We start from the raw sequence: 57,671 nt of genomic DNA on the forward strand, positions 1-57,671 counted from the left end.
GATACGTAAAGTTTTTCAAAACAGTAAAAATGTAAGCGTACGATTAGCAGAAGTAACTGGAATTAACAAAGAGAAAAACGAAGTTGAAACCACAATTGGTGATTTTTCTTATGACTATTTGGTTGTTGCCATGGGATGTACCACAAATTTCTTCGGGAACAAACAAATTGAGGAATTATCATTCCCAATGAAATCGACAAATGAAGCACTAACGCTTAAAAATCGATTACTAACAAACTTCGAGAGTGCATATTCTGCAGAAACTCCTGAAGAATTGGAAGAAATAATGAATATTGTCATTGTAGGTGGAGGACCAACAGGAGTTGAACTTTCAGGTGCAATTGCGCAAATGAAAAAATTTATTCTTCCGAAAGATTACCCAGATTTAGATTTCTCTAAATTAAATATTTATTTAATTGAAGGAGGTCCAAATTTATTAGGTCCTATGTCTGATTTAGCACACAAAAAGTCTTACGAATATTTGACGAATATGGGTGTTAATGTTTGGACAGATGGTCGCGTAACAGACTATGATGGAAAAACAATTTCTTTAGCAGATGGTCGTACAATCAAAACTCGTAATTTGATTTGGGCTGCTGGAGTTATGGGAAATGTGCCTGAAGGTGCTGTTGCAAGAGAAGATTTACAACGAGGAAATCGTTTGAAAGTAGATCGTACGTCTAAAGTTTTAGGAACAAATAACATTTATGCAATTGGAGATATTGCTTCGATGGAAACACCGAAGTACCCTCATGGACATCCTCAATTAGCACGTGTTGCTGGAGACCAAGCTGTACAATTGGCTAAGAATTTTGACAAATTGGGGCAAGGTTTATCTGAAGATAAATTAACTTTTTTCGAATATCAAGATCCAGGTTCTATGGCAACAATTGGTAAGCGTAAAGCAGTTGTAGATTTACCTAAGTTTTCATTCTCTGGACGAATAGCTTGGTTTACTTGGATGTTCTTACACTTGATGTTAATCTTAACAGTTCGTAACAAACTGGCTATTTTCTTAAACTGGGCACAAACATATTTTACGAATGATTCCTCATTACGTATTATTGTTCGTCCTACGAAAAAAGATTTTAGATTTAATTTGAAAGGTTACAGACGTTTCCCTAAAAATCGTGAAAAAGAAATAGAAGCTTAAAAAACTTTATTCAATAAAAAAAATCCGCTATTTGTAGCGGATTTTTTTATGATTGATAATCAAATTTTATTTTCTTGCTGAAGGTCTTCTAACACCTGATTTTACTCTATTCGTAGAAGCTGACTTTGCACTTACTTCACCTTTTGCCGATTTGTTGTATAATTGAATAAATTCAAATAATCCATCAAAATCACCTGTTAACATTTTTCCGTTTACTACTCTTAGCGCAAAATTAGATGATAATAAACTTCTACCATAAGGATCAAAATAATTTGTAAGATTAATAGAGCCAGAAGAAAAATCTGAATCTAATAAGGCAAATGAACCTGAATTTAGTACGGGTACATAGTCTTGCATAATCGGATTTTCGTAATACTCAATATAATCTAATCCTCTTTCATTAGATTCTGTTACATATGTACCGTTAAATTTCAAATCGTCTCTTTGGTAAACTTCTAAATACAGATAAGATCCATTCAATTTACCATTTTTAGGAATAGGATTCGTCGATAACTCTACACTATAATAATATCCCCCATCTGCTTGTTCAATATCCGCAACAACTGCATTTCTAAGCGGAAACGAAACACCATCATAATTGATCTCACCAACGTTTACAATATCAGGTACATAATCATAATACCCGTCATCATCATTAATACATGATGTTAACGCAATTGATGAGACAGCTAACATCGCTAAAAATATAATTTTTTTCATAATTTCTAAATTTTCAAACTAATCTTGTTTGCTCAATACAAATAACGTGCTAAAATAATTAGAACATTAATTATTGATATAAAAAAAGTGTTGCTAAATGATGCAACACTTTGGTTTTAAATAAAATATTTTAAGAATGAAGATTATCCTTTGATGACAATTTCCATTTTTTCTTGCTCTTCTAAAGCCAATTCCAAGTCAACTAAAATACGACCTGAATGCTCATCAGCAATAATTTTTTTACGTTGAGCAATATCCATTTGTCTTTGAGGTGGAATTGTAAAGAAAGATCCAGCAGAAGCACCACGTTGAACTGGAACAACAGCTAAACCATTTTTAACAGAACCTCTAATGCGGTTGTAAGCGTCTAATAATCTTTGTTCGATTTTAGCAGAATACTCAATAGATAATTTCAGTAATGTATTTTCTTCTTTCTCTGTATCTTTTACAATTGTATCTAATTCCGCTTTTTTGTGCTCTAAATGCTCTTTCATCGAAGCTAATTTTGTGTTAAACTCTTCGATTTGAGTATTTTTTTGTTGAATTTTGATTGTAAACTCACGAATACGTTTTTCAGCTAATTCGATTTCCAAACCTTGGTATTCAACCTCTTTTGCTAAAGCATCAAACTCTCTGTTGTTACGAACGTTATCTTGTTGCTTTGTGTATTTCTTAATTAAAGCTTCTGCATTTTTAATTGCTTCTTTCTTCAATTTAATTTCTTCATCCAAACCTTTCGTTTCGTCAACTACTTTTTGGATTCTCGTTTCTAATTGTGCAACATCGTCGCTCAAATCTTCAACCTCTAAAGGTAATTCACCTCTTGTGTTTCTGATTTCATCTAAACGTGAATCAATTAATTGCAAGTCGTATAACGCGCGAAGCTTTTCTTCGACGCTTAGTTCTTTGATATTTTTTGTTTCAGACATAGTTAACAATAATTAACAGGATTGGTATTAATTCCAGAATTAAAGACCACAAAATTAGTAAATTTTTCTTTAAGATACGAAGTTATTAAGTTTTTTGTAAACTGTTCTGACTCGAAATGTCCAATATCTGCCAAAACAAGCTTATTTTCAGCAGTAAAAAAATCGTGATATTTCAAATCTGCAGTAATATAAATGTCCGCTCCGGCCGAAATTGCATTTTTTATTCCAAAAGCACCAGACCCACCAAGTACTGCTACTTTTTTAATTTTTTTATTCAATAATTTCGAATGACGAATAGCAGGCGTATTCATCTGTGATTTTAGATAATTGAAAAAATCCATTTCATCCATTTCATTTTCCAATTCACCAATCATTCCGATTCCTACATAATTATTTAAATTATTCAATGAAATAACAGAATATGCAACCTCTTCGTACGGATGATTTTTAAATAAAGCGTTCATAATATCACCTTCCAAATGTTGTGGCATCACAATTTCTATTCGCGTTTCATTTACCGTTTCTAACTTGCCTACTTCTCCAATAAACGGATTTGCGCCATCAATTGGTCTGAAATTTCCTTTTCCTTCTACGGTAAAACCACACGAATCATAATTACCAATTTTTCCTGCTCCAGCTTTATACAATGCATTTTTCAATGTTTCTGCATGTTCTGTAGGAACATAGGTAATCAACTGCTTAAGTGTTTGCGTTTTTGGAATTAAAATCTTTGTATTGAATAACGCTAATTTTTCGGAGATTTTAAAATTTACGCCAACTTTCGAGTTGTCTAAGGCTGTATGTGTTGCATAAATATTAATTCCATGCTTTATAGCTGTCATAACAGCTTTTTCAACATAAGTTTTTCCATTCAATTTCTTTAAACCAGAAAAAATAATTGGGTGGAAACTAACAATTAAATTACAATTTTTCTCAATCGCTTCTTCAACTACTTCTGGTGTTGTATCAAGTGTGACCAAAATACCTGTAATCTCATCGTTGTAATCACCAACCAATAATCCTACATTGTCAAAATCTTCGGCATAAGCCAAAGGAGCTATTTCTTCCATCGCAGAAGCGACATCTTTTACGTGTATCATTTTATTTTATTCAAAATCAATTTTTCAGTTGGAAGATCGTGTTCGATTCCTTTCCAATACGATTCAAAATTAAATTTTTCTAACAACTTTCGCGAAGCAATGTTATCAGGATCGATAACCGCCATCACTTTCAAATCGGGAAATTTATTTCGAGATTCAGAAAGTAAATGTTCGCAAACCATTGTACCAAAACCTTTTCTCCAAAATTCTTTCTTTAACATATAACCTATTTCGAGCGAATTTTCGATATGTTTATTATAAACTAATTTACAATCTCCCAAAAAATTATCTTCATCATCATAAACTTTAAAAAATCCTAAGTTTTCATCAACCGAACTTTTCTCTAAAATAGAAGTGAATTTATGATTTGCCTGTTCTTTATTCAGACCTTTTCCTGTAATATACTTCATTTGATCATCGTCCTGAACAAGCGTGTAATATTCGTTAAAATCTGAAGGTTTATACTTTTCGAATCGAAGTTTCTTCATGAAATTTTGTTAATGCTTTTAATAAATTGATTTGATTTATCGTACGATTAAGATTCTGTTTTGGATAAGTAATCGAATAATAAACATCATTATTCAAATAATCGCCTAAAAATCTAACCGCTTGGATATAAATTACAATATACGCAACAAAATCCATATTTTCTACTTCAACAGTTTGTAAATCATTTTTTAAATGTTCTAAAAACCCACGTTTAACTGCTTCATAATAGCTTGATTCAAAAATATTTTCTGCCGTTGGATCATCTTCTTGTTTTAGATTCGCATAGGTTCTTATCATATCACCAAAATCGCACAAAATGTTTCCTGGCATAATTGTATCCCAATCTATTAGAGCGATTGCTTGTGAATGATTTTCACTATTGAACAAAAAATTACTCAATTTTGCATCCGCATGAACGACACGTTTTGGAAAATCAATTGCTAAATATTCTTTTACTTTTGATGCATTGTCTAAAATATAATTGATTTCGTATTTTGTTTCTTGTAATCGTTCTTCTGAAGCATTTTGTAAGGCTTCATTAAAATCTTGCATTCGTTTTTGATAATCCAAAAAACCATCAATCGACGAATGAATTTGTTTAATATCTAAATCCAATATAAACGAATGAAATTGACTTATAGTCTTCGCCGCTTCATAGGCTTGTTCAGCAGATTCTACTTTATCAAAACAAACAGAATTAGAAATATAGGATGTTAAGCGCCAAGTTTCTTCATTTTCTACAGCTAAAAGATTTCCTTTCAAATCTGGAATAATTTCGATGAGTTGTTTGGGATAATTCTTTGCTTTAAGATGAGTAGAAACTTGTTGAATATTGTTTGAAATAATTTCGGGATGAGGAAAAACCTTTGTATTTATTTTCTGTAAAATGTATTTTTTTCCTTGCTGATTGATTTCATAAGTAGAGTTAATCCAACCAGAACTGATTGGATTAACAACTATTTGATCAATATTTTCGAAATAATGTTTTAATATTTCTTCCATTCTATTTTTAAGTCCAAAGTGAATTTGGATATTTTTGATCTTTTACTAATTGTTGAATCGAATTAACAACCACTACTCTATCTTCAGGATATGTCATTCCAAACCAATTTTCATCAGAATTTTGTACAATCACTTCCAATTGATCTTCTTTGATCATATCGTTGATAACTTTTGGCAAGAAAAATTCAGCTTTCAAATGTGATGCATTTTCTTTTAAAAAATCAGCAAATTTATCTTCTAAATTTCTAAAAATTGAAGGATGTAATACAAAGAAATTCATCGAAACTGCAACATCTTCATCCAACGATTCGACATGTTCATTTTCTTCGAAAACAATTTCTCCATTTTCGTTGGCATAGATATTTGTACGTTCTACCACATTCTCTAAAAGTCCGTTTTGCACTGTACAAATTCCACGAGATACTGATCCATTTTCACTAATTGTATTTGCCAATTTATATGCAACCATTCCGTACGTATTTGCCGTAATTTGTTCTGCTTGTACTAACTCGTTTGCTTTTTCGTAGGCTTTACGACCATAAAAATCATCCGCATTAATTACGATAAATGGATTGTTTAAATGATTTTTTGTAATCATTAATGCATGCCCAGTTCCCCAAGGTTTTTCGCGTTTTTCTATTTTATCATAAATACCTCTTGGCACTGAAGTATAGGTCGTTTGAAGGACAAATTCAACCGAACCACCTTTTTTCTCGATTATCGTTTGAAAATATTTTTTTGTATCAACATCAAATTGTTCATTTATAATGAAAACATAATGTTTTATTCCACATGAAAACGCATCATAAATAGAATATTCCATCAAGGTTTCTTTACTTGGGCCAATCGGGTCAATTTGTTTTTGACCTTTGTAGCGACTTCCCATTCCTCCTGCTAATATGACTAATGATAAGGTTTTAGATTCCATAATCTTCTGCTCCAAAAACTGGTTTTCTTGTTTTGTATTTTCCTCTTGTAAAATCTGGCATTTCTTGAGACGCTCCATTACCTTCGATAGATTTTTCACTTAATGGTGTCACAGCATACCAAGTTGCTAAATCATAAACATCAAATGGAAATTCTTTGTTTTGTTTGATACACTCGATAAAATCATTCATCAAGAAGAAATCCATTCCACCATGTCCAGCACCTTCAGCTTGAGCTTCATATTTTTTCCAGTACGGATGATCATACGTTTTTAAATGATCTTCTGAACTTGCCCACTTGTGTGAATGTTTCATTTCATCTTCAAAATAAATAAACCCTTGGCTAAATCCGCCCGAACCGATATCTTGCCAAATACCATCCGTACCTTGTAGACGGAAACCTAAGTTATATGGGCGTTGTAAAGAAGTGTCGTGTGTTAATAAGATGGTTTCTCCATTTTCACACTTTAACATAGTTTGAACGATATCTCCTAATTTAAATTCAACTTTCGCATTTGGATGATCGGCACCGCCATTTTTAACGATATAATCCGTCAATCCCGCTTGTTTAGAAGCCATTGAAGTAATATGTGTAATTCTATTTCCACGGTTAACATCCATCATTGTTCCGATTGGTCCTAATCCATGTGTCGGGTATAATTCTCCATTGCGTTTCACATAATGATTGGTACGCCAAGCAGCTTCAGAGAAACCTTTCTCTCCAAATTCAACGCCACCTCCATAGGCTTTGACACCGTCATTAAATAATACATTTCTCAAATCATGTTGATATCCACCTTGTCCATGCAAAATTTGACCAAACATTCCTTTACGTACCATGTTCATTACAGCCATAATATCACGACGGTAACATACATTTTCCATCATAAATACTGGGACTTTAGTTTTTTCGTATGTATCTACATAATTCCAGCATTCTTGTAAATTCATTGCTCCACAAACTTCTAAACCAACAATTTTACCAGCATTCATCGCTGCAATGGTTTGTTCTTCATGAAACTCCCAAGGCGTAGAAATAACTACTGCATGTATTTTTTTATCTGAATATAAATTTTTGTAACCATCTAACCCTTTAAAATACGTTACAGACTTTTTATTATGTTTTGCAAAAATCTTATTACAACGATCTATCATTCGTTGGTCTGGTTCAGCAATTGCAACAACTTCTACATCATTTCTTTTTAACAGCTCATCCAAATGCACCTGCCCTCTCATTCCACAACCAACTAAACCTACTCTCACTTTATCGATTTTTGATGAAAAATCAAACAAAGAGTCAGGTGATACTAATGCGACTGTTGAAGCAGCTGCAGTTGATTTAATAAAATTTCTTCTGTCCATTGTATTTTTATTTGTTTACTTCAAATTTAGAAGATGCAAAATATTAAAAAAAATCAATAAACTACGCTGTGATCAATTAAAATTAATAGCTTTTTGGTGAGTCTTTAGGAAAAACTATAATAAATTCTGTTGTAGTAATATTTTCGTTTTTGGATTTGATTACAGATAATTTTTCATTTAAATCAGCTGTTTCCAGAATTTCAATTACTGCAATTTTCAGATTTGGTCGAAAAAATTTCAAATACCAATAAATTCCACCATAATTTTTCGAATGATAATCTCCATTGTAATGAAGAAAGAGAGCGTTTTCGTTCCAATTATTTAAAATAGATTCTGCCATCGTTGCATCTTTTAATGCTTGTGCCGCTACAAATTGTTTCGCTTTTATACCAGCATGATCTCCCATCATTTTTATCATTTCCGGATAACCAGGTGCTTCATAATCTATCGTAATTGGAAGTCTCGCTAAAAGCAATTTTTCATTTGTTGATATGGTATCCAACGATTCTAAACCATTTTTTGACACATAGGATGCATATTGACGTGTTACATTTGTTGCAATAAAATCTAAATTCTTCTCTTTCGCAAAATCTACTAATGGCTTATAATCCGTTTTATAATTACTCCAAAGTTTTGTGTTTTTCTGAAATTCAATGTCCGAAATAGTACCTTTCAGATAATTTGTTAATTGATTTTGTTGATGTCGTTCAAACATTTCCGCACCAAGAATCAACTGATTTCCTTTTACTTCGTACAACGCTTTTGTTGTCTGCAATTGTAACCAATGATTAACCGCATTATTATGATGTTCACCAAAAAGAACAACATCATATTTCGATAATTCTTTGATCATTTTACCAAAATCAGTTTTTCTTTCGTTCTTATTATAAATTTGATAAACTTTTTTGTCTTGCGCATTTAACTGTATCGAAACAATTATAAATAAGGTGTATAAAATAGTTTTCATATTATTTAAATTAATTCTAAATTGTAACAAATTAACGAAAAACTATACCAATAAAGATAAACAAATTCAACTACGATGAATAAAGTTCTTGAAATAACTCAACTAACTAAAAAATTTGGCAGTTTTACAGCTGTCAACGACGTTACTTTTTCTGTCGAGAAAGGAAACGTGTATGGACTACTTGGACCAAATGGAAGTGGAAAATCGACAACATTAGGAATGATTCTTAACGTAATTAACCCTACAGCAGGCTCTTGGAAATGGTTCGGAAAAGAACCAGACAACGATTCGTTGAAGAAAATTGGTGCTATTATCGAAAGTCCTAAATTTTATCCTTATTTATCAGCTCAAAAAAATCTTGAAATTGTAGCCGATATCAAAGAAGCAAATTATACGAAGATTGATGAAAAACTTGAATTAGTTGGCTTACTTTCTCGTAAAAAAGATAAATTTCAACAATATTCTTTAGGAATGAAACAACGTTTAGCAATTGCTGCAGCCTTGTTAAATGATCCTGAAGTTTTGATTTTAGACGAACCTACCAATGGTTTAGATCCACAAGGAATTATTCAAATTCGTGAGTTGATTATTAAAATTGCACAGCAAGGAACAACTATTATTTTGGCAAGTCATTTATTAGACGAGGTTGAAAAAGTATGTTCGCATGTAGTGGTGCTTAATCAAGGAAAAATGTTGTATGCCGGTTCTGTAGACCAAATGAATTCGAGTTTTGGAAGTATTGAAGTTGCTGCACAAAATATGGAAAGTTTAGAATACGCCTTAAAAACTTTCTCTTTTGTTTCGAAAATAACCAAAGAAAATAACAAACTTTTAGCTGTGCTTGCAGAAGAAAAAGAACCTGCAGAAATTAACAAAATGCTTTATGAACAAGGAATTGTCGTGAATCATTTAGTCAAACGCAAAGAATCTTTAGAGCAACAATTTTTCCAACTTATCCAAAAACAAAATTAACATGATCAGATTATTCAACATAGAATGGAACAAATTATTCTACAACAAAGGAACGAGAATCTTCATCATTTTATATTTCTTGATGATTCTTTTAATGGGAATTACACTACCTAATTTCAAACCAATGATGAATGGAGTTGAAATAGATTTCATTAAACTTGGTGCATTAGAGTTCCCAGTAATTTGGCACAATATCACATGGTTAGTTGCATTCGGAAAATTCTTTTTAGCCATTATTGTTATTAATAATATTACCAATGAATATTCTTTCGGTACATTCAAACAAAACACAATAGACGGTTTATCTAAAACAGAATTTATCAATTCAAAAGTCTTAATGAATGTTGTTATTTCATTGATTTCAACTTTTTTAGTTGGTGTATTGGTTTTTGGATTAGGCTCTTATTTTAGCGAAAAATTTGATTTCGTGAACGGTATTGAGTTTTTAGGTGGATATTTTATTGAAATCTTCGCTTATATCGTATTTGCCATGTTTTTATCATTTTTATTAAAGAAAAGTGCTTTTGCAATTTTATCTTTAATTGTATTAAACATCGTAGAATCTGTTGTAAAAGCTATCGAATTTTTAGTTCGATTTGGAAAACAACCACCAAGTAATCCTGAAGAAATAAAGCTATTATCAAATTATTTACCTTTAAATTCAAACGGAAAAATCATCGATTATCCTTCAGTAGATATACAACAAGCCTTGATGAAAAGTAAATTATTTGTTCCAGATGCTATTCAATGGGAATATTTTGGAATCAATGTTTTTTACATCATTTTATTTTTAGGTTTATCCTTATTGATTATTAAAAAAAGAGATTTGTAAATCATTTCTCAACTCAAAAATTCAAAAATCCTATTCAACTCGAATAGGATTTTTTATTTCACTTCGCACTTCCACTTTTTAAGTTGTTTGTTTATCTTTGCAACTATGCAAATGACAAATTTCGAGGAGCTAAAAGCTCTTTTAAAATCAACACCAAAGAAAATTGCAATTTTACCGCACAAAAATCCTGATGGAGATGCGATAGGTTCTACTTTGGCTATGTATCATTATTTGAAACAATTGGGGCATACTTGTAACATTGTTTCGCCAAATGATTTTCCGAAGTTCCTAAAATGGATGCCTTCAGCGAAGGAGATTGTAATTGCAGATTATAAACCAAAAGTTGCTGAAGCAATTATACATCAAGCAGAATTAATTTTTATCTTAGACTTTAATACGGTTAAACGAATTGACGATTTAGGAAACTGGGTTGAACGTTCGAAAGCACCAAAAATATTAATCGATCATCACCGAGAACCCGATACGTTTGATTTTATGTATTCGGATATTGAAATGCCTGCGACTTGTCAAATGGTCTACAATTTTATCGAAGCAATGAATGATTTAGATAAAATCAATAAAGGTATAGCTGAATGTATTTATACTGGAATAATGACTGATACAGGTGGTTTCCGTTTTCGTAATACATCTGCAAATACGCACAGAATTGTCGCTGAATTAATCGATAAAGGTGTTGAAGTTGACAAAGTAACTTCGTATGTAAATGATTCGCAAACACAAGGTCGTTTAAAATTATTGTCTTTGACGTTAAATAATCTCACTTTTTTACCAGAACATCGTACAGCTTTTATGTTCTTAAAACGTGAAGATTTGTTGCAAAATGGTTTTCAGAAAGGAGATACAGAAGGTTTTGTTAATTATGGGTTAAGTGTAGAAAATTTTATTTTCTCAGTTATTTTTATCGAAGATACACATCATAATTTCATTAAGATTTCGTTACGTTCGAAAGGAGATTTTGATGTCAATGAATTTTCTCGCAAACATTTTAATGGTGGAGGACACATGAATGCAGCCGGAGGTAGATCTGATTTAAACATGGAAGAAACGATTGCATATTTCCAATCACTTTTACCAGAATACCAAGAAAAATTAGCCAATATCGTGATTTAATGAAAAAAGTTATTTTATTCACTTTCACCATCTTCGCATTGATGAGTTGTGATCAAAAAGTGATACAATATCCTGTTTCCTATTCCAACGACGATTTTATGAAGCGTTCGCAAGAACGTGGAAAATTATTGCATCAAGAAGAATTGCAATGGTTTGATGAGTATATGAAAACATCTGACTTAAAATTTGTAAAAACTAATTCTGGATTTTGGATTTCGAACAATGGACAACGAACTCCTTTAACAGCAAATAACGGAGATTATATCGAATTTGAATACCAAGTAACTGATCTTGATAATCACATTTTATATTCGTACAACGAAAATAAAATTCAGAAAATAATTTTAGGGAAAACTGATATTGCAAGAGGACTGCATGCTGGTTTGCAATTAATCCAAGAAGGTGAAAATGCAAAATTATTGTTACCTTCGTTTTTAGCTTATGGAGGTTATGGTGATACTCAAAAAATAGCGCCAGACACTCCTATAATTATGGATGTAAAAGTCTTAAAAATTAAAAAACACTAATAGACACAAAAAAGACGATAAAGTAAAATGAGAAAAATATTATTAATCTTAACGGTCATCACTACCCTTGTTAGTTGTGGCGTTAAAATTCCAAAATCGATGAGTAAAGAAGAATTTAAAAGTTTAGAAGACGGATTGTATGCAAAAATGACAACCAATCATGGTGCAATGACAATCAAATTATACGAAGAACAAGCGCCAATGACAGTTGCAAACTTTGTTGGGTTAGCTGAAGGAACAAAAGAAAATAAAGCAAAGGCAAAAGGAGTTCCTTTTTACGATGGAATTATTTTTCACCGTGTAATTAAGGATTTCATGATTCAAGGAGGTGATCCAGATGGAAGAGGAACAGGAGGACCTGGTTACGATTTCGAAGATGAGTTTGACGCAACTTTAAAACACGATAAAAAAGGAGTTTTATCTATGGCAAATTCAGGACCAGCAACAAACGGATCTCAATTTTTTATTACAGAAGTTCCTACTCCATGGTTAGACGGTCGTCACACTGTTTTTGGACAAGTTATTGAAGGTTTAGAAGTTGTTGATTCTATTGCAAATGTAGAAAAAACAAGAGACGATAAACCAGTTGTTCCAGTAACTATTGAGAAAGTAGAAATCGCTCGCAAAGGTGATAAATATGCAAAATATAATGGTGCTGAAGCATTTGATGCTGCAAAAGCAAATCATGCAAAAAAACAAGCAGAAGCAGAAGCTAAATTAAAAGCAGAAAAAGACGCAGAAATTGCTCGTCAAAAGGAATTAGAAGCGAAAGCATTGTCTACTCCATCTGGTTTAAAATACGTTATTTTAGAAGAAGGAAATGGAGCTAAACCTGTTCAAGGAGAACCAATTCAAGTTCACTACACTTTACGTTTAAACGATGGTGAAAAATTAGATTCGTCATTTGATCGCAATCAACCATTAGACGCAACAGTTGGAGTTACAGGATTAATCCAAGGTTGGATGGAAGCTTTAACAATGTTCAATAGAGGTGCAAAAGTATTCTTAATCATTCCTGCAGAATTAGGTTATGGTGCAAGAGGTGCTGGAGGAGTTGTTCCACCAAACGCAACTTTATACTTTGACATGGAAGTATTAGATAAATAAACATCCACTTATTATAAGTAGAAAAGCCACTCAACCGAGTGGCTTTCTTATTTAACAAAAATTATGATTACTTAAAATTAATTTTTCCTCCTGCTAATTTTTTCTGATTTTTTTGTTCAGGATCACCATAAACATCAATTACACCACCCGCTCTTGTTTTTGCATCAACAGATTTTGTAGAAGTTGTTTCGATAAAACCACCTGCATTAGTTGTAAGCGTTGAGTGTTCTGCTGATAAAGTTTTTGAGTAATATTTTCCTCCTGAATTAGCAACAACCGTCTGAAATTCTGCATTTCCAGTTAAAATAACTTCTGCACCGGAATTAATTTTAACTTCTAATTTATTGATATCAACTGGTAATTTAATCGAAGAACCTTCGTTAGAAGTTAGATTTAAGGATTGAGATTTCAATTTGTTGTCAGAATAAATGCGAGAACCTTGGCTGGCTTGAATTTCGTACAACGATTTATAGTAAACCTTTACCGTCGCTGCACCTCCCTGCATCAACTTAGTTCCTGTCATTTTAATTTTCAGTTCACCTTTGTTGTTTTCTACTTGCACATCACTCGCATTCACTCCGTCAACTTCGACTAAATTTTTATCAGAAGAAATTAATTCAACAGGTATTTTATCATAAACCTTTAAGATATTAAAATCCCCAATATTTATTTCTTCTTGTGCAAATACAAACGAAGAACCGAATAAAGCTATTGCTGATAATACTATATTTTTCATAAAAAAAGTTTTCTAATTTGGTCTTGATATTTACACAAATTTCAAACCAAACTAGAAAACTTATTAATTTTATGCTTTATTGTAACTTCTATTTTGCTTCTTCAGCAGTTAACTCTGCAATACGAACAATAATTTCAGTTGCTTTTTCCATAGATTCTACAGGAACATATTCATACGGTCCGTGGAAGTTATGACCACCAGCAAAAATATTAGGACAAGGTAAGCCCATAAAAGACAAACGTGCACCATCTGTACCACCACGAATAGGTTTGATATTTGGAGTAACACCACAATCTTTAAGCGCTTGTTCTGCAATTTCAACAGATTGGAATTTTTCTTTTACTTTCTCAATCATATTAAAATATTGATCAGAAACCTCTGCTGTAATCACTTCGTGATCAAAACGTTCTTGAATATCTGCTGCAATCTGCAAGAATAAAGCTTTTCGCGCTTCATATTGCTCCATATCGTGGTCACGGATGATATACACCATTTTTGCTTCAGAAACATTTCCAGTTATTTTAGCTAAATGGAAAAACCCTTCACGTCCGTCAGTTAATTCAGGCACTTCATCATTTGGTAATTGTGCAGCAAATTCCATTGCAATATTAGATGCATTGATCATTTTATCTTTTGCATAACCTGGGTGAACAGATTTCCCCTTTATTGTAACAATACCAGAAGCAGCATTAAAGTTTTCGTACTCTAATTCTCCTATTTCAGAACCATCCATTGTGTATCCCCACTCTGCTCCAAATTTTTCTACATTAAAGAAATCAGCACCACGACCAACTTCTTCATCTGGTGTAAATCCTATTGCGATACGTCCATGTTTAATTTCTGGATGAGCGATCAAATATTCTGCAGCTGTTACAATTTCTGCAACACCAGCCTTATCATCAGCACCTAACAAAGTTGTTCCGTCTGTAGTGATGATGGTTTGACCTTTATATTGAGTTAATTCAGGAAATTCGTTTGGAGATAAAATCATTGATTCGTTCAATTTGATATCTCCTCCATCATAGTTTTCCCAAATTTGAGGTTGTACATTTTCTCCTGAAAAATCTGGTGAAGTATCCATATGCGAAACAAATCCAATTGTAGGCACTTCGTAATCTACTGTAGAAGGCACATAACCGAAAACATAGCCATTTTCATCAATCGAAACATCTTCTAAACCGATTTGTTTTAATTCGTCTACTAAATAATTTGCTAAATCCCATTGACGATCTGTACTTGGAAATTTATCTAAGAAAGCCTCACTTTCAGTATAAGTTTTAACATATTTCAAAAAGCGTGTTACCAACTTTTCTCTCCATTCTGTTTGCATTGCGTTTTAATTTTTGTCAAAATTACTAAATTATCTACCTTTAAGGCGCAAATAAACCAAAAAAATGAGTGCAACTACTTTTAAGATTATTGAATGTCCACGTGATGCCATGCAAGGACGCAAAGATTTTATTCCAACCGATACTAAAATAGATTACTTAAATCGTTTATTGACTGTTGGTTTTGAAGCCATTGATTGTGGAAGTTTTGTTTCTCCTAAAGCAATCCCGCAAATGGCAGATACAAAAGAGGTTTTGGACCATATTGATAAAACAAATTCGAAGTCTAAATTGTCTGTTGTTGTCGCAAATAGAAGTGGCGCGATGAAAGCTGCGGAACACGAAAAAGTAGATATTATTGGATTTCCATTTTCTATTTCAGAAAATTTTCAACAATTTAACACCAACAAAAGTCGCGAAGAAGCTTTTGAAATGATACAAGAAATCAATCAAATTGCAAATGAAAATGGTAAACACATGTTAATTTATCTGTCTATGGCATTTGGTAATCCTTATGGCGAAGTATGGAATGGAGAAATTGTGAAAGATTGGTCAAAAAAAATGGCTGATATCGGAATTTCATCTATTAATCTTTCAGACACAATAGGCGTTGCAGATGAAAAAACAATTGTTGATTTGTTCCAAAATTTAATTCCACATTATCCAGAAATTGAATTCGGTGCTCATTTTCATACTGTATATACCGATTGGCATACAAAAGTGAAAGCAGCTTATAACAATGGTTGTCGTCGTTTTGATGGTGCTATAAAAGGTTTAGGCGGATGTCCAATGTCGAAAAGTGATATGGTTGGTAATATGCCAACCGAAAAGTTGATTAGCTTTGCGAATGAACACAAAGAAAAGCATGGATTAAATCTTTTTGATTTTGAATCGGCTTGGAATGTTTCATTAAAAACATTTGGATTAATTTAGTCTTAACAATAAACTAAAAAATCAATTCTTTTGTTAAAGGAAATTAAAATATGTTAGACTTTAACAAAAAAAGTTAAATTTGCTCATTGATAAGTTTTTTATCAAGCATATAATATTAAAATGAAATTAAAGTATATGAAATTTAAATCGAGTATGATGTTGTTAATTGCAACATTATTGACGGTAAATACTTTTGCACAAACAGCAAAATCAACACCACAACGTCTGGCTAAAGTAGATGGTATTGCTGCTGTTGTAGGAGATCAGATTGTTTTAGAGTCTGATGTAGATCGTGATTACTTAATGTCAAAACAACAAGGAATGCAAGTTGAAAACAAATGCGATTTCTTAAACGACATTATGTTAGACAAAATGTTGGTTGATCGTGCAAAACAAGATACTTTAATTAAAGTGACTCAAGACGAAGTAACACGTCAGTTAAATGGTCAAATCGAAGGTTGGATTGCACAAGCTGGAGGTGAAAAACAAATTTTAGACTATTTCGGATTCCGTACAATGGCGGAAATGAAAAACGAAACTAAATATATCGTTGAAGATAATATTTATGCGCGTCAGAAAAGAGAAATGGTTGTAAAAGGTGCAGATGCTACACCAGAAGAAGTACGTTTGTTTTTCGAAAAACACCAAGGGGAATTACCTGATGTTAAAGACGAACTTTCTATTAGCCATATTGTGATGTATCCTCAGATTTCAGAAGAAAATCAACAAAAAATCATTGATCAATTAAAAGAAATCAAAAAAGAAATTGAAGAAGGTGCTTCATTTGCAACAAAAGCAATTTTATATTCAGAAGATCCAGGTTCTTCGAGCAATGGTGGTGAATACAAAAAGGTTTCTCGTGGTAAAATGGTAAAAGAGTTTGATGCAGTAGCGTTTAACTTACAAGAAGGTGAAATTTCTGATCCATTCAAAACTGATTTTGGATACCATATTATCAAATTAGAAAAACGTCGTGGTCAAGAATTAGACTTACGTCACATTTTAATTACATTGAAACCTACTGAAGAAGAAATCAAAACAGCTAACAATAAATTAGACTCAATTCGAGTATTAATTAATGATGGTAAAATGACTTTCAAAGATGCAGCACTAAGATTTTCTGATGATAAATACACAAAATTTAACTCAGGAAATATCATGAACCAAAACTCTGGCGATGACCGTTTCGAGAAAATGGCTTTACCATTACCAATGTTTACAGCTGTTGCGACATTAAACGAAGGAGATATCTCACAAGTTTTCGAAGATGATTTCGACAATAGAAAAGCGTTAAGAATCTTAAAGGTTAACAAATTCTATCCAGAACATAAAATTAATTATGAAGATGATTATTATCGAATTCAAAAATTTGCTGTTCAAGACAAAGAACGTACATTATTGATGGATTGGGTAAAACGTCAAGTTGGTGATGCTTATGTAAAAATTGGAAAAGAATATCAAAGTTGTGAATTTCCGATTGATTGGGAAAAGAAAAACTTAAAATAAAACAAAAAACCTCTCAAAATTGAGAGGTTTTTTGTTAGGTTTAAATTCTAAATATTTTATTTTGTAATTCGCAGCTGAGATAGCCAAATTAATTTATTTGGATCAAACCCTACTTTCTTTGCTGAATCTAAAAATCGATCTTTTACTTTATCCGATATTTCTTTTTTACGCGATAAAATCCATAGCTTTTTATAATCTTCGCTTGCTACTAATGCATTATTATAATGGTTACAATATGTACAGCAGATTGTGGATTGGGTAGCAGAGTTGCGGGTGATTCATCAAAAAAAAGGAAAACAAAATGTTTCCCTTTATATTTCAATTTTCCCTCAAAAAAAAAATTATAAAAATACTTTTGATTAAATCATGAGCATTATTCGTATGTAAAATTATTTTTTATCTACTCCGATCGAAAAAGATTCTCTCATTTTTTGACGAGATTCATCTTGCAATTTTTTGAATTCTTCTTGACTTATTTCTTTCCCATTTATAGGCTTTACTTTTGAAAGTTTCTTTGGTTTCAAATTAATTTTATCAGCTTCATAGGTCATAATCGAGCTAAATTTATTTCCCATTTCGCTTACAGTTTTTAGAATCAGACCTGGCAAACCGTTTACTTGATTTGGTCCTGCATCAACCTTAATATCTGGCGCAAACCAAGCTGCAATCTGCTTATTTTCATCATTTCCAACAGCTTTCACTACTTTGTATCCCAAAATTGTATCTTCAATATCTGTAATTTTCCATTGATAATCTTTGTGTGGCGTCACAACGATATAATTTTGTTTATCTAAAACGACTTCTTGACGAAACTCTTTTTTATTTATTTCATTAGTCAAAGCTTTATACTCTCCTCCAATATTAAACGTAAAAGATCCCATTGTTGCATTTTGATCATTATTAATGGCTTCTATTTTTTTATAAATAGACTGATAATCATTATATTCTAATTGGTAATAAATATTTGGTCCTCCTCCTATTTTTATAGTACCTCCACCTTTTTGTGCTAACTCTCTTTCAAATTCCTTCATTTTTTCTTCGTCATGCTTTATATCGTATTTGTACTCGACAATAAGTTGTTCTTGCGCAAAACCTAAACTCGAAAAAAGTAAAAATCCTGAAAGTAATAAGTGTTTCATTTTAATGTAATTTTTTATTAATAATATTCTAAAATAAATCTATTTTTTTATTCTACAATAATAGAATAAATTGTTTAACACAACATTGTGAAAGAAAAAAACAGCTAAACAGCTGATTTTTTTTAAAAAATTTTAGTAAACTACCAAACTTACTAATCAACTCGAAACAATTAGGGTAGCTAATAATCTAAATATATTCCACACTCTAAGAAACCAATGATAATTAATATCACCGCAAATAGACTGGCTAAATTAAATTTGGTTATGTAGATTGGTTTCATTGTAGATTTTATAATTCTAAATTATCTCAAAATATTTCAGCGCATTCCAAATTCCATGGTCATCAGCAGAAGTGGTTACATAATCAGCAACTTCTCTTACATTATCTTTCGCATCTCCCATTGCTACACCAATTTTACAACCTTGCAACATACTAATATCGTTTCCTCCGTCGCCAAATGCCATTGTCTTGGATAAATCTAATTGATCTCGCTCCGCTACACGTTCTATTCCACGCATTTTACTAATATCTTTCGGATTTATATCAGCAAAATATTCGATCCAACGTGTACTAAGACTATTTTTCATAATATTATTCATCAAATAGGCTTCTTGTTCTTCATCTACAAAAAAGTTCATTTGCATGATATTATCTTTTGGTAAAGTTCGCGGATCAACAACTTCAGGAACTTCCATTCCAAAATAAGCAAACGATTTTTCTACATTTTCATTCACACGATTGATACTGAACGCATCTTTGGTCATGTACGAAAAGGAAAAAGGATTTTCTTCGTCATATTTCAACAAAGCCTCTATATCATTGGGATTGATATAATCTACAAAAAAAGTTTCACGTTTTTCATTCGAACACATTCCACCATTGTTATTGATATAACCGTCAAAACCATAGGTAAAAATATGATCCGGCATATCTGCCATATTTCGTCCTGTAGCAATGTATATTTTTTTGTTTTTCTGTTTCAATAATTTTAAGGCTTCGATTGTAGAATCACTTATTTCATGGTTTTCAAAACCTTGCAAAGTCCCATCAAAATCGAAGAAAAAAGAGTCTATCATAATTTAGTTTTATCTCATACAAATTTAAAAAAGCAACCTTTAATTGGTTGCTTTTGTAGTTTATTTTAATGCTAATTTAATAATTTCTATTGCTTTATTGGTGTCTTCTTCAGAAATATTGAGATGTGGACGCATTCGCACCGAGTTTTCTCCACAAGGGAGAATAATCAGATGATTTTCGAAACATGTTTTAATAAACGCTGAACGATCTAAGTCCGAATTAAAATCAAATGCGATAAATAATCCTAATCCTCGAACCGAATGGATTTTCTTCGTTTCTTTTGCAATCTCATTCAACTTCGATAAAATATATTTTCCTTTTTCTGCTGCATTTTCTACTAATTTTTCTTGTTCTATCACTTCTAAAATTAACTTAAAACGCAACATATCAATGTAATTCCCTCCAAAAGTTGAATTGATACGACTTGATTCTTTAAAAACATTATTTGGAATTTGATCCAACTTTTCTTTGTTGGCTAATATTCCACAAACTTGTGTTTTCTTACCAAACGAGATAACATCTGGAACTACATCATAATGCTGAAAAGCCCACATTTTACCTGTCATTCCCATCCCTGTTTGGACTTCGTCAAAAATCAATAAAATCTCTTCTCTATCACAGATTGCTCTTAATTTTTGAAAGAATTCTTTTCTGAAATAATTATCTCCTCCTTCACCTTGAATAGGTTCTATGATAATACACGCAATTTTATTTTTGCGTTGTTCCAAAGCTGTTTCTATCTGCGCTATCGCTCTATTTTCTGACTCAACAACTTTACCAAGATTATCTTCTGTAACTGGGTAAATACGTTTTGGATTCTCAATTCTTGGCCAATCAAACTTCGGAAAGTACTCATATTTACGAGGATCTTTGGTATTTGTTAAGGATAAAGTATAACCTGAACGCCCATGAAAAGCTTGCTTGAAATGAATTACTTCACCTGCCTCCTTCTCTATTCCTTTCGAAAAGTTAAGTCTTGTTTTCCAATCAAAAGCAGTTTTTAATGCATTTTCAACTGCCAAAGTTCCTCCCGAAATAAAGAATAGATACTGTAATTCTTTCGGCATTGCAACACGCTCAAACGTATCAATTAAATCGGCATAATCTTTTGTATAAATATCTGACATTGCAGGTTTGTTGATTGCATTTCGTCCTAAAAAATCAATTTTAGCCATTAAATGCGGGTGATTATATCCAATTGCAGTCGAAGCAAACATCGAAAATAAATCCAAATATTCTACTCCATTTTCATCCACCACATAAGAACCATGCGATTTGTCCATGTCCATTACAATTGGATATCCGTCTGCTAATATATGTTTTGCTAATCTTTCGTGTACTGTACTCATTTTTTTTTAAATTTAAAAGTCAAACTTAATTCCTTGCGCTAACGGCACTTCTGTGGAATAATTAATGGTATTCGTTTGTCGTCGCATATATGCTTTCCAAGCATCTGATCCAGACTCGCGGCCACCACCTGTTTCCTTCTCACCACCGAAAGCACCTCCAATTTCGGCACCAGACGTACCGATATTAACATTTGCAATTCCACAATCAGAACCTTTTTGACTTAAAAACAATTCAGCTTCACGAAGATTATTTGTCATAATCGAAGATGATAAACCTTGTGCCACATTATTCTGAATTTCGATTGCATTTAACACATCTCCCGAATATTTGATTAAGTATAAAATCGGTGCAAAAGTTTCATGTTGAACAATTTTAAAATGATTTTCTACCTCAGCAATAACGGGCTTCACATAACAACCGCTCTCAAAACCATTTCCTTCTAAAACTCCTCCTTCAACGATGATTTTCCCACCTTCTTGGTTGATTTTTTCTATTGCTTTCGAATACATCTCTACAGCTTGTTGATCAATTAATGGTCCAACATGATTCGATGTATCCAAAGGATTTCCAATTTTAATTTGTTTGTAAGCATTTACTAATGATTCTTTTACTTTATCATAAATCGACTCATGAACAATTAGACGCCTTGTCGTTGTACAACGTTGTCCTGCCGTACCAACAGCTCCAAATACAGCCGAAGTCAGCATAATCTTAAGGTCAGCATCTGGTGTAACAATAATCGCATTGTTTCCACCTAATTCTAAAATTGTTTTACCTAAACGAGCAGCAACCACTTTGTTCACTTCAATTCCCATTCGCGTAGAACCTGTTGCAGAAACCAATGCTACACGACGATCTGCTGCAATCAATTCACCGATTGATTTATCACCCATCACCAAAGAAGAAACGCCTTCTGAAATATCATTACTTTTTAAAACTTCTGCTAAAATATGTTGACATGCAACTGCACACAAAGGTGTTTTCTCGCTCGGTTTCCAAACGACAACGTCTCCACAAACCAATGCCAAACATGTATTCCAAGCCCAAACAGCTACTGGGAAATTAAAAGCTGAAATCACACCAACAATTCCAAGTGGATGATATTGATCGTACATACGATGCAATGGTCGTTCTGAATGAATAGTCGAACCATACAATTGACGTGATAACCCAACAGCAAAATCACAGATATCAATCATTTCCTGCACTTCTCCTAAACCTTCTTGATATGATTTCCCCATTTCATACGAAACCAATTTTCCCAAAGAAGCCTTTTTCTCACGAAGTTTATCCCCAAACTGACGAACTATCTCCCCTCTTTTTGGAGCAGGAATCATTCGCCATTCTTTAAAAGCAGCTTGAGCTTTCGTGATAACTTCTTCGTAATCATCTTTTGTAGATGATGCTACTTTTCCTATTAATTTTCCGTCTACTGGGGAGTAAGAAGAAAGCTCTTCACCTTTTCCAAACCAAGTACTTCCTGTCGATGTTCCGAGATTTTCGGAAGAAATACTCAATTCTTTTAATTCGTTTTCTATCATTTTTTTGTGTTATTTTGTGGTTTTAACTTTTACCTAAATTAGTCAAAAGTTTCATAAATTAAAATTTTTAATAAATTTTATTCAGAATAATTTTTAATTTACTGAATAATCTTTAGATTTAATAAAATAAAACTGCATAAAATGAATTTAACTACAGATTATTTTAAGATTGATGATTTGTTAACTGAAGAACATAAATTAATTCGTCAATCTGTTCGAGATTTTGTGGACAACGAAATAAAACCTGTTATAGATGATGCTGCACAACATCATAAGGATATCCCTGATTTAATGAAAAAATTAGGTGCAATTGGTGCATTAGGTCCATACATACCAGAAGAATATGGAGGCGCTGGTTTAGATCAAATGTCCTATGGATTAATCATGCAAGAATTAGAACGTGGCGATTCCGCTGTACGATCTGCTGCATCTGTGCAATCTTCTTTGGTCATGTATCCTATTTATGCATTTGGTTCTGAAGAACAAAAACGCAAGTATTTACCAAAATTAGCTTCTGGAGAATTCATCGGAAGTTTTGGATTAACAGAACCTAATCACGGCTCTAATCCAGGCGGAATGGAAACTCGTCTAACAAAAAATGGTGATCATTATGTGTTAAATGGAGCAAAAATGTGGATTACAAATTCGCCAATTTGTGATATTGCTGTTGTTTGGGCAAGAGATGAAGAAGGAGAAATAAGAGGTGTAATTGTAGAACGCGGAATGCCAGGTTTTACAACACCAGAAACATTAAACAAATGGTCATTAAGAGCTTCTAAAACAGGAGAGTTAGTTTTTGAGAATGTAAAAATAGAAGAAAGCCATATTTTACCAGAAGTGAATAGTTTACGTGGCCCTTTATCATGTTTAAACTCGGCTCGATACGGAATTTCTTGGGGTGTAATTGGCGCTGCAATTGATTGTTACGAATCTGCTTTAAACTATTCATTACAAAGAACTCAATTTGGAAAACCGATTGCTTCTTATCAATTACAGCAAAAAAAATTAGCCGAATTTATTACAGAAATTACAAAAGCTCAGTTGTTATGTTGGCGATTAGGTACATTGAAAAATGAAAACAAAGCAACGCCAGAACAAATTTCTATGGCAAAGCGTAACAATGTAAAAATGGCTTTGGACATTGCAAGAGAGTCTCGTCAAATCATTGGTGCAATGGGAATTGTTGGTGATTTCCCTATGATGCGACATGCTGCAAACTTAGAATCTGTTATTACGTACGAAGGTACGCACGATGTTCACTTATTGATTACTGGTGCAGATATCACAGGAATTAATGCATTTGTGTAAGAATATTTTTCATACTAATAGATAATTTTATAGGTTTACAATTCGTTTGTAAACCTTTTTTAATTATCACACATGAAATCGAAATCAATTTTATTTATTATGTTTTGTATTCAAGCGATTGCTTTGAATGCACAAGAAACCTACAAAATTACCTATGAACGATTTTCGAATGGTAAAAAAGTAATCGAAAGCAATCCAATACAAGTATTAGCTAATACGAAAGAAACCATTATTGGTAAGCAAGAAAGCTTTCATCACACGACAAACTATCCTGATGAAATGGTTTATTACACCAAAACAAATCCTTCTGTTATTTCATTGGTGACACAATTTGATTCGGTTCATTCTATTATCTCTAATGATTCAATTGCTCTAAATAAATCGGTTTTTACAATTACAAAAGAAACCAAACGTATTTTAGGTTTGCGTTGTAAGAAAGCAACAACCTCTATCAACTCAAACACTATCGATGTTTGGTTTGTCGATAATATGGACATCAATGCTGCGCCAACAATAGTGGGACTGAGTTTGGGATTTGTGTTAGAGTTTACACGTAATAATAATATGACCATTCGAGCATCGAAAATAGAACGTCAAAAAGAACCTATTCCAAGCCAATATATTGCAAAAGAATTACTACAAGAACCTGTCGATATCTTAACTTATAAAGATATTATCTGGAAAAGTAAGTTTGTAGACATTCCACTTTTAACCAATCAACAGATAAATTTCAGCAATAACTTCCTATCAAACGATTCGATTTATCGCTTTGTTAATGGAACTGTTGTGGTCAGAAAAATAAAACTTCCATTAATTAAAGAAGGAAGTCAAATTTTCTTAAATGTTACACAACAATCAAATGGAGATGCTTATGACCGTACAGGTTCGGTTTTTTTGATCCCGCGCGATTCTAAAATCACGTTTATGGATGCTTTGCAAAAAGGAATCAATCAATTGCCTGTATACACTGCGCCAAACAACAAGAAGTATCAAGGTTATTTTTTGACAGAAAATTATACACCAACTATTGAATTGATGCGATTCTTTACACCTTTTGGCATTAATAAATTTAATCACATACAACTGAAAGGTCAATCATGGGAAACAGAAGCAAGGTACCGTCAAGAGATAACAGAATTGCAACGATTATTGTCTAATCAAGAGGTTTTAGTTGGATTTTTTATCGGAAATTATGATCAAGGTGGGCATACAATTTCAGCCAATATCACAGTTCATCCTTCCAATTCTTCAACTCTTCCAAACAAAAAAGTGCAACCTATTTTCAACACAACAAACATCATGGAAATGGCAGGTCAAGAATACCCTTCTTTGTTTGATAATCCGAATGGTTTTACAGTTGAATTTACTCTTAAAGAAGATTATAACAATGCGAAATTACGCTTTACAACGACTGGACATGGTGGCTGGGAAAACGGAGACGAATTTGTACCAAAGGAAAATAGTGTTTTTCTTGATGGACAAAATGTGTTCAATATCATTCCTTGGCGACAAGATTGTGGGTCGTATCGTGCTTACAATCCTGCTTCGGGAAACTTTGACAATGGGTTATCTTCCTCTGATTACAGCCGTTCTAATTGGTGTCCAGGCACAGTTACAAACCCATTTTTTATAGATTTAGGGAACTTAAAAGCGGGAAAACACAGCTTGCAGGTTAAGATTCCTCTAGGAAAACCAGAAGGAAACGCGTTTAGTTATTGGAATGTTTCGGGGGTTCTTTTAGGAGAATAAACTGATAGTGATTTGAAACCTGCGCTACTTTTACCAAAAACCTGCGCAGAAGTTTACCAAAACCTGCGCACGAGTTGACCAAAACCTGCGCAGGTTTTTACATGAACATCAAAAGCCCTGTAAAACAGGGCTTTTGATTCTATAAAATTTATGATATTTAACTAAAAACTACATGTTTCTTCTGTACTGACCACCTACTTTGAATAAAGCATCTGTAATCTGCCCAAGAGAACAAACTTTGGTCACATCCATCAACGCTTCAAATATATTACCGTTCTGAATAGCGATTTGTTGTACTTTCTCTAACCATACTTTTGCTTGTTCTTCTTTCGATTGATGCAAGCGTTCTTTCGTTTTAATTTGGAATTGTTTTTCCTCTTCTGTTGCACGAATAACCTCTGCCGGAACCACTGTTGGCGAACCTTTAGAGCTTAAGAACGTATTTACACCAATAATTGGGAACGTTCCGTTGTGTTTCAACGTTTCGTAATACAACGATTCTTCTTGTATTTTAGAACGTTGATACATCGTTTCCATCGCGCCTAAAACACCTCCACGCTCTGTAATACGATCAAACTCTTGTAAAACCGATTCTTCCACTAAGTCGGTTAACTCTTCGATAATGAACGAACCTTGAATTGGATTTTCGTTTTTCGCTAAACCTAATTCTTTGTTGATAATCAACTGAATAGCCATTGCTCTACGTACCGATTCTTCTGTTGGCGTTGTAATAGCCTCATCGTACGCATTGGTATGCAACGAGTTACAGTTGTCGTAAATTGCATACAATGCTTGCAACGTTGTACGGATATCGTTGAAGTCGATTTCTTGTGCGTGTAACGAACGACCAGATGTTTGAATATGGTATTTCAACATTTGCGCGCGCTCATTAGCACCATATTTATTTTTCAATGCCTTAGCCCAAATTCTTCTCGCTACACGACCAATTACTGAATATTCTGGATCGATACCATTCGAGAAGAAAAACGATAAGTTTGGTCCAAACGCATTGATATCCATTCCGCGAGATAAATAATATTCCACATACGTGAAACCGTTTGCCAACGTAAACGCCAATTGTGTAATTGGATTCGCTCCTGCCTCTGCAATATGGTAACCCGAAATAGAAACCGAATAGAAGTTACGTACATTTTGATTGATGAAATACTCTTGAACATCTCCCATCAAACGCAACGCAAACTCAGTACTGAAGATACATGTATTTTGTGCTTGATCTTCTTTTAAAATATCTGCCTGAACCGTTCCACGAACTTGCGCCAACGTATTCTTCTTAATTTCAGCATACACCTCTGCAGGTAAAACTTGATCTCCAGTTACACCTAACAACATCAATCCTAATCCATCGTTCCCTTCAGGTAAATCGCCATTGTAACGTGGTCTTTCTAAGCCTTTATCTTCATAAATAGCTTTAATTTTCGCTTCCGTTTCAGCTTCTAAACCGTTTTCTTTAATGTATTTTTCACAGTTTTGATCGATAGCCGCATTCATAAAGAACCCTAACAACATAGGTGCAGGACCGTTAATGGTCATCGAAACCGATGTCATAGCATGTGATAAATCGAAACCAGAATACAATTTTTTTGCATCATCTAAACAACAAATCGAAACACCAGCGTTACCAATCTTCCCGTAAATATCAGGACGATGCCCTGGATCGTTTCCGTATAAAGTCACCGAGTCAAAAGCTGTTGATAAACGCTTCGCTGGCATGCCTTTCGACACATAATGAAAACGTCTGTTAGTACGCTCTGGTCCACCTTCTCCAGCAAACATACGCGTTGGATCTTCTCCTTCACGTTTAAACGGATATAATCCTGATGTAAATGGAAACTCTCCTGGTACGTTTTCTTGTAAAACCCAACGTAAAATATCGCCCCAAGCTTCGTACTTTGGCAACGCAATTTTAGGGATTTGTAAGTGCGATAGCGATTCAGAATGTGTCTGAATTTTAATCTCTTTATCGCGAACTTTAAACGTATAAACCGGATTTTTATATTTATTTACCTTTTCATCCCAAGTTGTAATAACTTCCCAGTTGAAAGGATCTAAGTTCATTTTATATTTATCGAACTCTGCTAAAAGAACTTTTACTAAATCAGCGTTGTCTGTCCCAGTAACTTCGATTCCATGCGGATTGACAGTAGGCATTTTACCAGAAAGCGTTTCGATTGTTTTGAAAAAACCGTACAACTTCTGTGCAACTTCTTTTTGAGAAACTACTTTTGCATCGTAACCTCTATTATTTTCCGCAATTTCAGATAAATAACGTGTACGAGCAGGCGGAATCACAAAAATTTTCTCTGACATCTCTTTTGTAATTTCAAAAGTCGAGTTCAAATCAGCTCCCGTTTTCTCAACCACTTTATCAATAATAGATTTGTATAATTGATTCGTTCCTGGATCGTTAAATTGAGAGGCTATTGTTCCAAAAACTGGCATTTCATCAGGATTTACATCCCACAGATTATGATTGCGTTGGTATTGTTTTTTCACATCGCGTAACGCATCTAAAGCACCACGTTTATCAAATTTATTGATCGCAACAATGTCAGCAAAATCTAGCATGTCGATTTTTTCTAACTGCGTTGCAGCACCAAATTCTGGTGTCATGATGTACAATGATGCATCCGAATGATCTAAAATTTCGGTATCCGATTGACCAATTCCTGAAGTTTCTAAAATAATCAAATCATATTGCGCCGCTTTCAAAACCTGAATCGCTTCTTCCACATACTTAGATAAAGCTAAGTTTGATTGACGAGTTGCTAACGAACGCATGTACACACGAGGGTTGTTAATTGAATTCATACGAATACGATCGCCTAACAACGCTCCACCTGTCTTCTTTTTTGAAGGATCAACTGAAACCAACGCAATTGATTTCTCTGGAAAATCAATTAAAAAACGACGCACTAATTCATCAACCATAGAAGATTTCCCTGCTCCACCTGTTCCAGTAATTCCTAAAACTGGTGCAGATTTATCTGCTACTTTATCATAGTCAAAGGCTTTTAAGAAGTCCTCTTCGCGATTTTCTGCCAACGAAATTAAACGAGCAATCGTTGTGATGTCTTTATCTTGTAACGATTGATACACATCTTTTCCGTTTGGTAACTCTAAAGCAGCTGTAGGGAAATCAGATTTCTCAACCATATCGTTAATCATTCCTTGCAAACCTAATTCTCGCCCGTCATCTGGAGAATAGATACGTGTAATTCCGTAATCCATCAATTCCTTGATTTCCGAAGGTAAGATAACTCCACCTCCACCACCAACGATGCGGATATGACCTGCTCCTCTTTCTTGAAGCAAATCGTACATATACTTAAAATATTCGTTATGACCACCCTGATATGATGTCATAGCAATTGCATTTGCATCTTCTTGAATGGCTGTATTTACAACATCTTCAACAGATTTATCGTGACCTAAATGTATAACCTCGCAACCCGTTGCTTGGATAATACGACGCATGATATTAATAGCAGCATCGTGCCCATCAAACAAAGCAGCAGCAGTTACAATACGCACTTTGTTTTTAGGATGATAAGCCTCTTGTATAGGATGTACAAACTTTTCTTTCTTTTCTTCTTGAGTAATTTGTGACATTTATTTGTGATTTTGATTTTTAATGACTCTTGCTAAGATACTATAATTTTTAAACTAAAAATATACCTATAAATTATCATATCAAGTAAAATAAACAAATAACATTGACAGGTTCATAAATTTTCTTTTGATTTTATTGCAATATATCATTAACTTTAAAAGCACTAAACTGAGTTATATGAATACTTATACTTTGAAAAACCTTTCTGAATTTTCTGAATTGAATGAACAAATGATTACATTATGGAATAAGAAGTATAAGCTTTTTACGGAAGAAAAAATTAATCAAAATACTTTATTTGATCACGAAAATTTAAAGAAATTAATGCTGATCTCTTTTCTTAATGAATCAAATAAAAAAAATACGATTGAGAAATTGAGTTTAAAGACAATTTCCGAATTACAAGTTATTTGTGAATTTGAGATACAAACTTATCTTCAAAATAATAAAAATTATCGTCCATTAATTAAACTAATGGTTTGTTCGTGTTTTTCGTATGATGCGAAGTTTTTTGATACAGTCTTAACCATTTGCTTCAAAAAATTAGGCATTGGGATTTGTTGTAACGACATTGTATTTCCTTTTTTGAGTCTTATGTCAGAAATACTTACAAAGTATTCAATACAAGAATCATTGATTTCATTTTCAAATAATTTAATTCGAAAACATCTTTTTTATCTTATTAAATCAATAAATCAAACAGAAACGAATAATCGCAAATGGATGTTGTTTTTACCACAAGATGAATTTCATGATTTAGAACTGTTATATTCTTATTTATTTTTAAAAATAAACAATGAAAAAGGAATTTATTTAGGTGAAAATCAAAGTTTAAAATCTATTATAGAATGTTTGGAACATCTAAACATCACCCATATCGTTATTTACATCAGTGAAAATTATAATATAAATACGCTAACAGATTATATCATCACTATCAAAAAAAAATATCCTACAATCACTATTTTTTTAACAAGCTATAAACCTTTAAAAGAGAAAATAACAGATAAAATCACATATATTAATATCAATTCTCCTCAGATGTTTAATGCATATCTAAAAAAAATTATGATGATGTAAATGGCTATTTTATTTTCCAATCAATTGGCTGAATATTTTTAGCTTCTAAAAATGAATTGGTTTTAGAAAAAGGTTTACTTCCCCAAAATCCTCTGTAAGCTCCTAATGGAGACGGATGTGAAGATTCGATCACAAAATGTTTAAAACGATCTATTTTTGCACCTTTTTTTTGTGCATAGGCTCCCCATAATATAAACACTACGTTGTCTTTTTTATCTGAAAGCTGTTGTATCACAGCATCTGTAAACTTTTCCCAACCTTTCTTTTGATGTGATCCAGGATTTGATGCTTCAACGGTTAATGTTGCATTCAATAAAAGAACACCTTGTTTTGCCCAAGGTTCTAAATTACCTGAAGTAGCAATTTCAATGTCCAAATCATTCTTTAATTCTTTGTAAATATTGCGTAAGCTTGGAGGTAATTTAATTCCATCTGCAACAGAAAAAGACAATCCATTCGCCTGTCCTTCCCCATGATAGGGATCTTGCCCAATTAAAACGACTTTAACATTGTCAAATGATGTATTATCAAAAGCAGAAAATATTTTGGATGCGGGAGGGTAAATTGTTTTTGTTTGGTATTCATCTCTAACAAAATCAATCAATTTTATAAAATAATCTTTCTCAAATTCATCCTTCAATACTTCTTTCCAAGTCGCATCAATCTTCACATCCATTTTTCACTTTTATTACGGAAACAAAATTATGCGTAAATTTGTATCAATGCAAATATCAGAACAAACTTTAAAGGATTTAGAATTTAATGCGGTACAAAAAGAAATCGCAGAATTTGCTTATACAGAAAAGGTTGAAGAATTTATTCATCAATTAAAACCTTATGAAGATCACCAAATTTTGGTGCAGGACCTTCAGACGACAAATGAATATTTGAAAACATTTGAAACGGGAAATCGTTTTCCTTTTTCAGAATATTATATTTTAGATGAAAATCTGAGTCGATTAGAAATCGAAAATTATTATTTGCCAGCCGAAGAATTTTTCAAAATCAAGGCCAATACACTTCAAGTAAAAGAAATCTTGAAATATTTGACGCTTTTTCATGAGTACACACCTGTTTTATTCGAGAAAGCTTCGACGATTAACTACGAAAAAAATATCGTAAAATTAATTGATCAAGTATTCAATAAATTTGGAGAAATAAAAGATGATGCAAGTCCAGCTTTAAAAATTGTACGTGATAGACTTCGTCATTTAAATGGTCGTATTACCGAATTATTTAACAAGTCGATGAGTTATCATTCTGATTATTTGGATGATATTCGTGAATCTGTTATTGGAAATCGTCGAGTTTTAGCTGTAAAATCTGCGTTAAGAAAACGTGTAAAAGGTCAATTTTTAGGAACATCAAAAACAGGATCAATTACATTTATTGAGCCAGAGAGTGTCCTAAATCCTCGTCGCGAATGGGAAGAATTTAAAGAAGAAGAAAAACATTTGATTATTCAAATTTTATTGGATTTAACTGCTCAAATTGCGGAATACAAACCTCATCTTGAAGAATATCAAACGTTTTTGGAATACATTGATTTTACGCAAGCTAAAGCAAATTATGCGTATTTAATCAATGGTATTTTACCCGAAATTTCAGAAAAGAGAATCATTAAATTAGTGGATGCGTTTCATCCGGTTTTGTATTTAAACAATAAAAGAAAAACACAAAAAACAATTCCACAAAGTTTAGAAATAAATGAAGATTGCCGAATCATTATTATTTCTGGACCAAATGCAGGGGGAAAATCCATCACATTAAAAACAATTGGTTTATTGCAATTGATGATTCAAAGTGGAGTTTTGGTTCCTGTAAAAGAAGAAAGTCAATTTGGATTTTTTGATCAAATTTTTACCGATATTGGGGATAATCAGTCGATTGAAAATCATTTATCAACCTACAGTTATCGTCTAAAACAAATGTCGTATTTTTTGAAAAATGCAGATGACAAAACATTATTATTGGTTGATGAATTTGGTACGGGCTCTGACCCTGAATTAGGTGGTGCATTAGCAGAAGTATTCTTTGAAGAGTTTTACGAACGAAATTCTTTTGGCGTTTTTACAACGCATTACACCAACATCAAATTGAGTGCTGAAAGCTTACCAGAAGCGATAAATGCTTGTATGTTGTTTGATAAAAAAACGCTCGAACCACTTTATCGTTTAGAAATTGGGCAAGCTGGAAGTTCGTTTACATTTGAAGTAGCAGAGAAAAATAAAATTCCTTACCGTTTGATTAATCGTGCGAAGAAAAAAGTTGAAAGTGAAAAAGTAAGTTTAGATAAAACTATTTTAAAACTTCAACAAGAAAAATTTGAAATTCAAAAAACGAAAGATCATGTTGAAGAGTTACGCGAAACGAATATTGAACATAATGAAAAATTAGAACTAACGAACGAAAAAATTCAGCAAAAATTATATGATTTCCAACAATTATATGATCGTGAACAAAAACGTTTGAAATTGGGTGAACGTATTTCGAATATGGCTGATTCTTACTTAAAAACGAAGAATAAAAAACAAATGATTGCCAATTTCTTGAAGTTGATTGAAATGGAAAATTCGAAAAAGACGAAAGAAGTTCAACAGTTAAAGAAAATCGAAAAAATTGTAGAGAAAGAAGTTAAGCGAGAATTAAAAGAAAATTCAGAAACAATTTCTCAGCAAAAACAAGTCATTGAACAGAAAGAAAAAGCTGAAACGAAGAAAAAAATTGAGGCATTGAAAGTTGGTGATCGTGTCAAAATTCATGGTTCATCGAGTGTTGGAACGATAGATAAATTGAAAAAAGATACCGTTTTTGTAAATTACGGCTTATTTACAACTCAAATCAATGTCAATGAAGTATATAAAATTTAGTTTTTTCATTTTATTATTAAGTTTTCAGTCTTGTTTATGGCAAGAAGATGACAGCAAACATTATTCTTGTTCTTTTACAGTTGATGTAACAGATTGGAACAAAACCTTGAATAATTGCAAGTATACCGTCACTATCAACAATAGAGGAATGATGAATGAGAAAGGTATTTTTCAATTTAAATTTAAAAATGCTTCAAAAATTTATTCGAAACATTCGGCTATATATACAATTCAAGAAGGGATTAATACTATTCCGATAGAAATAAGTAATTGTAATTTTGCAGATGAAATAATTGATGTTTGTTTTATGCAATATAAATAAGGACTTCTAAATTGAAGTCCTCATTCTTTTAATCTTTTTCTACACCTTGCGAACGTAATTCTTTCTGTTTTTCATAAAGTTTTTTGGCTTTTTCCTGAGAAACTTCTTTCTCCATCACTTTAGTATTTTTAGGTAACTCTATTTTACCAGTATATGGTTTTATGTCTATTGCTGAAATCGTTATATATGTATCTGCATCAACCAAAGGGAAATTTGCTTTAAATTTAATTTTTAATATTAATCCAGATAATCCGTTAAAACGAGAAGGTCCATCGCGAAAAGGTAAATCTGGCGCGTACCACGCTTCTACTATTTGCGTTGGATTTGTATAGGTTGCTTTTCTTACGTTATAGCCTAATATTTTAGACTCTTCTTTACTCAATATCCAAGGGAAAGTTTGGATGGAATCTTTCACAAGTATTTTAGGATCTATTTTAGTTTGTTCATACAAATTATCTGTGTCAAAATTCTTATAAATGTTAGATCCTGCTTCTGTCAAACCAATAGAAATACCTTTTGTTTGTGTATTATCTATACGATCTATTCGTTTATAATTCGAAACTGATTTATTGACAATTAATTCATAAAAGTATCTTTTATTATTTGAATTAATAAATATATCAGATGAGAGAGCTTTTGTATCATTCGAGGTATTGATAAATTCTTGTTTTACTTCGTATTCTACGCGAATGGCATCTTGCGAAACTCCAATTATTGGCAGAAGAATAAATAAATATTTTAGCATTTTTGTATCATTTTAGCTCTACTAATATAGAAATAAAATTTAAATCATTTTAAATAATCTTCAACATAAGGAATATCATTCTTTAAGGTAAAAAATCTCCGTAAATTAGCGTAAAGATAAGATGAACGCTTGATTTCATTAGGAGTTTAGTAGAATTTGATTTAATGATTTTTATTAATCATATATCATAAATATAATTTATAGTTTAATCTATAATTGAAATTAAAAATCTATTGACTATTGAGATTATCGGCCTAAATTTGCATCAGTAAAAGAGATAAAAACTTTAAGTAGTTTTATCAAATTAAGAATTATTAAACAAAATATAAAAACTAAAATTATGTCATTAGTAGGAAAAAAAGCGCCTTTATTTACAGCGCCAGCAGTAATTGATGGAGACGAAATCGTAGAAAACTTTTCAATGCCAATCGGAGAGAAAAATATCGTTTTATTTTTCTACCCAAAAGACTTCACATTTGTTTGTCCAACAGAATTACACGCTTTCCAAGCTAAATTAGCTGAATTCGAAAAAAGAGATGCTGTTGTAATCGCTGCTTCTTGTGATTCAGAAGAAACTCACTTAGCATGGTTAAACACTGCTAAAGATAACGGAGGTATCGAAGGTGTTACTTACCCAATCGTTGCAGATTTAGCTAAAACTATTGCTATGGACTATGGTGTATTAGCAGGTGAGTATGTGTACAACGAAGAAAACGATTCATTAAAATTTGAAGGAGCTCCAGTTGCTTACCGTGGTACTTTCATCATCGACAAAAATGGAGTTGTTCGTCACGAAACAATCAACGATTTACCATTAGGTCGTAACATCGATGAGTATGTACGTTTATTAGACGCTATTTTACACGTTGAGAAATACGGTGAAGTTTGTCCAGCAAACTGGGAAGAAGGAAAAGATGCTATGAACGCTACTAAAGATGGTGTAGCTTCTTACTTAGCTTCTCACTAAAAAATAACTTGGAATCTTAGAATTCCAAAATTCACGGAGAGGCTGTCTAAATTTTGACAGAAGATTTTTAACTGATTTATTTTCAATGTAAAATCACTAAGTTAATACCTTAGACAGCCTTTTTTATATCCAATTTTTAACACTTTAAAAATTAAAAAAATGTTTGCAGAATTAGAACAAGATAACTTAGCACAAGTAGTTGCTGATAACAATATCGTAATTGTACAATATGGTGCTGGATGGTGCGGAAACTGCCGTTTGGTAAAACCAAAATTCAAAAAATTAGCTGCTGAATACGAAGGTCAAGCAGAATTTTTATATGTTGATGCTGAGAAATTAGTAGAATCAAGAAAATTGGCTGAAGTTCCAAATTTACCAACTTTCGCTGTTTTCAAAGGAGGAGTTAATGTAGGACAAGTAACTGCATCTAAAATTGATGCTGTAAAAGAATTGATCAATGAAGCTGCCGGTATTTAAAAATTTAGCAAAAAACGTTTCGATTGAAGCAATGGAAACGGCTTTAGAAGTTTTAGAAGTTTATGCTGATTCTCCAGCGGTTAAAGAGCCAGAGCAAGAAGTAATCGGTGAAATGATTTCTAACATTTGTGGAGCAATGGAAATGAAACAAATGATGGAAGAAGAAGGAATGGACGAGCGTACTGCTGCCAATACTTTCATGCAACGTGTGATGGGTTCTATCGATAAATAAGATATTACACACTTTATATAAAAAAAGGATTTCGAATGAAATCCTTTTTTGTTTTTTAATTATTGTTTAAATAATTCATTAAATTTTCTCTCCTCCTCTTTCATCATTTCATCAAATTCTACTTGAGTTATCGATTTCCCATTCGTAGGTTTTTCTATTTTCAATCTTTCATTTAATTCAACCTTTGTTGCTAAATAAATTTGTTTGTTTACAGAGTTTTCCTCTTTATTCGTCAAAATTAATTTTAGAATAATTCCTGGTAATCCTTCATAATTAGAAGGTCCGTTTCTATAGTTTAGTTTTGGTGCATACCAAGCTTCAACAAATGAATTTTCTGAAACTTGTAAAGTTGCTTTTTTAACATCGAACCCTAAAATTTTATCTTTATCTTTTCCTAATATCCAATTTTTGGTTGTTATAGAATCTATTATTAACATTTTTTTTCCGTTATAGTTAACTTGAGAAAGAGTTGATTTTTCAACTAAATTTTTATAATAAATTCCTCCTGGTCCACTTATAAAGGAAATTGACACTCCTGATCTACCCTGAGAGTTATCAATTCTATCTATTCTTTGGAAAAGTGATTCTTTATCAGAGCTTAATAACTCAAAATACAATCTATTTTCGTTACTGTTTTTTAATCGTTCTTTGACAACAGCATCTTTTGCATTTTCAATATCAAATTCATTTCGAAATTCGTATTCTATTTGTAATTTTTCTTGACAAAATGTATTTACAAAACACAATAACATTACAAATGAAAGTATATTTTTCATATAGATTCTTATTTTTTCTAATTTCTGTGGCTTTGAATAGTTAATTGAATTATAAATTATTTTCCCATTCAAATAATAATTCTATATCTATTCTTTCTCCTTTTGGGAATATAAAATTACTGTCTATTTTTCTTAATTTTTCTTTAACTCTTTCTGGCGTTTCAAATTTTAATTGTGGATATTCTTTGATGCTTTTTACAGCATACGTTTTATTTTCTAAAGGATTTTTTATTGTACTTACTTCTATCTTTTTCACTTCCTTTAATTGCCAAGAATATCTCCCGCTGTCTTCATTAACACTTACTATTGCGCCAGGAAGCCCATGCAATTTCCATGGTCCAACATTTACAGGAATATCTAATGTGTACCAAACTGTATAGTTTCGCCCTCTGAAAGTAGCAGTCGCTTTTTTAAGATTATAATCATTTTCTACTTTTGTTTCATTTGATAATTCCCATTTAATAGTTGGAATTTTTTCTGTAAAATTCATCATTTCAATATCAATCTGTTCTTGAATGACCATTTCTGATTTTTTGAAATTACTATAAATTAATTCATTATCAATCACCTTTTCTTCTATAACTACTGAAGTACTATTTTTTTCACTTTTTGCTTTTTCTTTTAGTTTAATTACCGTATATAAACTTACCTTATTAAGAACATCATATACTAATGTTGTGTTATATGTATTTGTTCTATTCAATATTGAAACATAATTATTAAACTGATAATCAAGTTGATAATTTTGTGCATATATAGAATTAGCAATACAAAATAAAACGATTAATAATAGTGGCTTTAATTTCATTTTTTTTTTATTTATTTTGTCCAGAACTAAAATAAGTTGACACTAAATCAACTTATTTTTTTAGAATTTGTTTTGTAGTAACATTTCCTTTATTGTCGATTAATTTTAAAATATAATTTCCTTTTGAGAAATTTCTAATATCGATTTTAGTTGTTATCGAAGATTGATGGATTAATTTTCCACTGATATCATAAATTTCTACTTTCGATAAAATATTATCCGATTTAATGTAAACAAAATCTGTCGTTGGATTTGGGTAAATTTCTACTGATGAATTATTAATATAATTCTCTGATGTAGATAATTTTGCATCTTTGATAATGACAATTTTATTGTCTGAAGTGTTAAATGCATAGCATCCTTTTCCACAGTTAATTATAGATCCTGTGTAACCAAAAGCTTGAGAAATTGGTAAATTATCAGCCAATAAAAATGTTTCGGCATTGAATCGTTTGAAAGAGATATTACCATTCCAATCGTAACTTGCAAAACATGCTTGATCTGTATTTTCATCGTAAACAACAGGTCCAGTTACATTAGGAAATTGACCTATAACAAATGGTTGAGTTGTTACATCTACAACTTTTCCGTCGTACGAATACATTTTGTTGTTAAAATAGCTAAAATTTAAGTTAAATCCTGATAAAACACTTCCCGAAAGACTTACATTTGAAACACCTCCGTTATTAACAGATAGTCTTCTTATCCCGTATTCTGTCGATTCGTTGTTATAACCGATTAAAGAATTTGCACTCGTAAACTCGATAACGTTACTTCCTGAATGACCTGGAGTTGTTGTAGGTCTCATTACATTATCATCGTAAATTGCTACTCCTCCATGTCTTGGTGTTACGGATTTATAACGTCGAGAAACCGCTATAGTATTGGCTTTACCTGGCATAACTTCTATATCCTCTACATAAAATGACCCCAGAAAAGAATCTGCTCCTAAACTAAATTGCAAATCTGCTTTTTGATTTGGAACATCAAATCTTCTAACGATAGAAGCTCCATCAAAACCTGCGTAAATATATTTACCATCATCAGAAATAGCCAAAACAGTAGGTTCACTTCCCATGAAAACAGTTTTTTCTAATTGAAAAGTTTCTAAATTCACAATTCCAATACTATTGCCATTTGATCCGTTTGCGCTGGAAATACTTGCATAGATTTTATTTGATACTTTGTCGTAAACAATATCATTTGCAGTTACATCAACTGTATATACGTTTAGTTGAGAAAAGCTACAAATAGATGTAGAGATAAATAAAAAGGATAAAAATTTTTTTTATAAGCAATTTTATCTTATACAATTAGTTGTTTTTAATTACTTCCAAATATATACTAAATAACTAATCATTTAACAAAAAAAGCAGTTATTCAACTGCTTCTTCTACTTCTTCATTCATATTATTTTCTAATTCACTTAAAGCTAAATTTAATGAAATCTCCGTGCAATACTTTGAACCTAAATCCAATCCTTTTTGAAGAAATTCTTCAGCTTTTTCTTTCTCGCCCGTAAAATAATAATAGTTATAAAACAATCCGTATCCATCTGGGTTTCCTAAATCAAGTACGCGTTGTGCCAATTGCTCTAACTCTTTATTGGATTCCAATTTCAACTCTTCTGTAGCTGATAAAGTCTCAAAAATACCACCTGATTGTTCAGCAAATTTATACGCAAATACTATTTTACAACTTTCGTCAAAACCATCTTTACAAAGTTTAGCATTTGCTTTTTCGTTTTCTTTTAACTTTCGATTCAAACCTTCTTCATCAAAATCAAACAAATAACTTGCATTATTTTTAAAATTAATGTCATAATTTTGAGCCATCCAACCTGCTCGTTGTGCTAATTTAGCCTCTGTTTGCGGTTTATTTTCGAAAGATTTTAGATTAGATTTGTATACTTTTTTATCAACCCAATCTGAAATTCCTTTTAATTGATTCTTTTCTTTTTTGAAGATAAAAACTGTTTTCTCTACAAAAATCACTACTGAATCGTTGCGCTCAAAAAACTCGTACCCTTCTTCGTCAAATTCAGTGATTGTTACTTTTCCTTTTCCATCAAATTTTAATGGATTGTATAATTCATCCTTTGACTTTGTTGTAAAAACACCTTCTAATGTATTGGTAACTTGTTGAGCAAAAAGAGTTGACACTGCAAAAAGAGCTGTCAAAAGAAATATCTTTTTCATTTATAAAATTCTCAAAATTAATAATTGAATCAAAAATAAAGTTTTTAAATTTTAGAAAACTCACTAATTATAGTTAAAATAAAAAAAGTCGCTCCAAAATAGAGCGACTTCAATTATTAAATATCGAATTGAATGATTATTCTTCCCATTCTTCTTTTATTTGGCGTGATTGATAATCAGCAACCATTTCTGCTTCATAATCAATTTTTTCTCCTTTTGAGAATCGTCTTATTGCACTATCAAATAAGGAGTAAACTACTGGTACAATGATTAATGTAAGGAATAATGACGAAACTAATCCACCAATAATTACCCATGCTAATCCGTTATTCATCTCTGCTCCTGCCCCTTCTGCTAAAGCGATTGGAATCATACCAAACACCATGGCAATGGTTGTCATTAAAATTGGACGAAGACGCGCATGATTGGCTTGTACCAATGCATCATGAGTTGTTTCTCCTGCTTCTTTCCTATGGTTTGTAAAATCGACCAATAAAATAGCATTCTTACACACTAAACCGATTAACATAATCATTCCGAGAATCGTAAAAATATTCAACGAATTATTCGTTAAAGCTAAAATCAAGAAAACTCCGATTAATGATAATGGAATAGAGAATAATACTACGAATGGATAAACAAATGATTCGTACAAGGCTACCATGACCAAATAAACTAAAATAATTGCAGCCAATAATGCGTAACCTAATGTACCAAAACCTTCGTCTTGCATTTCTTTGTCTCCACCCCAAACATATGAAACTCCTGTAGGTCGTTTGTTATCTATTTTGTTTAATTTTTCTGTAAATTCATTTATAATATCGCCTGAAGTACGACCAACAGCCTGAGATTGAACTGTAACAGAAGGTGTTTTATCACGACGTTCTAAGAAACTTGGTCCAGAACTTTGCGTCACTGTTGCAAATTGATCCAAACGAATTTGTTGACCTTTATCATTCACAAAAATCAAACTACGAACATCATCAATATTCGAACGATTGAAATCATTGTATTGAATATTAATGTCATATTCGTATTCACCTGCTCTAAATTTACCATCGGTATTTCCAGAAAAAGCCGTTTGCATGGTTAATCCAACCGTTTGCAAATTCAATCCTAATAGAGCCATTTTATCGCGGTCAACTTGGACATTAATTTCAGGATTTCCAGTTTCAGTTGTTAATTTCACTTCCGAAGAACCTTTGATTTGTTCTAATTCTTGTTTGGCTAATTCGGCAAATATCATTGCACTTTCTACATTAGATCCTGTGACCACCAAAGCAATAGGCGCTTCTTCTGCACTAACAATACCTACTGGAACGGTTTTTACTTTTACTCCAACCAATTCTTTTTCTAATTCACGCTTTATTTTTGCAGCATAAATAAACGAATTGTCTTCACGTTCTGATTTATCATTCAAAATAACATCAATTTCCGCTTTGTAAGCTGTTGCTTGTGCTGCTCCGAACCCTTCAGAACTTTGACCAACAGTTGTAATCATATCGACTACTTCTTTTTTATTGCGTAAAAATTTCTCTGCTTTTTGCGTAACAAAATTTGATTCTTCGATTGTTGCATCTTTAGGTAATTCCATTTGAACCAAGAATTCTCCTTTATCCGTTTTAGGAAAAAACTCATTCCCAACATATTTTCCTCCAATTAAAACGCCAACAACTGCAAACAAAACAACAAAAACTCCAACAAAAACTCCAATACGTCGAGTAGTCGTTTTAAGACACCACTCTAACATATCTGAAATGAAGTGTGTAAATTTTGTTAACTGTTTTTCGAACCAAAGAATAAATTTTTCGAAAATATTTTTTCCTGTAATATGCTCTAATTTTCCGAAACGAGAAGACAACCAAGGGACAATTGTAAATGACGATAACAAGGATAATAAGGTTGCTATAACAACTGTTACACAAAATTGTGCAATAATATTCGCTACCAAACCTGTACTCATCGCAATTGGTAAGAATACAACTACAATGACCAATGTAATGGCTGTTACTGTAAATCCGATTTCTTTTGAACCATCATAAGATGCTCTAATCTTCGATTTTCCCATTTCCATGTGACGGTAAATATTCTCTAAAACAACAATGGCATCATCCACCAAAATCCCTACAACAAGAGATAAACCAAGTAAAGACATCAAGTTTAGCGTATATCCCATCAAGTACATTCCGATAAACGTTGCAATTAACGAAGCTGGAATAGAAACCATTACAATAAAGGCATTTCGAATACTATGTAAAAACAAAAGCATTACAACTGCAACCAAAACAACTGCTAAAAGCAAATCGAAAATAACATGATTTGCAGCTGCTAATGTAAAGTCAGAAGTATCATTTACAATCTGAATTTTCAATCCTTCTTTCTTATAATCTGTTTCAACTTTTTGGATCGTCTCCTTCATTAATTCAGAAACCGCAACTGCATTTGCGTCAGACTGTTTTACAACCTGTACAATAATCGCTGAACTTTGATTAACGCGTGCTATTTTCTCAACTTCTTTTTGAGAATCTTGTACAAAAGCAACTTCTGATAAACGAACTTGAATTCCATTATTCGAAGAAATAACTAAATTATTTAATTCTTCTACCGATTTATATTTACCAGAAAGACGGATAATCGTTGAGTTTTCGCGTGTTTTTACACTTCCTGTTGGAAAATCTAAATTAGATGTCAAAATTGCTTGTTGAATTTGAGGTACAGATAAACCATAACCTTTCAATTTCAAAGGATCTAAACTGACTTGAATTTCACGTTCTTGACCACCAATCAAATTTATTTGTGCGACACCTGTCACACGAGACAAAACTGGTTCTATTTTTTTATCTAATAAATCGTACAAATCTTTTTCTGTCAACTTATCAGATGTCACACCGGCTGTAATAATCGGTAAATCACTTAACGAGAATTTCGTCAAAGAAGGTGGATCAACATCGTCTGGTAAATCTTTTTCGATTGCATTAATCTTACGTTGCGCATCATTCAATGCTAAATCTGCATTCGCGTCAGAATTCAACGTTACCATTACAACTGATAAACTTTCGTAGGATTTCGATTCTACTTTTTTTACATTTTCTAAGGCTGCAACAGCATCCTCTATCTTTTTGGTAACAGAGTTTTCAACTTCGTTTGGAGAAGCTCCAGGATAAATTGTTGAAATTGTTACGACATTCGTTTCAAATTTTGGGATTAATTCGTATCCCATCTGTGTGTAACTAAACAATCCTCCCAAGGTCAAAATCGTGAATAACACGATAATCATTGAGGGACGTTTAATTGATATTTCTGCTATTTTCATGGAAAAATTATCTTACTTTACAACTTTCACTTTCGTTCCATCTTTCAGATTAATCTGACCACTTGTCACAATTTCAGCTCCTTCTTTAACTCCACTGATAATTTCAACTTCAGTTCCTACCGTTTTTCCAATGACAACTTTCGTTAGTTTTGCGATATTATTTTCAACGACAAAAACTTGTCCAGAACTAATCCCATTTACAAAAGCATTGGCTGGGATAACCAAAACATTTTTCCCTGCATTAACATCATCTTTTGTGGAAAAAATTGCTGTTCCATACATACCAGCTTTTAATCCCGAATTATTCGAAACTTGAATTTCTACTGGAAAATTTAACGAAGCATCTGCTTTAGGCGCAATAAAAGAAATTTTTCCTTCAAATTCTTGAGCTGGAAAAACACTTGCTAACACTTTGATTGTTTGACCAACTTTTAAATTCACAACTTCAGCTTCTGTAACTGTAACTTGTAATTTTAATTTTGATACATTTACAATATCAAACATTTGTGAACCTGGTGCTACAACAGAACCTGGTTCGATGTAACGTTTATTAATTACACCAGAAATTGTTGCTTTTACATTGGTATCGCGCACACGTAAATTTTGAGCAGAAACAGCTGCTCTCGCATTTTTTAATTGTAAACGCGAGTGATCCAATTGTTGCTTTGTTACTCCGCCTGTTTTGTATGCATTTTCGTAACGCTCATTGTCCACTATAGCATTTTGTAAATTATTTTGTGCTTGTGTCACATCAACTTCAATTGCATCTTTTTTAATTGTTGCCAATGTTTGTCCAACAGAAACATAGCTCCCCTCATCAACCAAAACACGCACAATTCGTCCTGAAATTTCAGACGGGAAACTCATTTCTTGAAACGGTGCAAATGTTCCGTTTGATGTATAATCTGTATTCAAGCTTTCGTATTTCGCTTTGACAGTATTCACCACCACCTCATCGGCACTTTCATTTACAATCGCAACCTCTTCTTCTTGCTTCGCTTTGTTATTTTTGATGATGTAAACTGCTCCTCCAATCAAGCCAGCAGCAATTAATATATAAAGTAAAGTTTTTACTGATTTCATAAACCGGTTCTATTATTGAATTAATGTGTTTAAATCTCCTTTGGCTTTTATTAAAGCTATTTCGGCAATTTTATATTCTAATAAAGCATTTGAATAATTATTTCGAGCAGCTGTTAACGCATTTTCGGCATCTAATATTTCTGTCAAATTTGCCAAACCTTGCTGATAATTATTTTGTGTATTTGATAAAACTTTCTCAGCTAACATTACATTTTCTTCTTGAATATCAACACTTTTTAACGTATTTTCAATTTGAGCTTTAGCATTCTGATATTCTAAACTCAACCCCAGTTTCGTATCATTCATTTGTTGTTCAATATCGAGTAAATCAATTTCTGCTTGATTTATTTTAGCTTTTGTAGCTCCACCAGAAAAAATAGGAACTTTTACACTCAATCCAATTGAAGCTAAATCTGACCAAAAATAATCTTTAGACGTTAAAAATTTATCACCCATTCCTGCGACACCATAATTAGCTGCTAAACCAACGGTTGGATAAAGATTTGCACGTTCCGCATCTTTCGCAAAACCTAATAATTCTTTTTGTTTGGATAAAAGTTTGAACGCTGTTCTATTTTCGACTTCAACCTGATGATCTAATAAAACTAAATTTGGCGAAATTGTTTCTTCTTTCAAATAAATTGGCTCATCGATTGGATAACCCATATAAAATTTCAACGCATTTTTGTTGATTTCCACAGCATTTACCAATTGTTGACGTGAAGAGGATATATTATTTAATTGAACCACAATTCGATCCAAATCAATTGGTTTTGCCAATCCATTTTCCACCAAACTTTTAATAACATTGCGAACTTTATTCGTGTTCTCATAACTTTTATCAATCGTTTTTAATTTTTCTTCTTGAATGAAAACTTGATAATACGCATTTGCCACACGCTCTATAATTTGTTCCTCCGTTAACTCTGCATTGATTTGGTAAAATTCTCGTGTAGATTTCGCCGCTTTAAGTCCTGTAAAAACACGCTGATCAAATAATGTTTGATATACATTAACACCGATATTCGAAACCCAAGGCCTACTCATTTCACCCTTCATTTGTTGCCCCGCAAAGGACAAAACCATTTGCTGTAAAATTGGACTATACTGAATTGCGGCATCAGCACTCACTTGTGGCAAAGCTCCAGCTCTTGCTTCGTCTATTTTGAATTCCGCTTTTTTTATTGCTAAATCTGCTCGTTTTGCATCCGCTTTGTTTTCTAATGCAAATTTTATAGCATCTTTTAGTGCAATAATTTCTTGTGCATTTACGGTATTCATTACTGCTATAATCGCTATGGAAAGTAATAATTTGAACCTCTTCATCAATTTATTTCTTATTAAAAAGTGTATTGAGTATAATCTGTTTTCGATCCGAAAGAATTCGTTTAAAATCATCGTCACTTAATTTCAAGTCTAACTGAAGAAGTGGACGAATTGTAAACGGATAATTAATTAACGAAATCATATTCAATAAAAACTGAATTGGTTCCATTTTTTCTATTGTTCCTTTTTCCATTTCTTCTTCTAATCGTTCATAAAAAACTTGGACAACCTCATCCAAATTATCTTTCATTAATTTAGAACACATCGTCTTATTTTTATTCATTTCGGTTACGATATAGGTTTCCAAATAAGGGTATTTTATAGATGTAGCAATTGAATCTTCGATAAACTCTCCTATCATCTCTTTTATATCACGATTTCGATCTAAAATTGCACGCGATTTTTCATTACTCACAACTGTTGCTTCTTCATAAATAATGCTAATCAAATTGTTACGCGATCTAAAATAGTAATTGATCAACGTACGATTCACCTTCGCTTCATCCGCTATTTCTTGTGTAGTGGCATGAAATCTACCTTCACCAAAAAACATCCTTTTTGCTGTTTCTTTGATTAATTCTTCCGTATCATCTTTCATATCTATGTGCTATTTTATTTTTGACAAATTTGTCAAACAAAATTATTAATATATTTTGTTAATCCAAAAAGTTAAACATTATTTTTATAAAAATCGTGTGGATTACCGATTTGATTATCCGTAAATTTGCGCGATGAAAGAACAATATGATTTGATAATTGTCGGTGCTGGACCTATTGGTTTAGCTTGTGCAATAGAAGCGAAAAGAAACAATCTTTCTCATTTAATTTTAGAAAAAGGAGCCTTAACAAATAGTTTATACAATTATCCTTTGTACATGACTTTTTTTTCGACTGCAGAACGATTAGAAATTGGTGATATCCCATTCAATTGTATTGCACCAAAACCTGGTCGACAAGAAGCGTTGGAATACTACCGAAACATTCATAAGTATTTTAAATTTAATTTAAATCTTTATGAAGAAGTCTTAGCTATCACTAAAGTTGAAACTTCAAATTTTGAAATTAACACCTCAAAAAATAACTATTCTGCAAAAAATGTAGTGCTTGCAACTGGGTTTTATGACATCCCTAATATGATGCAAATAGAAGGCGAAGATTTGCCAAAAGTGCATCATTATTATAAAGAGGCGCATCCGTATTCTTTTCAGAATGTTGTCGTTGTTGGAGCAAATAATTCATCCGTAGATGCCGCTTTAGAATGTTACCGAAAGGGTGCAAATGTAACCATGGTAATTCGAGGAGATAGTTTTACAAATCGTTTAAAATATTGGGTTCGACCTGATATTGAAAATCGTATCACGGAAGGAAGTATCAAAGCATATTTCAACTCGAATATCACCTCTATCAATGAAAATCAGGTTAATATTAAAACACCACAAGGAGATATTTCAATAGAAAATGATACCGTTTTAGCATTAACGGGTTATCATCCTAACTTCAAATTTCTCGAAAATTGTGGAATTACATTAAGTGATGATGAATTAAAAACACCTACATATAATCCCGAAACAATGGAAACTAATGTAGATGGTTTATATTTGGCAGGAGTTGTTTGTGGAGGAATGTTGACGAATATTTGGTTTATCGAAAACTCGCGCATACATGCACAACAAATTGTGGAGGCTATTTTAGCAAAAAATAATGAATAAAATATTCTGAATAAAATCAGAACATAAAATACAAATTACATGAAAGACCTTTTCGGACAAGCAATTTTAGATTATCAAACTAATCAATCGCCCGAAGATTTGTATACTGAGACATCTATTTCAGAATTAGATGTTATGCCAATTGATTATCTCTTTCGAGGTTACGATGAGATGCCGGTTTTAGAACAAAAAGCGTTGGATTTAGCGAATGGAAAAGTCCTTGATGTTGGTTGTGGTGCGGGTTCTCATTCACTTTACTTACAAGAAAAAGAGAAAGAAGTTAGTGCAATTGATATTTCTCCCAAAGCAATAGAAGCCTGTTTATTGAGAGGTATCCAAAATGTAAAAGTTCAAAATTTTCTTGAATTAGATGAAACTGAAAAATTTGATACCATTTTATTTTTAATGAACGGAACAGGGATTTTTCAGAACCTTGTATTAATCAATGTATTCTTGGATAAAATAAAAAAAATATTGAACGAAAATGGTCAAGTTTTGATTGATGGAACGGATATTATTTACATGTTTGATGAAGATGAAGATGGCGGAAAATGGATTCCAAGCAATGGAAATTATTATGGCGAGTTAGATTTCACCGTTCATTATAAAGGCGAACAAGAAGAACCTATTCAGTGGTTGTATTTGGATTTTGACACGTTAAAAAATGCATGTGAATATCATCAACTATCTTGTACAAAAATCAAAACTGATGGTGATTCTTATTTAGCAAAAATATCATTATAAACAATTCAAACTATCAAAATACAAACTCACTAATTCATCAGAATTAGTGAGTTTTTTTTATTATTAGAAATTAATATTTAATCGATTATTAAGCAGTATTTTATCCATTAAAAAACATTATATTAGTAAAAATTAAACGCAATTTATGGAAGAACACTTGCCAAAACTCATTATTGATTTAGGATTAATTCTTTGTGTTGGTGCTGTGACAACGCTTATTTTTAAACGCATCAATCAACCACTTGTCTTGGGCTATATTATTGCAGGTTTTTTGGTTGGGCCACATTTCGAATATATTCCTACAGTTGCAGAAGAACATAACGTTGAAATTTGGGCAAAAATTGGTGTGATATTTTTACTTTTTAGTCTTGGACTCGAATTTAGTTTCAAAAAATTACTCAACGTTGGTGGATCAGCTTCCGTCACAGCAATTGTCGAAATTGTATGTATTGTAACTGTTGGTTATTTTGTTGGGCGATTAATGAACTGGTCAACAATGGACAGTATTTTTCTTGGTGGTTTATTAGCAAGTTCTTCTACAACAATTATTATCAGAGCGTTTGAAGAATTAGGTTTGAAACGAAAAAAGTTTGCAAATGTCGTTTTCGGAATTCTGATTGTAGAAGATATTGTTGTCATTTTATTAATGGTTATGCTTTCTACAATGGCCGTTAGCCAACATTTTGACGGAAGCGATTTGATCAATTCTTTTGTTAAATTAGGATTCTTTTTAGCAATATGGTTTATTGGTGGAATTTTTATCATTCCTACCTTTTTACGTTCAATCAAAAATTATTTAGATGACGAAACTTTATTAATTATTTCAATTGGATTATGTCTTGGAATGGTTTATATCGCAGATAGATCAGGTTTTTCGATAGAATTAGGTGCTTTCGTAATGGGATCTATTTTAGCAGAAACTATTTATGCTGAAAAAATCGAACTTAATTTTCAATCCGTAAAAAATCTTTTCGCTACAATATTTTTCATTTCAATCGGAATGATGATCGACCCTGTTTCGATGTACGAACATAAATGGTCAATTTTAATTGTGACATTGTTGACTATTTTCGGAAAATTAATTTTCACTACTTTAGGTGCAATCCTTTCGGGACAACCCTTAAAACAATCTGTTCAAGTAGGGATGAGTATGGCTCAAATTGGAGAGTTTGCCTTTATTGTTGCTGGTTTAGGACTTTCTCTTGGTGTTACAAGTGATTTTCTGTTTCCTGTAGCTGTTGGTGTTTCTGCTATAACAACGTTTACAACTCCATATTTAATCAAATCTTCGGACAAAGTTTATTTAATTTTAGAGAAAATCTTACCTCAAAAATTTATAATTGGAATTGAAAAATATTCAACAGATACGCAACATATTCAAAATGAAAATAAATGGAATAAAATTATTAAGCAAACGTTCAGTACAATTTTTATCAATGGAATAATTATTATTGCAATTACACTTATTATAAAAAGCTATTTTTTACTCTTTTTAATGGATTGGTTTACGTATTTTGGAGCAAGTTTAGTTAGTCTTATTCTAACTTTTGTATTATGTATTCCTTTTATTTGGGCAATTATTGGCTATCGTCCTAAGAGAGAAATTATACGCGAATTTTGGGATGAATCTAACTATAATCGCGCTCCCATCATTGCAATTATTTTTATTCGATTAGTGTTGGTTATTGTTGCTGTTATTTTTATTTACAATCAATTTTTAACCAGTACACTTGCTTCTATTATTTTAGCAATTGGTTTATTGATTATGATGTATTTTTTGTCAAAATATTTCAATCAATTCTATAATTATATTCAAACAAAATTTATTTATAATTTAAATGAACGAGAAATTTTAAGCAAAAGAATTCAAGAAAAAAAGAAGAAAGAGAAGTTTCAATATACATGGGATAATACACATATTTCGGATATGATTGTTCCACAAAATGCAAACTTTGTTGGTGTTCGATTAGGAGAATTAGATTGGCGAACAAAATTTCAGATTAATATAGCTTATATCAAACGAGGAGATAGAATTATACAAACACCAAATTCTGAATCTGTTTTATATCCTTTTGATAAAATTGGGATTATTGGAACAGATGAATATATTCAACGATTTGAAAAATATTTGGACATTATTGGAGAAACACCTTCAGAAAATAATGATTTAAAAAATACTGATAATTTTACATTGGATAAAGTCGTAATTCCTTCAGATTTTTGTGCATTGGAGCACAAGACAATTGGTTGGGTGAAAGATACTGCAAAAGGAATTGTTGTTTCTATAGAACGAAATGGTAAAATGATTCATAATCCCGATCGAAATGTTGCCATCGAATTAGGTGACTATTTAACGATTGTTGCGGATAAAAAAAACTTAAAAAAATTTATTCAAACCTACCATTTAAAATAAAGCGAGTAATTTTGCAAGATGCAGCGTAAGATTATTCATATCGATATGGACGCATTTTTTGCTTCTGTTGAACAGCGAGATTTTCCAGAATTAAGAGGAAAATGCATTGCTGTCGGCGGAAATGAAGAACGTGGAGTTATTGCGACTGCAAGCTACGAAGCCAGAAAATATGGAGTTGGTTCTGCAATGTCTTCTGTGGTTGCAAAACGAAAATGTCCTCATTTAATTTTTGTTAAACCTCGATTTCAAGTTTATAAAGAAGTTTCAAATCAAATTCGTGAAATATTTCTTGAATACACCGATTTGGTTGAACCATTATCGTTAGACGAAGCATTTTTGGATGTTACACAAAATCATAAAAACATTGATATTGCAACGGAAATTGCGAATGAAATTAAACAAAAAATCAAACAACGAACAAATCTAACTGCTTCTGCTGGTGTTTCTTTTAATAAATTTTTAGCTAAAATTGCTTCTGATTACAACAAACCTGATGGACTATTTGTGATTACGCCAAAAATGGCTGAAGGTTTTATTGAACAACTTCCGATCAAAAAATTTCATGGAATAGGAAAAGTGACCGCAGAACGAATGCGCATGATGGGAATACATACAGGTTTGGATTTAAAAAAAATTGATTTAGAAAAACTCTTACGAGAATTTGGTAAATCGGGGCAATACTATTATAATATTGTAAGAGGATTAGATTTGAGGGAAGTTAATCCGACCAGAATTCGAAAATCATCAGGCTCTGAAACTACATTTAATAAAGATTTGGAGAATTTAGAGGAGTTACAAGTTGCTTTATTTCCGTTAATAGAAGACGTTTGGAATTGGTCACTAAAAACAGTTGTTTACGGAAGAACAATTACGATAAAAATAAAATACAGTGATTTTACAGTTTCAACTAAAAGTAGATCTGCTTCATTTTCAATAAAAAATAAAAACCTTTTCGATCAAATCTGTTATGATTTATTGGCAGAAGGATATTCATCCGACAAAACTGTTCGGTTATTAGGAGTATCAATTTCTAACCTTGAGAATAACCATAAAAAAATCGGAACTCAACTTGAAATTCCTTTTAAAGAAATTTTCTAATTAACCTTTTTTATTTTACATTTCCGAAATAATAAAATAAAACAAACTGATTTATAATTACTTAAACAAAAATCAATCGTATAAAAAAAGCTGAGTTAAAAAACTCAGCTTTATAGTTTATTCTAAAATTTATTCTTTTAAACTTTAGGTTCTTGTTGACTCAAACAATGAAAAGATCCTAATCCCCAAATAATATCTGTAGAATCAATTCCTACAACTTGACGATTTGGAAAACATTTCTGAATAATGTCTAATGCAATTGCATCCTTTGCACAACGATAGGTTGGTACAATAACCGATTTATTTGCAATATAGAAATTTGCATACGAAGCAGGTAAACGCTCACCTTCGCAATAAACAGCATCTGGCATAGGAATTTCGATAATATTTAAAGGACGACCATCTGCTAATTTCATTTCTTGTAATTGACGAAGATTTACTTGTAATAATTCGTAATTATCATCCGTTTCATCTGTCTCAACAACTGCCAAAACAGTATCTTCGTTTACAAAACGAATGGTATCATCAATATGTCCATCTGTATCATCACCAACAATACCGTCTTCAACCCAAAGGATTTGCGAAACTCCGTAATAATTACGTAAGAACTCTTCAATTTGTTCTTGATTATACGTTGGGTTACGATTTTTATTTAATAAACAAGATTTTGATGTCATCAATGTCTCTTTTCCATTAAACTCAACCGCTCCACCTTCCATAATAATTCCTGGATGAAAAACAGGTAGATTGAAAGTTGCTCCAATTTTTGTAGGTACGACATCATCATTATCAAATGGTGGATATTTCCCTCCCCAAGCATTAAATCCCCAATCTACAATTACTTTTGGGTGATCTGTATTATTTCTATTCAACAAGAAAGCAGGGCCATGATCTCGACACCATGCATCATTTGTTTCGTTAAAATAAAATTCAATTTGTGCTAAATCTGCATTTGTTTTTTCGATAAAAGACAAAGCAAATGTTTTCATTTCTTCATCTTTTACATTGATACGAACTTTTTCACCTTTTGTTAGCTCGGCGATAAATTCAGCATATGCAGGATAAATCAAATGAATTCTATCTGGCCAAGATTCTTCTTTATGCGGCCAAGATAACCAAGTTGCTTCATGTTCTTCCCATTCAGCAGGAAAACGATATCCTAAATCTTTAGGAAATTGAGTTGTATCTATAGTGTTCAATTTTTGTTATTTTTCTAAAAGTTTAAACGTATTTTCTATATGCCCATTTGCTTTCCAATTATCATGACCTGGAATAACTTGGTTAATTTTTGGATGTTTCGTTACTAATTTCTGAACTGTTTTTGGCCATTCAGTAACATTAGCTTCACCAATATAACCTAAATTTTTTGCATCTGCTCCTTTGATCAAACAACCTCCATTCAAAACCTTATATTTCGGAAACCAAACCACAAGATTATCTGCTGTATGACCTTGTCCAAAATATTCGATGACAAATTTTTCTTTACCAAATCTATAGGTTTTACCTAATTCTATTTCAAATTTCGAAGTTGCTTTGCCTTCCTTTTTTAAAATAGAATTTGTGAAAGATGAAGCGTATGTTGGGATATTCAAATCATTATAAAAGCTCAAATCTCCTGCTCTATCTTCGTGTGAATGTGTGACAAAAACAGCAATAACTGGTAAATGATATTTCTCTAATACAAGATCATTCATTGTTTGATACTGAGATTTTTGCCAAGGAACGTCAAACAGAACAATTCCTTTATCAGTGATCAAAAACATTCCATTCGCATTATAATCAATGCCTTGAAATGAATTAAACGTTTGATAAACATAAAGATGAGAATTAATAGGATCTATTTGAATTGGTTTTATTTGACCAAATGCAAACGATCCAATCAATGTGACAAGAGAAAATACTTTTTTCATGAATTATCTTAATCTTCGTCTAAAAAACGTTTTGTAATAGGCTGATATGAATCGATACGACGATCTCTTAAAAAAGGCCAATGTTTGCGGAAAAAGTCAGATTCGTTCAAATCTAATTCGACCACTTCCGTTTCTTCATTTTCATGAGATGCCAAATACAACAATTTCCCTTGAGCGTTTGTTGCGAAAGATCCTCCCCAGAATTTCATTGCACCATCTTGCTCGAAACCAACACGATTTACCGAAATAACAGGAACACCATTTGCTACAGCATGTGAACGCTGAATAGTTTGCCAAGCGTTGTATTGATCTACGTTTGTTTCTTCGTCCTGATCAGTTGCCCAACCAATTGCTGTTGGATAAAATAAAATTTCGGCACCTTTAAGAGCTGTTATACGAGCTGCTTCTGGATACCATTGATCCCAACAAATTAAAACACCAATTTTACCAAATTTAGTCTCAAAAACTTTGTAACCTAAATCACCTGGAGTAAAGTAAAATTTTTCATAAAAGGCTGGATCATCTGGAATATGCATTTTGCGGTATTTTCCTAAATATTCGCCATCAGCATCTAAAATTGCAGTGGTGTTGTGGTATAAACCTTGTGCACGTTTCTCAAATAAAGAAGCAATAATTACCACGCCTAATTCTTTTGCTACTACTGATAACGCATCTGTTGATGGACCAGGAATCGTTTCTGCTAAATCGAAGTTATCATAATCTTCGACATCACAAAAATATAATGAGGTAAACAATTCTTGCAAACAAACAATTTGAGCGCCTTTTGCAGCTGCAACTTTTACTTGTTCGATTGCTTTGTTTAAATTTTCTTGTTTGTTATTAGTACAAGTCATTTGTACCATTCCAACTTTAACTTTTGCCATTTGATAAATAGGTCTAAAAATAAAAATGAATAATAAATACAAAAATAAGGAAATAAGTAGGATATCATGTATTTGTCTTCATTTTTAAGGATATTTTATATAGAAAGAGAAATAAATCAATTCCCTCTAAACTTATCTAATAATGCCAATTAGAGAACTTATTTAAGATAATTTTAAAGAAAATTTACCTAAACATTATAATTTTTAACAAGTCTTTATTAAACTGTAACTTTTAATTTTGTGACGTAATAAATTTAAAAAATGAAAAAATTAATTGCTCTTTCTTGCCTTTTTAGCGGAATTTACCTATCTGCTCAAAGTCAAGAAAGTTATTTATTAGCAGAAAACACTGCGTCTTCAACTACTTCTATCACAACAAAAAAAGTGACCTATAGCGATCATTTAATCGCTGCCAAGTCCTTCAATGTTTCGCTTGTAAAGAGTTTTAGTGATATTGATGAATTAGTGAGTACAAAAAAATTAGTTGCAATTCCTGAAGAAGGAAATGGTTACACAATCGAAAAATTAACTCATAGCAAAGCTTTTTTAAATACTAAAGCAAAAACTATTTTAGAAAAAATTGCTTCAAAATTTTTGGATGAAAACAATGCAACTATTGCGGTAACTTCTCTCACTCGATCAGAGGAAAGTCAAGCAAGTTTGAGACGAGTTAATAGCAATGCTGCAAAAGGAGAAAGCACACACAATTATGGTGCATCGTTCGATTTATCTTATACAAAATTCAATAATAAATATACGTACAGTAAAACACATCGCGACAACTTAGAAGCTATTCTAAAACAATTGCAAGATGAAGGAAAAATTTACTACATAAAAGAGTATAGACAACGTTGTTTTCATGTAACCGTTCGAAATCCAGAACAATTTAAATCGACAACCATGTAATTTATTAAAGTTCTTTTCTATTTTTGTAAGAGAGGATAAAATCATGAAACAATTTTTAATAGCGTTTTTTGTTTCCTATTCTTTTATTGGTTATGCTCAAAAGCGAGTAGTCATAGAACCTTCAAAAGAATATGTTCAACATCTGAATGCAGCAAAATCTCATAAACTTGACTTAATAGATGGAGATAAGATGTTAAATAAATACATCAACCAAGGTAAATTAGTCAAAATAAAACAACGTGGTTATGGGTGGCGTGTAGGCGACCTAACGCATAGCCATTCTTACCTTGTCCCAAAAGGTCGAGATATTTTGAGCAGTATTGCAAGGGATTTTGTAAAGACAACTGGACAAAATTTTTTTGTAGTTACTTCGATGACAAGAACTTTACATGATCAAAATCGATTGAGAGGAATCAATAAAAACGCATCATCCAACGACAGTTCGCATAATTTTGGTGCAGCTTTTGACATTTCTTATGTTAGATTTAATCATAAAATAAGTTCAAACGCTAAACTTGAAAAAGAATTAGAACAAATCCTAAAAACCTATGTCAAATTAGGTAAAATATATTACGTCAAAGAATCTAAAATTAAATGTTATCATATTATCGTTCGGAATTATTAATTCTGAACGATTTTTTATTTTAACTATTCACAACCTTCATAATCCCCTATATAAAGATTTTAACTACAACTTATTTTTTACCATAATTTAATCTTTACTTATTATTGTGTTAATCCAAAACAACTAATAAATACTGAATTTTGCAGCATTACAAAACAAATTCACATCATGAAAAAAATAGTTTTATCGCTGGTATTTTTAGGAGGATTATTCACTTCTGTTCACGCCCAACAAATTGCAAAAGGAATCGTTTACGAAGATAAAAATCAAAACAATAAATTTGATAAATCTGAAAAACGCTTAGCTAACGTTCAAGTTAGTAACGGAAAACAGGTTGTTTCGACAAATGAAAAGGGAGAATATAACATTGAAATAGATGATGAAACCATTTTATTTGTTGTAAAACCTAACAATTATAAAGTTCCGACAAACGAATTTAACCAACCTCAATTTTTTTATATTAACAAACCAAACGGTTCGCCTCAATTAGAATTTGCAGGATCTGCACCAACTGGTAAAACGCCAAAAAGCATAGATTTCGCATTAATCCCGACACAAGAAAACGATAAATTTTCAGCTGTCATATTTGGAGATCCACAAGCTTACACACAAGAAGAAATCGAGTATTTTTCGAAAGGAATTATTGATGATGTAAAAGGAATCAAAGGAATGGAATTTGGGATTTCGTTGGGGGATTTAGTAGGCGATGATTTAGATCTTCATCCACCTTATATCAAGGCTGTATCGAAAGTTGGTTTGCCATGGTACAATGTAATGGGAAACCATGACATGAATTATGATGCAAAAGAAGATCGATATTCTGATGAAACATATGAGAAAAATTTTGGCCCAAACAACTATTCTTATACGATAGGTAAAGCGCATTTTATAGTGTTAGATGATATTTTGTATCCAGATCCTCGTGATGGAAAAAGTTATTGGGGAGGATTTCGTTCTGATCAATTAGAATTTATCAAAAATGATTTAAAATTTGTTCCAAAAGATCACTTAATCGTTTTAGCCTTTCATATTCCTTTACGAAATATACGTCCTGAGGATAGAAATCAATTATTCGGCTTGTTGAAAGAATACCCAAATACGGTTTCAATGTCAGCACATACGCACTATCAAGAGCAAATTTATTATGCAAATAATGATGGTTGGCAACAAGAAAAACCTCATCATGAATATAATGTTGGAACTACTTCGGGCGATTGGTATTCTGGTCCAAAAGATGCAAAAGGAGTGCCGACTTCTACTATGCGAGATGGAACGCCAAAAGGTTATGCATTTTTACATGTAGATGGCAATCAATATAAATTTGACTATAAGGTAGCAAATGATAAAAAAGAGCGTCAAATAGATTTGTATCATACCCAAAAAGTAAAAGAAGGAAAGCGTAATCGTACGTTTCTTTATGCTAACTTTTTTATGGGACACGAATCGAATACGGTTGAATATAGAGTGAATAATGGTGAATGGAAAAAAATGAAGTGGGATCCGACGGTTGATTATAATTACATGGAAACAATTGTAAGAATTGATAAGGCCGAAATTACTAATATAGGAAATAGACCTTCTGCTCCAGAAATTTCAACACATATTTGGTCGGTTCGTTTACCTAATAAATTACAAGTTGGCACACATCAAATAGAAGTTCGTGCAACAG

52 protein-coding genes (2 of these 52 cut by a window edge) are annotated in these 57,671 nt (G+C 32.1%); 23 read left to right on the forward strand and 29 right to left on the reverse strand.

What is annotated here, in order from left to right; all coding sequences use genetic code 11:
* Positions 1–1,153 carry the 3' portion of an NAD(P)/FAD-dependent oxidoreductase gene (locus IF125_RS03870; RefSeq protein ID WP_225541581.1) on the forward strand. It extends 182 nt beyond the left edge of the window, so the window shows 1,153 of its 1,335 coding nt (coding positions 183–1,335); the start codon falls outside the window, past its left edge; its stop codon occupies positions 1,151–1,153.
* A gap of 66 nt (positions 1,154–1,219) precedes the next feature.
* Here IF125_RS03870 and IF125_RS03875 read toward each other — a convergent pair whose 3' ends face one another.
* The 8 genes from IF125_RS03875 to IF125_RS03910 all read right to left on the reverse strand — a co-directional run bounded on the left by IF125_RS03875 (position 1,220) and on the right by IF125_RS03910 (position 8,648).
* Positions 1,220–1,873, reverse strand: a complete 654-nt coding sequence (locus tag IF125_RS03875; RefSeq protein WP_225541582.1) for a hypothetical protein — start codon at positions 1,871–1,873, stop codon at positions 1,220–1,222.
* A 143-nt stretch (positions 1,874–2,016) separates the two neighbouring features.
* Positions 2,017–2,802: a zinc ribbon domain-containing protein gene (locus IF125_RS03880; RefSeq protein ID WP_225541583.1), complete on the reverse strand. Its 786-nt coding sequence runs from the start codon at positions 2,800–2,802 to the stop codon at positions 2,017–2,019.
* A 2-nt stretch (positions 2,803–2,804) separates the two neighbouring features.
* Positions 2,805–3,902 (reverse strand): Nif3-like dinuclear metal center hexameric protein, encoded by a 1,098-nt coding sequence (locus IF125_RS03885; protein WP_262903648.1) that lies wholly within the window; start codon positions 3,900–3,902, stop codon positions 2,805–2,807.
* Positions 3,899–4,390: a GNAT family N-acetyltransferase gene (locus IF125_RS03890; protein WP_171621681.1), complete on the reverse strand. Its 492-nt coding sequence runs from the start codon at positions 4,388–4,390 to the stop codon at positions 3,899–3,901. Before IF125_RS03890 ends, IF125_RS03885 begins: the two co-directional genes overlap by 4 nt.
* Entirely contained in the window at positions 4,362–5,393 is a 1,032-nt protein-coding gene (locus IF125_RS03895) for a phosphotransferase enzyme family protein (RefSeq protein WP_225541584.1), read from the reverse strand. Before IF125_RS03895 ends, IF125_RS03890 begins: the two co-directional genes overlap by 29 nt.
* Positions 5,394–5,400: 7 nt before the next feature.
* A complete protein-coding gene (locus IF125_RS03900) occupies positions 5,401–6,336 on the reverse strand; it encodes a nucleotidyltransferase family protein (RefSeq protein ID WP_225541585.1) in 936 nt (311 codons plus the stop codon).
* The gene (locus IF125_RS03905) at positions 6,311–7,681 is read right to left on the reverse strand and encodes a Gfo/Idh/MocA family protein (protein WP_225541586.1); all 1,371 of its coding nucleotides are present in this window, start codon (positions 7,679–7,681) and stop codon (positions 6,311–6,313) included. Before IF125_RS03905 ends, IF125_RS03900 begins: the two co-directional genes overlap by 26 nt.
* Before the next feature lie 82 nt (positions 7,682–7,763).
* Positions 7,764–8,648, reverse strand: a complete 885-nt coding sequence (locus IF125_RS03910; protein ID WP_225541587.1) for a ChaN family lipoprotein — start codon at positions 8,646–8,648, stop codon at positions 7,764–7,766.
* A 75-nt stretch (positions 8,649–8,723) separates the two neighbouring features.
* Here IF125_RS03910 and IF125_RS03915 point away from each other — a divergent pair, with 75 nt between their 5' ends.
* The 5 genes from IF125_RS03915 to IF125_RS03935 all read left to right on the forward strand — a co-directional run bounded on the left by IF125_RS03915 (position 8,724) and on the right by IF125_RS03935 (position 13,217).
* The gene (locus IF125_RS03915) at positions 8,724–9,620 is read left to right on the forward strand and encodes an ABC transporter ATP-binding protein (protein WP_225541588.1); all 897 of its coding nucleotides are present in this window, start codon (positions 8,724–8,726) and stop codon (positions 9,618–9,620) included.
* A gap of 1 nt (position 9,621) precedes the next feature.
* The gene (locus IF125_RS03920) at positions 9,622–10,452 is read left to right on the forward strand and encodes an ABC transporter permease (RefSeq protein ID WP_225541589.1); all 831 of its coding nucleotides are present in this window, start codon (positions 9,622–9,624) and stop codon (positions 10,450–10,452) included.
* Between the two features lie 105 nt (positions 10,453–10,557).
* A complete protein-coding gene (locus IF125_RS03925; RefSeq protein WP_225539003.1) occupies positions 10,558–11,583 on the forward strand; it encodes a DHH family phosphoesterase in 1,026 nt (341 codons plus the stop codon).
* Positions 11,583–12,110, forward strand: coding sequence for an FKBP-type peptidyl-prolyl cis-trans isomerase (locus IF125_RS03930; protein WP_171621674.1), 528 nt, complete (start codon positions 11,583–11,585; stop codon positions 12,108–12,110). The genes IF125_RS03925 and IF125_RS03930 overlap by 1 nt, the downstream gene beginning before the upstream one ends.
* 27 nt (positions 12,111–12,137) lie before the next feature.
* The gene (locus tag IF125_RS03935) at positions 12,138–13,217 is read left to right on the forward strand and encodes a peptidylprolyl isomerase (protein WP_225541590.1); all 1,080 of its coding nucleotides are present in this window, start codon (positions 12,138–12,140) and stop codon (positions 13,215–13,217) included.
* Between the two features lie 67 nt (positions 13,218–13,284).
* On the opposite strand, the gene IF125_RS03940 is transcribed toward IF125_RS03935, so the two are convergent.
* Both IF125_RS03940 and pepT read right to left on the reverse strand, forming a co-directional pair.
* Positions 13,285–13,953, reverse strand: a complete 669-nt coding sequence (locus IF125_RS03940; protein ID WP_225541591.1) for a head GIN domain-containing protein — start codon at positions 13,951–13,953, stop codon at positions 13,285–13,287.
* 88 nt (positions 13,954–14,041) lie between these two features.
* On the reverse strand, positions 14,042–15,283 hold the full coding sequence (gene pepT, locus IF125_RS03945) for a peptidase T (protein ID WP_225541592.1): 1,242 nt from the start codon (positions 15,281–15,283) through the stop codon (positions 14,042–14,044).
* A gap of 64 nt (positions 15,284–15,347) precedes the next feature.
* On the opposite strand from pepT, the gene IF125_RS03950 reads away from it, so the two are divergent.
* A complete protein-coding gene (locus IF125_RS03950) occupies positions 15,348–16,214 on the forward strand; it encodes a beta/alpha barrel domain-containing protein (protein WP_225539004.1) in 867 nt (288 codons plus the stop codon).
* Positions 16,215–16,349: 135 nt separating this feature from the next.
* Complete coding sequence (locus tag IF125_RS03955) at positions 16,350–17,720, forward strand: peptidylprolyl isomerase (protein WP_225541593.1); 1,371 nt, start codon at positions 16,350–16,352, stop codon at positions 17,718–17,720.
* A gap of 56 nt (positions 17,721–17,776) precedes the next feature.
* Here IF125_RS03955 and IF125_RS14315 read toward each other — a convergent pair whose 3' ends face one another.
* From IF125_RS14315 to amaB, 5 genes are all read right to left on the reverse strand, one after another.
* Positions 17,777–17,998, reverse strand: a complete 222-nt coding sequence (locus IF125_RS14315) for a lipocalin family protein (protein WP_188320212.1) — start codon at positions 17,996–17,998, stop codon at positions 17,777–17,779.
* Between the two features lie 111 nt (positions 17,999–18,109).
* Positions 18,110–18,859: a GLPGLI family protein gene (locus tag IF125_RS03965; RefSeq protein WP_225541594.1), complete on the reverse strand. Its 750-nt coding sequence runs from the start codon at positions 18,857–18,859 to the stop codon at positions 18,110–18,112.
* 297 nt (positions 18,860–19,156) lie between these two features.
* Complete coding sequence (locus IF125_RS03970) at positions 19,157–19,936, reverse strand: HAD family hydrolase (protein WP_225541595.1); 780 nt, start codon at positions 19,934–19,936, stop codon at positions 19,157–19,159.
* Between the two features lie 60 nt (positions 19,937–19,996).
* The gene (gene lat, locus IF125_RS03975; RefSeq protein WP_225541596.1) at positions 19,997–21,286 is read right to left on the reverse strand and encodes an L-lysine 6-transaminase; all 1,290 of its coding nucleotides are present in this window, start codon (positions 21,284–21,286) and stop codon (positions 19,997–19,999) included.
* 12 nt (positions 21,287–21,298) lie between these two features.
* A complete protein-coding gene (gene amaB, locus IF125_RS03980; protein ID WP_225541597.1) occupies positions 21,299–22,828 on the reverse strand; it encodes an L-piperidine-6-carboxylate dehydrogenase in 1,530 nt (509 codons plus the stop codon).
* Positions 22,829–22,969: 141 nt separating this feature from the next.
* On the opposite strand from amaB, the gene IF125_RS03985 reads away from it, so the two are divergent.
* Entirely contained in the window at positions 22,970–24,136 is a 1,167-nt protein-coding gene (locus tag IF125_RS03985) for an acyl-CoA dehydrogenase family protein (RefSeq protein WP_225541598.1), read from the forward strand.
* 72 nt (positions 24,137–24,208) lie between these two features.
* Complete coding sequence (locus IF125_RS03990) at positions 24,209–25,885, forward strand: PNGase F N-terminal domain-containing protein (protein WP_225541599.1); 1,677 nt, start codon at positions 24,209–24,211, stop codon at positions 25,883–25,885.
* Positions 25,886–26,053: 168 nt separating this feature from the next.
* Here the strand turns inward: IF125_RS03990 and IF125_RS03995 are convergent, their stop codons facing one another.
* Complete coding sequence (locus IF125_RS03995) at positions 26,054–29,515, reverse strand: methylmalonyl-CoA mutase family protein (protein WP_225541600.1); 3,462 nt, start codon at positions 29,513–29,515, stop codon at positions 26,054–26,056.
* A 178-nt stretch (positions 29,516–29,693) separates the two neighbouring features.
* Between IF125_RS03995 and IF125_RS04000 the strand changes: the two genes are divergently transcribed.
* Positions 29,694–30,596 (forward strand): hypothetical protein, encoded by a 903-nt coding sequence (locus IF125_RS04000; protein ID WP_225541601.1) that lies wholly within the window; start codon positions 29,694–29,696, stop codon positions 30,594–30,596.
* A 4-nt stretch (positions 30,597–30,600) separates the two neighbouring features.
* Here the strand turns inward: IF125_RS04000 and IF125_RS04005 are convergent, their stop codons facing one another.
* On the reverse strand, positions 30,601–31,272 hold the full coding sequence (locus IF125_RS04005; RefSeq protein WP_225541602.1) for a uracil-DNA glycosylase: 672 nt from the start codon (positions 31,270–31,272) through the stop codon (positions 30,601–30,603).
* Positions 31,273–31,318: 46 nt separating this feature from the next.
* Here IF125_RS04005 and IF125_RS04010 point away from each other — a divergent pair, with 46 nt between their 5' ends.
* A complete protein-coding gene (locus IF125_RS04010) occupies positions 31,319–33,466 on the forward strand; it encodes an endonuclease MutS2 (RefSeq protein ID WP_225541603.1) in 2,148 nt (715 codons plus the stop codon).
* Positions 33,447–33,788, forward strand: a complete 342-nt coding sequence (locus tag IF125_RS04015) for a hypothetical protein (protein WP_171621661.1) — start codon at positions 33,447–33,449, stop codon at positions 33,786–33,788. The genes IF125_RS04010 and IF125_RS04015 overlap by 20 nt, the downstream gene beginning before the upstream one ends.
* Before the next feature lie 28 nt (positions 33,789–33,816).
* On the opposite strand, the gene IF125_RS04020 is transcribed toward IF125_RS04015, so the two are convergent.
* On the reverse strand, positions 33,817–34,533 hold the full coding sequence (locus IF125_RS04020; RefSeq protein ID WP_225541604.1) for a GLPGLI family protein: 717 nt from the start codon (positions 34,531–34,533) through the stop codon (positions 33,817–33,819).
* A 340-nt stretch (positions 34,534–34,873) separates the two neighbouring features.
* Here IF125_RS04020 and IF125_RS04025 point away from each other — a divergent pair, with 340 nt between their 5' ends.
* The 3 genes from IF125_RS04025 (at position 34,874) to IF125_RS04035 (ending at position 36,209) form a co-directional block, all read left to right on the forward strand.
* The gene (locus IF125_RS04025; RefSeq protein ID WP_038336698.1) at positions 34,874–35,500 is read left to right on the forward strand and encodes a peroxiredoxin; all 627 of its coding nucleotides are present in this window, start codon (positions 34,874–34,876) and stop codon (positions 35,498–35,500) included.
* A 159-nt stretch (positions 35,501–35,659) separates the two neighbouring features.
* On the forward strand, positions 35,660–35,977 hold the full coding sequence (locus tag IF125_RS04030; RefSeq protein WP_135836238.1) for a thioredoxin family protein: 318 nt from the start codon (positions 35,660–35,662) through the stop codon (positions 35,975–35,977).
* Entirely contained in the window at positions 35,958–36,209 is a 252-nt protein-coding gene (locus IF125_RS04035) for a DUF6952 family protein (RefSeq protein ID WP_171621659.1), read from the forward strand. Before IF125_RS04030 ends, IF125_RS04035 begins: the two co-directional genes overlap by 20 nt.
* Before the next feature lie 59 nt (positions 36,210–36,268).
* Here IF125_RS04035 and IF125_RS04040 read toward each other — a convergent pair whose 3' ends face one another.
* The 8 genes from IF125_RS04040 to IF125_RS04075 form a co-directional block, all read right to left on the reverse strand.
* Positions 36,269–36,985, reverse strand: coding sequence for a GLPGLI family protein (locus IF125_RS04040; protein WP_225541605.1), 717 nt, complete (start codon positions 36,983–36,985; stop codon positions 36,269–36,271).
* A 49-nt stretch (positions 36,986–37,034) separates the two neighbouring features.
* Positions 37,035–37,793 carry a GLPGLI family protein gene (locus tag IF125_RS04045; RefSeq protein WP_171621657.1) on the reverse strand — a complete coding sequence of 253 codons (759 nt, stop codon included), beginning with the start codon at positions 37,791–37,793 and terminating at the stop codon, positions 37,035–37,037.
* 52 nt (positions 37,794–37,845) lie between these two features.
* Positions 37,846–38,871 (reverse strand): T9SS type A sorting domain-containing protein, encoded by a 1,026-nt coding sequence (locus IF125_RS04050; protein ID WP_225541606.1) that lies wholly within the window; start codon positions 38,869–38,871, stop codon positions 37,846–37,848.
* 298 nt (positions 38,872–39,169) lie between these two features.
* The gene (locus IF125_RS04055) at positions 39,170–39,991 is read right to left on the reverse strand and encodes a hypothetical protein (protein WP_225541607.1); all 822 of its coding nucleotides are present in this window, start codon (positions 39,989–39,991) and stop codon (positions 39,170–39,172) included.
* A gap of 136 nt (positions 39,992–40,127) precedes the next feature.
* Positions 40,128–43,304: an efflux RND transporter permease subunit gene (locus IF125_RS04060; RefSeq protein ID WP_225541608.1), complete on the reverse strand. Its 3,177-nt coding sequence runs from the start codon at positions 43,302–43,304 to the stop codon at positions 40,128–40,130.
* Between the two features lie 12 nt (positions 43,305–43,316).
* Entirely contained in the window at positions 43,317–44,387 is a 1,071-nt protein-coding gene (locus IF125_RS04065; RefSeq protein ID WP_225541609.1) for an efflux RND transporter periplasmic adaptor subunit, read from the reverse strand.
* A gap of 12 nt (positions 44,388–44,399) precedes the next feature.
* Positions 44,400–45,713 carry a TolC family protein gene (locus IF125_RS04070; protein WP_225541610.1) on the reverse strand — a complete coding sequence of 438 codons (1,314 nt, stop codon included), beginning with the start codon at positions 45,711–45,713 and terminating at the stop codon, positions 44,400–44,402.
* A 4-nt stretch (positions 45,714–45,717) separates the two neighbouring features.
* Positions 45,718–46,311 carry a TetR/AcrR family transcriptional regulator gene (locus IF125_RS04075; RefSeq protein WP_225539017.1) on the reverse strand — a complete coding sequence of 198 codons (594 nt, stop codon included), beginning with the start codon at positions 46,309–46,311 and terminating at the stop codon, positions 45,718–45,720.
* Between the two features lie 133 nt (positions 46,312–46,444).
* Between IF125_RS04075 and IF125_RS04080 the strand changes: the two genes are divergently transcribed.
* The 4 genes from IF125_RS04080 to dinB all read left to right on the forward strand — a co-directional run bounded on the left by IF125_RS04080 (position 46,445) and on the right by dinB (position 51,677).
* Entirely contained in the window at positions 46,445–47,422 is a 978-nt protein-coding gene (locus tag IF125_RS04080; RefSeq protein WP_225541611.1) for a YpdA family putative bacillithiol disulfide reductase, read from the forward strand.
* A gap of 39 nt (positions 47,423–47,461) precedes the next feature.
* Positions 47,462–48,166, forward strand: coding sequence for a class I SAM-dependent methyltransferase (locus IF125_RS04085; RefSeq protein ID WP_225541612.1), 705 nt, complete (start codon positions 47,462–47,464; stop codon positions 48,164–48,166).
* 145 nt (positions 48,167–48,311) lie between these two features.
* A complete protein-coding gene (locus IF125_RS04090; protein WP_188320176.1) occupies positions 48,312–50,579 on the forward strand; it encodes a cation:proton antiporter domain-containing protein in 2,268 nt (755 codons plus the stop codon).
* Between the two features lie 18 nt (positions 50,580–50,597).
* Positions 50,598–51,677: a DNA polymerase IV gene (gene dinB, locus IF125_RS04095; RefSeq protein WP_188320177.1), complete on the forward strand. Its 1,080-nt coding sequence runs from the start codon at positions 50,598–50,600 to the stop codon at positions 51,675–51,677.
* A gap of 137 nt (positions 51,678–51,814) precedes the next feature.
* Here the strand turns inward: dinB and IF125_RS04100 are convergent, their stop codons facing one another.
* Genes IF125_RS04100 through IF125_RS04110 form a run of 3 tightly spaced genes read right to left on the reverse strand, consistent with a single transcriptional unit; the run spans position 51,815 to position 54,471 of the window.
* Complete coding sequence (locus tag IF125_RS04100) at positions 51,815–52,876, reverse strand: agmatine deiminase family protein (protein WP_225541613.1); 1,062 nt, start codon at positions 52,874–52,876, stop codon at positions 51,815–51,817.
* A 6-nt stretch (positions 52,877–52,882) separates the two neighbouring features.
* On the reverse strand, positions 52,883–53,587 hold the full coding sequence (blaEBR, locus tag IF125_RS04105; RefSeq protein WP_171621645.1) for an EBR family subclass B1 metallo-beta-lactamase: 705 nt from the start codon (positions 53,585–53,587) through the stop codon (positions 52,883–52,885).
* Positions 53,588–53,595: 8 nt separating this feature from the next.
* A complete protein-coding gene (locus tag IF125_RS04110) occupies positions 53,596–54,471 on the reverse strand; it encodes a carbon-nitrogen hydrolase (protein WP_171621644.1) in 876 nt (291 codons plus the stop codon).
* Positions 54,472–54,732: 261 nt separating this feature from the next.
* Between IF125_RS04110 and IF125_RS04115 the strand changes: the two genes are divergently transcribed.
* The 3 genes from IF125_RS04115 to IF125_RS04125 all read left to right on the forward strand — a co-directional run.
* Positions 54,733–55,377, forward strand: a complete 645-nt coding sequence (locus IF125_RS04115; protein WP_225541614.1) for a DUF5715 family protein — start codon at positions 54,733–54,735, stop codon at positions 55,375–55,377.
* A 43-nt stretch (positions 55,378–55,420) separates the two neighbouring features.
* Complete coding sequence (locus IF125_RS04120; protein WP_188318974.1) at positions 55,421–56,002, forward strand: DUF5715 family protein; 582 nt, start codon at positions 55,421–55,423, stop codon at positions 56,000–56,002.
* 168 nt (positions 56,003–56,170) lie between these two features.
* Positions 56,171–57,671, forward strand: the 5' portion of a protein-coding gene (locus IF125_RS04125; protein ID WP_225541615.1) for a calcineurin-like phosphoesterase C-terminal domain-containing protein. 53 nt of this gene lie beyond the right edge of the window; 1,501 of the gene's 1,554 nt are visible here — the first part of the coding sequence; its start codon is at positions 56,171–56,173; the stop codon falls past the right edge of the window.

Source organism: Empedobacter stercoris (assembly GCF_020281205.1).
Taxonomy (GTDB): domain Bacteria; phylum Bacteroidota; class Bacteroidia; order Flavobacteriales; family Weeksellaceae; genus Empedobacter; species Empedobacter stercoris.

Coding starts and splice junctions, on each gene's coding strand:
- amaB (WP_225541597.1), bottom strand. CDS start 22,828: ATGATAGAAAACGAATTAAAAGAATTGAGTATTTCTTCCGAAAATCTC.
- IF125_RS03895 (WP_225541584.1), bottom strand. CDS start 5,393: ATGGAAGAAATATTAAAACATTATTTCGAAAATATTGATCAAATAGTT.
- IF125_RS03965 (WP_225541594.1), bottom strand. CDS start 18,859: ATGAAACACTTATTACTTTCAGGATTTTTACTTTTTTCGAGTTTAGGT.
- IF125_RS04000 (WP_225541601.1), top strand. CDS start 29,694: ATGAATACTTATACTTTGAAAAACCTTTCTGAATTTTCTGAATTGAAT.
- IF125_RS04120 (WP_188318974.1), top strand. CDS start 55,421: ATGAAACAATTTTTAATAGCGTTTTTTGTTTCCTATTCTTTTATTGGT.
- IF125_RS03955 (WP_225541593.1), top strand. CDS start 16,350: ATGAAATTTAAATCGAGTATGATGTTGTTAATTGCAACATTATTGACG.
- IF125_RS04050 (WP_225541606.1), bottom strand. CDS start 38,871: ATGGGAAGTGAACCTACTGTTTTGGCTATTTCTGATGATGGTAAATAT.
- IF125_RS04030 (WP_135836238.1), top strand. CDS start 35,660: ATGTTTGCAGAATTAGAACAAGATAACTTAGCACAAGTAGTTGCTGAT.
- IF125_RS04040 (WP_225541605.1), bottom strand. CDS start 36,985: ATGAAAAATATACTTTCATTTGTAATGTTATTGTGTTTTGTAAATACA.
- IF125_RS04015 (WP_171621661.1), top strand. CDS start 33,447: ATGAAGTATATAAAATTTAGTTTTTTCATTTTATTATTAAGTTTTCAG.
- IF125_RS03915 (WP_225541588.1), top strand. CDS start 8,724: ATGAATAAAGTTCTTGAAATAACTCAACTAACTAAAAAATTTGGCAGT.
- IF125_RS04065 (WP_225541609.1), bottom strand. CDS start 44,387: ATGAAATCAGTAAAAACTTTACTTTATATATTAATTGCTGCTGGCTTG.
- IF125_RS03985 (WP_225541598.1), top strand. CDS start 22,970: ATGAATTTAACTACAGATTATTTTAAGATTGATGATTTGTTAACTGAA.
- IF125_RS03995 (WP_225541600.1), bottom strand. CDS start 29,515: ATGTCACAAATTACTCAAGAAGAAAAGAAAGAAAAGTTTGTACATCCT.
- IF125_RS04080 (WP_225541611.1), top strand. CDS start 46,445: ATGAAAGAACAATATGATTTGATAATTGTCGGTGCTGGACCTATTGGT.
- IF125_RS03890 (WP_171621681.1), bottom strand. CDS start 4,390: ATGAAGAAACTTCGATTCGAAAAGTATAAACCTTCAGATTTTAACGAA.
- IF125_RS04025 (WP_038336698.1), top strand. CDS start 34,874: ATGTCATTAGTAGGAAAAAAAGCGCCTTTATTTACAGCGCCAGCAGTA.
- dinB (WP_188320177.1), top strand. CDS start 50,598: ATGCAGCGTAAGATTATTCATATCGATATGGACGCATTTTTTGCTTCT.
- IF125_RS03905 (WP_225541586.1), bottom strand. CDS start 7,681: ATGGACAGAAGAAATTTTATTAAATCAACTGCAGCTGCTTCAACAGTC.
- IF125_RS03930 (WP_171621674.1), top strand. CDS start 11,583: ATGAAAAAAGTTATTTTATTCACTTTCACCATCTTCGCATTGATGAGT.
- IF125_RS04055 (WP_225541607.1), bottom strand. CDS start 39,991: ATGAAAAAGATATTTCTTTTGACAGCTCTTTTTGCAGTGTCAACTCTT.
- IF125_RS04045 (WP_171621657.1), bottom strand. CDS start 37,793: ATGAAATTAAAGCCACTATTATTAATCGTTTTATTTTGTATTGCTAAT.
- IF125_RS03910 (WP_225541587.1), bottom strand. CDS start 8,648: ATGAAAACTATTTTATACACCTTATTTATAATTGTTTCGATACAGTTA.
- IF125_RS03970 (WP_225541595.1), bottom strand. CDS start 19,936: ATGATAGACTCTTTTTTCTTCGATTTTGATGGGACTTTGCAAGGTTTT.
- IF125_RS03990 (WP_225541599.1), top strand. CDS start 24,209: ATGAAATCGAAATCAATTTTATTTATTATGTTTTGTATTCAAGCGATT.
- IF125_RS04035 (WP_171621659.1), top strand. CDS start 35,958: ATGAAGCTGCCGGTATTTAAAAATTTAGCAAAAAACGTTTCGATTGAA.
- IF125_RS04020 (WP_225541604.1), bottom strand. CDS start 34,533: ATGCTAAAATATTTATTTATTCTTCTGCCAATAATTGGAGTTTCGCAA.
- IF125_RS03940 (WP_225541591.1), bottom strand. CDS start 13,953: ATGAAAAATATAGTATTATCAGCAATAGCTTTATTCGGTTCTTCGTTT.
- IF125_RS04075 (WP_225539017.1), bottom strand. CDS start 46,311: ATGAAAGATGATACGGAAGAATTAATCAAAGAAACAGCAAAAAGGATG.
- IF125_RS04110 (WP_171621644.1), bottom strand. CDS start 54,471: ATGGCAAAAGTTAAAGTTGGAATGGTACAAATGACTTGTACTAATAAC.
- IF125_RS03935 (WP_225541590.1), top strand. CDS start 12,138: ATGAGAAAAATATTATTAATCTTAACGGTCATCACTACCCTTGTTAGT.
- IF125_RS04090 (WP_188320176.1), top strand. CDS start 48,312: ATGGAAGAACACTTGCCAAAACTCATTATTGATTTAGGATTAATTCTT.
- IF125_RS04115 (WP_225541614.1), top strand. CDS start 54,733: ATGAAAAAATTAATTGCTCTTTCTTGCCTTTTTAGCGGAATTTACCTA.
- IF125_RS03880 (WP_225541583.1), bottom strand. CDS start 2,802: ATGTCTGAAACAAAAAATATCAAAGAACTAAGCGTCGAAGAAAAGCTT.
- IF125_RS03950 (WP_225539004.1), top strand. CDS start 15,348: ATGAGTGCAACTACTTTTAAGATTATTGAATGTCCACGTGATGCCATG.
- IF125_RS03925 (WP_225539003.1), top strand. CDS start 10,558: ATGCAAATGACAAATTTCGAGGAGCTAAAAGCTCTTTTAAAATCAACA.
- IF125_RS03920 (WP_225541589.1), top strand. CDS start 9,622: ATGATCAGATTATTCAACATAGAATGGAACAAATTATTCTACAACAAA.
- lat (WP_225541596.1), bottom strand. CDS start 21,286: ATGAGTACAGTACACGAAAGATTAGCAAAACATATATTAGCAGACGGA.
- pepT (WP_225541592.1), bottom strand. CDS start 15,283: ATGCAAACAGAATGGAGAGAAAAGTTGGTAACACGCTTTTTGAAATAT.
- IF125_RS04060 (WP_225541608.1), bottom strand. CDS start 43,304: ATGAAAATAGCAGAAATATCAATTAAACGTCCCTCAATGATTATCGTG.
- blaEBR (WP_171621645.1), bottom strand. CDS start 53,587: ATGAAAAAAGTATTTTCTCTTGTCACATTGATTGGATCGTTTGCATTT.
- IF125_RS04010 (WP_225541603.1), top strand. CDS start 31,319: ATGCAAATATCAGAACAAACTTTAAAGGATTTAGAATTTAATGCGGTA.
- IF125_RS04085 (WP_225541612.1), top strand. CDS start 47,462: ATGAAAGACCTTTTCGGACAAGCAATTTTAGATTATCAAACTAATCAA.
- IF125_RS04070 (WP_225541610.1), bottom strand. CDS start 45,713: ATGAAGAGGTTCAAATTATTACTTTCCATAGCGATTATAGCAGTAATG.
- IF125_RS03875 (WP_225541582.1), bottom strand. CDS start 1,873: ATGAAAAAAATTATATTTTTAGCGATGTTAGCTGTCTCATCAATTGCG.
- IF125_RS04005 (WP_225541602.1), bottom strand. CDS start 31,272: ATGGATGTGAAGATTGATGCGACTTGGAAAGAAGTATTGAAGGATGAA.
- IF125_RS03885 (WP_262903648.1), bottom strand. CDS start 3,902: ATGATACACGTAAAAGATGTCGCTTCTGCGATGGAAGAAATAGCTCCT.